The following is a 57,671-nucleotide window of genomic DNA, read 5'->3' as shown; positions in this document are numbered from 1 at the left end:
GTAAATGGACTTTAAATTGTCTTAATAATATAGAATGACAAATGGCAACAGGTCTTAACGATAAAAACATATGGCCGATTTTGGAAGGAAACGCTTCAGAAGAGGAGCTTTTTTGCCTGAAGAAGGATGTGGAAAACTCTGCTGAAGCAAGGAAGCAGTTTGCCCGATATCGCCGTTTATGGAACCTAACTTACCGCAGTTGTCTTACACCTATTATTATATATAAGGAGAAAGCCTGCAAGGCCTTGATTCAAACAATTAACAAGCACAAGAAAATATAAAACTAAAACAGAAACTTATGAAGGGAAAGATTATCTCATTTTTATGGGTGCTCTTGATGATTCCTCTTTCAAAGGCCTCTGCCGGGACGGTAATTCGTTCGCAATCCGTGCAGCAGGATATGAAGGCAGGGCATGTCTATGGTAAGGTAGAGGATCGCAATGGTGTGGCTCTTCCGGGTGTAACCATTCAGGTTAAGGGTACCAAGATCATGACGGTAACTAATGCTGTGGGTAATTATGAAATCGACATGCAAGGAATCAAGTCGGGAACAATCGTGTTCTCCTATGTCGGCATGACCACTCAGGAAATCAACTACAGGGGGCAGATCAGCCTGAATGTGATTCTGCAGGATGATGCCACGCTTCTCGACGATGTCGTAGTTACCGGTTATGGCACTTATAATCGCGGGCAGTATGTGGGAGCTGTCAATCAAGTGAAGGCCGAAGATGTGCTCGTGGCGGGTGAGAACTCCATCGACCAGATGCTGCAGGGTGTCATCCCGGGCATGTCGGTAATGAATATCACGGGTAAAGTAGGGGGTACACCGAAGATCCGAATCCGTGGAACTTCCACACTGCTTGGCAATCAGGAGCCTCTGTGGGTGGTTGACGGAGTTATTCAGACTAATCCAGTACCAATACCTAATGATGCAAGTCCTCTCTCCAGCGACATGGACGAAATGCTTCAGACGGCCGGGAACGCCATCAGCTGGCTGAACCCTAACGATATTGAAAGCATCACAGTACTAAAGGATGCCTCTGCCACGGCCATCTACGGCTCGCAGGCAAGTAATGGCGTGATAGTCATAACTACCAAGAAGGCTAAGGCCAACCAGCCGCTGAGTGTCAACTATAGTGCTTCTCTTACTGTTACCCAGCGTCCGAGCTATGGACTCTATGATATGATGAATTCTCAGCAGCTCATGGAATTCAACCAGCAAGCCTATCTAGACCGCGATGCTTATACCCAACGCATCCTGCCTGTTGGATATGCCGGACTTATTCAACGGCTGCATGACAAAAGTATTACCAAGGAAGAATTCGACCATGAATTCCGAATGATGGAGAATATGAACACCGATTGGTTCGACCTTCTCTATCGTACTCCGGTGAGCACCCAGCAGAATGTGTCTGTCTCCGGTGGTAGCCAGAAGTTCCAGAGTCGCTTCTCTCTCGGGTTGAACAACTCTCCAGGTGAGGCCAAAAACAATGATCTTTTCCAGGTTACCGCAAGTTCTAATAACACCTTCCGTCCTATTGATAAACTTACTATCGATTTCATGGTAGCAGGGAGTTATCGCAAGAACAACGACTACTATTCTGGCGTGAGTCCTTACGACTATGCTATGAATACGGCACGCTATCTTCCGGCCTACAATGCTGACGGTAGTTACTATTTCTATCCTGTATATGGACAAACGAGTTATGCTATTCAGGACTTGAACTACTACAACTATAATATCCTTAACGAAATTGCCAACAGCGGTAATCGAAACATCACTCAGACCTTTCAGTCAACTCTCAGCCTCCGCTGGGATGTGGCTAAACATCTGCAGGTGCAGGGTGATGCCTCTTTAAGTCTGGCTTCAGTCAACACCAAGCAGTATGCCACAGAATACACCAATGTCATTGCGCAGATTCGTGGATATGAGGTAGGAGGAGTTGTCCCTAACTCTCTTGCAGAGAATTCAAGCCCATTGCCTTATGGTGGCCTTCTCAATACATCCAGCCAGTCAACAAGGAACTATTCGTTCCGCGGTTCACTGGTTTACAACAACACATTTGCAATGAAGCACTCCCTGACATTCAATCTCGGTGCTCAGGTAACATCTAATAAAGTGGACGGTAACACCAACCTGCGTTACGGATATCTGAAATACCGTGGTGAAGGCTTTGCCAGTATACCAGATATCAGCACGCTGGCCTCTGCCACAAATTATCGCAGCAACACCGACCTGAATAAGCTGATGCGTCAGGGAACCAATGTGGTGAATACCATTTCCAATACCCTTAGTGAATATTTTACTGCCGTTTACAGTTACGACAACCGGTATGTCATCAACCTCAATAGTCGTTTGGACGCATCCAACCGCTTCGGACAGGATGCGAACAAGCGTTTTAATCCGTCGTTATCCTTTGGTGCCAAGTGGCGCATTGGCGAAGAGCCTTGGATGCAATGGGCACATTCGTGGTATGATATGTTCGATATCTCATTCTCTTATGGATGGCGTGGCAATGCCGTAACAGAAGTTTCTCCTTACCTTATAGCTCGCGACCAAGGGCTGCACGACTACTTCAAACAATATTACCTGGGTATCATCTCCTTGCCTTATCCTGACCTGGGATGGGAGAAAACCAAGGATTGGAACCTGGGTGTAGACTTTTCGTTTTTCAACGGACGCTTGAGTGCAACCTTCAACTATTATAATAAGATAAGTAAAGTTATTTCTTCTGCAACAGTTGGCGCTGAGTATGGTGTGGCTTCCGCTTATATTGACGGAACTAAGATGAAGAACTATGGTTACGAGTTCTTGATCAGCGGTACTCCAATCCGTACTAAGGACTGGACATGGTCGCTTTCCTTCAATACCAGCCGCGACTTCAATCATGTGGAGAACAACAACTTCACCAACACGCCTGCTGAATATCTTTCTGGATCTGCCATTGTTAGAGACGAGGCCTACGGCACTCTTTATGCTTTCGACTTTGGCGGTCTTGAGCCTAAAACAGGTAAGCCCATTATAAACGGACTGAAGCCAGACAAGACTCCAACAGACTTCCGAGGGTATCTCGTTAAGATTGGTAAAATTAATCCCGATATATCCGGGGGTGTCAATACATCGTTGCGCTACAAGAACTTCCATCTGCGTGCAACATTTGCCATGCAGTTCGGAGCAAAGGCCTATTTGCCAAAGTATTTTGCAACAACGGGCCTTCCACGCCCCGAGGCCAATGTACCGACCTATATGTTCGATAGATGGCGGCAGCCGGGTGATGAGTCCCACACCGATATTCCTTCAATTCCGGCAGGCAATCCGAATGATACTTATGTGACTCTCTATTATGGAACTTCAGGAACCTATATGAGCAGTCTTTACGACATGTATAACTCCTCAACTGCGCGTGTCGCCGATACTGATTTTATTCGTTGTCGCACGCTTAGTCTCCAGTACGACTTGCCTAATTCTTTATATTCTCGTCTCGGCATGCGCAACGCCTATGTGTCGGCTTCGCTCACCAATCCCTTCTTTATAGCCTTCGACGGCGCATGGAAAGGACGCGATCCTGAAACGGCCTCATGGCCAGCACGCAGATCATTCTCACTTAGTGTAAATCTCACATTTTAAATATTTGGAGGAAACAAACATATGAAAAAGATAATATTTTTCTTGCCAGCTTTGGTCTTGCTACTCTCCAGTTGCGGAGACTTCCTTGAGGAGGAATCACAAAGTGAGGTCATTCCAAAGACAGCATCCGACTTCTCTGAGCTCCTTGTCGGTAACGGTTATCCTGACAATGCTGTTCCAGCCTTCGGGTGGATTGGATTTATGGACGATGACTGTGAGGCTCAGGTGAATGCAGAGATAGATCAGTATGACGAGAATTGGAACTATATTGGGAGGATAAACAATTTCGCCGGTGAGAGCATGGCAGTTACCCCAATGCCGTTGTACACCTGGCAGCCTTACTCACAGGATCTCGATGGATTCGGAACTAGTATCAATGAAACTGCCAACGCCACTACTTATGGTCAGTGCTATCAGAAGATAATGGGATGCAATGCTGTACTTGACGGCATCGACAATGCCACCGGTACACAGGAACAGCGCGATCGTGTCAAAGCCGAGGCTCTTGCCGTGCGCTCCCTGCTCTATTTCCAGCTGGTTAATATATACGGTGAGCCTTATAATTATAATAAGGAGGCTCTTGGAGTTCCATTGAAGCTCGATGCCAACCTCTCAAAAGATGGTATCGCCCGCGTTACAGTTGGCCAGGTATATGATAAGGTCATTGTGCCGGGGCTTCAGGAAGCTGCCAGACTTATGGATCCTTATACTGTCCAGTCAGGCAATTTTCATATCACTCAACCCGTAATTCACATCTTGCTCTCAAGAGCTTATCTTTTCATGGAGAAATACAAGGAGTGCATTGAAGAGACAGACAAGGCTTTTAAGTTCGGTATTCGTCTGGCTAATCTTCCTGTTGAGTTTAATAGTACATGGTCTGCGGGTAACCAAAATCCATTTACTTACGCTAACCCTGAAGTTCTTTGGGTGTTTGGGCCGAGCACACGCCCGGAAAACAGTAGCTATAAGGATGGAGCCGCAATCAGTTTCCTAAACCTTTGGCAACAGTATAAGGCTGCGAATAGTGGAGAGACATTCACTTCTAATGATGCTAACTATGATATGCGCTGGGATCAGTTTGGACTTAAAGCCTGGAATGAAAACACGGGTGTAATTCTAAAGTCTACAGGTTCGGGCTTGATTCAAAACATCCGCACGGCCGAGGCTTATCTCAATAAAATGGAAGCTGAGGCGCTGCTTCATCAGGATGCTAATGCACTGAAGGATCTCAATGCTTTCTGTGCAACCCGTTATGCCAACTATACTCCGAAGAGCTATAGCGGCGACGAACTGCTTAAGCAAATTCGCGATGAGCGTCGCCGCGAGTTCTGCTTCGAGGGTTTTCGCTGGTTCGATTTGCGTCGTCAGGGCATGCCTGAGATAACTCACATCTACCGTACGGAGAAGGCTGGCCCTAACCAGATTTACACACTCAAACACAACGATCCTCTCTACACGGTGCCTTTGCCTCAATCTGTGTTCGAGTATAATACCAGTCTCATACAGAACGAAGCACGCAAGGCTGATGACCGTCAGCCTGTGGACATCAAAAATTAATTAATATTATCAGATTAATAAGAAATTTACATTATGAAGAGATTTGTATATTTCGCATTATCAATAGTCGTATTGCTCAGCATGAGCAACTGTGCCGGCGACGGTGAAGATATTGGTGCTCCGATTGAAATTATCGATGACTATGTGCTACCGCAGAAAGGAGCTTCTGATGCAGCCAATGCCCGCATACAAGACATCTATAACAAATATGGTTCATACATTGTCTACGATTACACTCAGAAGGATGCCTTCTGGACACAGGTAACTGGTAATGCAAACAGCGGCGGTCGTGTCATGAAGTGCATTATGGGTGCTCCGAAAAATGTAGAGGCCATGCTCGACTATCTTCAAGACATCTGGCTGAAATATTTCGATGACAGTTTCAAAAAGAATGGCGGTATCCCTTACCGTGTGTTCCTTGCTGATTCTGTCTATACCGAGCGCGATTTTGGTGATGGCCAGATTATGAAGAATACCCAGAACTACTATATTACTAGTAATGCCCTTATCATAGCCGGTATGAACGATGTAGCCAAGATGGACGCTGCTACAAAACATGCCCGTAAGGTGGAGCTCTTTACCGCGCTTTGGGATTATTACCGCCAGCAGAGTATCATCAGAATTCCTGATGAGTTTTATGAGGGTACCGACTATGTAACAGAGCCATCATATACTGAGACAAAGGTAAATCAATGGTATAGCACCTATACTTATCCTATTGACGAGCTACGCAACCGTGGTTTCATTCCAAACTATAGTCAGTATGGGTATAGTGCCTATCAGGAGATTGCCAATCGCTCTTCTGCCACCTACACTTCCTGGGGTGTGGAAGCCACCAACAAGGCCAATGACTACAAGTATTATATGGCGCAGATCCTAAATGCCAAGGATGCAGAGGTAGAGGCTTTCTTGGCTTACCCGGCTGTGGCACACAAGTGGAATGTACTGTTGGACTTCTACAAGAATACTTACAATATTGACTTAAGGGTAATCGCAAAAGACTGATTATGACGGTGAGAACAATTATTTCTTCGCTCCTGTTGGTCTTAATGTTTACAAGCCGGAGCTTTGCTTCCAACGGGCAAGGGTTTCAGCCCTTTTATGAGAGTAATCAATTTGAAGTAGAACAGAAGGGTAGCGAGGAACTGCGTCTTCTCAATCTTTATAGTGATTTTCTATTTAAGAAGAACGATCCGGCAAAGGCTGACAGCATACGCAAGTTGTCTATAAAGTTGTATCCTCATGGTATACTTGCACGGCGTGAATTCCTCACCAAGGTGCAGTCATTGTCGGGCGACGATCTTGTGAAGGCTGTCAAGGTAATGAGGAAAAAATTCCCCGTTACTGAGGCTTATAAGACCCAGGATGCCGACACTCATTTCTTTCTCTATGCCAATGTCTACAAGCATTTATGCGAACAACTCTTCAGGGAACACAAGTATTTCGACATTGAGCAGTTGCTGCCCGACATGAATCTCTCCATGCTTTCTGATGCCTATCTCCACGGTCCTCAGCAGGCTCTGAAGTTTGAAACTGATCCTAAGGAATACGAGCCTCTTGCCAAGGCTTTTGTAGACGAGATGGAGCGCAAGGCTGGCTCGTCAGAGCCCACGGTGATATTTGCCAAATGCGTGTATGTGGTGATTGCTTGCCGCGCCGAGAAGTATCAGGAGGCAGTAAATTGCATGAACTCTATTTCCAAGGATCATCGCTTTACAACTGATTCACATGCAAATGAGGCTTATATTGTGAGTCAGCAGCAGCTTGGCCACCAGAATGAGGCTCTGGCTGCTATGAAAGCGTCGGTAGAGAATTCCAAGATGACTACAGCTGTATATGATATGCTCCATAGGTATTATGATAGACATGAGACTGCTAACTTCAAGACTTTCGACAGCTATGTGGCCTCTCTGAAGTCGGAAGCCAACATTGAGATACTTATGAAGGAGGTAAAATCTCAGATGGTGGATGAGCCTTTCGAGCCTTTCTTGCTTAAGGGGCTTGTAGATGCTGCTGACATCAACTCTGCCAATTTCCGTAAGGGCGAAATAGTAATTCTTGATTTCTGGGCAACTTGGTGTGCTCCCTGCATTGCTGCACTTGAAGGTATGCAGATGGCTGTAAACCGGTACAAGAATAATAAAGGTGTGAATTTCTATTTCGTTGTAACACAGGATCATCCTACGGCCGACGAGGTAAGACCTTTCTGGCAGAAGAAGGGCTATCACGACATGCCTGTGATGATAGACGGAGGCGGAACAGGTAGGGGACGCGATAATGCCGAAGTCTACAGCACCCTCTTTCCAAAGTCGTCGGGTATTCCGCAAAAGGCAATCCTCAAGGATGGACGGATACGCTACCGCGCAAGCGGCTATAAGGGAAGTCCCAGTGGGCTGATGGATGAAATCTCTGCAGTAATAGAGATTCTGGAGAAAGAAAAATAGCAATCCATTTGCAAAAGATCTTCTTTTTCGGGTGGGAAAAGTTGCTCCTTTCAGTACTATTTATTGTAATTTATTACCATCTTATTGAATTAAAACTATACCTTTGCATCAAAGTTTAGACAAAAAGATGAAAAAGAAAATTTTGTTAATCCTTGTATTGGGTTTTGCATTCGGCATGATAGTGAGTGCCCAGAAGCATAAAGTTTCCCAAGAACAGGAGATGATCAACCAGTATTTTGACCTTCAGTATAAGCAGGGCGACAGCGCGGGTGCCGAAAAGGTAAGGGCTAAGATTCTGAAGAAGTTTCCTCGAGGTAAGTTCGCGCGCCGTCAGGAGGCAGAAGGTTTGGCAAGGTTGCAGGGAGAGGAATTCTTCGCTGCAGCGGATAAATTCCGTAAAGACTTCCCCGTTGCCGACTTTTACAAGGCTCCGGACGACCAGGGATTTGTGTATGTCAACTTCTATAATGGCTATATCCGTGCACTCTGGAGCCAGAAGAAATATGACAAGCTGAAGGAGGTTCTTCCGGAATGTGAGTTCGGCATGGTGTCCGATCTCTATCAGCACAGCGTGATGTGGCTCGTGCAGAAAGCCCCCACCGACCCCAGGGAGTATGCGGAGATGTCCAAGGTCATGCTCGACGAGATGATCAGGAAGGCTCCTGTATGGGTGGACATGTATCAGACGGGGCAGAAGCCTTATCGCTCGCAGGAGCAGCAGCTGTGGTATTACCTCGCGGTGGAGACGGAGATTCTTGCCAAGAGCGGTCAATATCAGGAGGCTCTCAGCTATATGGACAGGATTCCGGCCGATGAGCGTTTCAATCAATATGCCCAAGGCAATCAGGCTTATTATGAAAGTCTGAAGGCATTGGGGAGAAACGACAATGCCGCAAAAGCCTTGGAGGGCTCTGCCTCTACAGGACTGATGACGAGCGATTTGTTCAAGGCTCTTCGCGGGCACTATGACGAATTGTCGTCGAAGCCGAAGCCCACCTTTGATGAATACTTTGCTTCTCTGAAGTCGGACAAGGCTCGTGAGAACCTTACGCGGGAAGTGATGCAGGGCATGATGGAGGAGGATTATCCGGCTTTTGAGATGGAGTCTATCAGAGGAGGGAAAGTTAAGTCTGCCGATTTCAAGAAAGACGAGATTGTGGTTCTCGACTTCTGGGCCACCTGGTGTGCCCCTTGCATCGCCGCCATGGAAGGCATGCAGATGGCTGTCAACAAGTATCAGACCGACCAGCGGGTGAAATTCTATTTTGTCTGCACCCAGGATGCCCGGGATGATGCCCGCGTGGGAAGGGTCTTCCAGCGGAAGCATCTTGACTCGCAGAAGATGGAGGTGCTCTATGACCATGCGGCTCCGGGTAAAGATGAGCCGGATGCGGTCTACAGAAGTATCATCAAGGGTACATCCGGTATTCCCCAGAAGGCTGTTTTGAAGAATGGCAAGGTGCGCTATATTGCCGAAGGCTACGGAGGGAGTCCGAGCGGCCTGATGGATGAAATATCGGCAGTAATAGAGCTGTTGAAGGCAGAATAAGATAATAATAGGTTCAGAAAAAGCATATAAAAGTGATAAATTGAAACTTTTATATGCTTTTTTGGAATTAAGGCCTGTTTTGTTTGTGGTATTACTAAAAAACCATTACCTTTGCACGGGAAAAAGATTGTAGCGAGAGAACATGGAAAGATTTTCCGAAGAAAAGACTTTGATAGACGCCCTTCGTCAAGGTGATGAGGAGGCTTATGTCTTTCTCTTCGACAGTTGGTATGATGTGCTTGCCAACTATGCGTTTCGATTGTTCAAGGACATGGAGGCCGCAAGCGACATCGTGCAGTCTCTTTTCTGCAAGATGTATGAAAACCGGGCATCGCTCTCGATAGCTTCCTCTCTGAGGGCTTACCTTTACACTTCCATCTATCATCTTTGTTTGAACGAGCTCCAACACCAGAAAGTGGTTGCCAGTTATAGTAATGATGTGCGTAACTTCTTCTCTACGGAGGTCTTGCAGACGCCCGAGGCAGAGCTGAACCTCATCGACCAGGATTTGGAAGCCCGCCTCCACAGGGCCATCTCGCTGTTGCCGGAGAAGTGCCGGGAGGTCTTTCTCTGCAGCCGTGAGGACGGCCTTTCCTATAAGGAAATAGCCGAAAAGCTGGACATCTCGGTGAAAACGGTCGAGGTTCACATCAGCAGGGCTCTTTCCCTGCTGCGGACGGAGCTCGGAAACTTATTGTAATTCATTAAAACAACACGCAGACATGTATAGAAGAGCAATCGCGTTTCTCCTTCTTTTGTCGTCTATTCTTCCCCTTCTGGCCCAGAAGAGGGCTATGACCGTCGGCGACATTCCCAGCTGGAGGATGGTGGGCGATATCGGCATAACGGACGACGGCAACTGGATCAATTACAGTTACCGCCGCCTCTACACTCAGAATCCTGATACGGTGTACCTCTACGAAGTGAAGACGGGCAGGCTTCAGACCATGACGCAGGACGCTTTCTATAAGTGGCGGGCCGAAGAATGGCAGCGCACCCATCCCCAGAGTCAGAACCAGGGTGGCACACAGGGCGACAAGAGCCAGACTTCCCCTCATTTTGACTTCTCTCAGGTGAAGGGCCTTCCTGCCGACTACAAGCTGTCGGAGCAGGGCTCGCGCATCGTGAATGCGGGTGGCCTCATCATCCTTGCCCGCGAACAGGACTGGAATCAGCCGTCTCCCAAGGCGGAGGAGGATTCCCTCCATCTGGAGCTCTGGAAGTGGGACGAGCCCCTTTCGCCCCGAAGGCGCGACAGGCTCTACCCCAAGGTCTCGGAGAATACATATTTATATGATGTGAAGTCGCGGCAGCTTGTGATGGTTCCGACGGTCGGAATGACGGAAGTCTATTTCCCCGACGGCGGTCAGGTCTATGGAGGCATCGCGGTCGACAGGCATCCTTACGACAAGGAAACCGACTGGATTCTCGAGGCGAAGCAGGATGTATATTACTTTGGGACGGACGGGAGCATGAAGAAGGTCGTCTCCCATCAGTGCGCCTACCCGGAGTTCAGTCCCGACGGGAGGTATGCCGTGGTCTACACTCCCGACTCCCAATCGTGGATAAGCATAGACATGAGGGACGGAACAGTTACCGATATCACCAAGGGAAAGATTCCCTATCCGCTCTATGACGAGGAAAGCGACTATCCGTTTGCGCCCAAGCCTTACGGCCATGGCAATTGGGACAAGGACAACCGGCGGGTGGTCATCCGCGACCGGTACGACTTCTGGTCGGTGAGCCTCGACGGCAAGGGGGATGCGGAGTGTCTTACCAAGGGCTACGGTAGGAAGCACAAGGTGCGGCTTCGCTATAACGACAAGGGCTTTTCCACGCCGGATGTTACTTATCTGGACGGCTTCAACGAGCATTCCAAGACCCGCGGCTTCTATGCCCTGCAGCGGGGACGCGTGAGAAAGCTGGTTGCCGACGACCGGTATAATTACCGTCTGGAGTGCGCCACGAAGGATTTAAGCCGTGTGGTATGGTCAAGGGAGAACTTCTCCGAGATGAAATATTTGCTCAGCGACAGGGAATTCCGCAATCCCCGACTGCTCACGGATGTAAACGAGCCGGTGAAGAATATCCGCCGGGGAACTTCGCGCGTCTATTCCTGGCGCCTTCCTGACGGGACGCTGAACGAGGGCGTGCTCTATCTTCCCGACGATTTCCAGAAAGGAAAGCCCCGCCCCATGCTCGTCAACTATTATGAGAGGGAGACCGAAGGCACCCACGCCTACAAGGTTCCCGAGTATGTGAGTGCGTTTTTCGACATTCCCTATTGCGTGAGCAACGGCTATGTGGTCTTCCAGCCGGACATAACCTGCAAGGTGGGCATGCCCGGCGAGAGTGCGATGGAAACCGTGGTGAGCGGAGTGAAGCAGCTCGTCAGGGACGGCATTGCCGACGAGCGGCGCATAGGCATCAACGGGCACAGCTGGGGCGGATACATCACCAACTTCCTCGTAACCCACACCGATATGTTCGCCTGTGCCTCCCCGTGCTCCGCGGTGAGTGATGACATCTCCGATTACCTCATGCTCCGGGGCACGGGACAGCCCAACATGTACTTCGAGGAGGACTCTCAGGGGCGACTGGGAAAGACCCTTTGGGAGGACAGGGACATGTATATCCGAGAGTCGCCCATCTTCGAGGCCGACAAGGTGAACACCCCTCTGCTCATCGTGCACGGCGAGCAGGATTCCAGCGTGCGGGCAGACCAGGGCTTCAACATGTTCTTCGCCATGCGTCGACTGAACAAACCGGCGTGGATGTTGAACTATCGCAGGGAGGGACACCAGTATGCCAGCACCGCGGTCTGCAAGGACCTGACGGTCCGGATGATGCAGTTTTTCGACCATTACCTCAAGGGAGCTCCTGCTCCCGACTGGATGAAATAACATAAAGAATATGAAGAAAACGACTATAACATTTCTGCTGGCGCTCCTGCTGGTGCCGGCCGCAGCTCAGGACAGCCCCGAGGAGAAGTTGAACATGACGATGTATGCCATCATGAACATGTATGTAGACTCCGTTCCGAAGGGGCCTTTCACCGACGAGCTCATCGCCAAGGCCATGAAGAGCCTCGACCCTTATTCGGCCTATCTGACGCCCGAGGAGGCGCGTGCCAACGAGAATGCCCTCCTCGACGGCCCCACCGCCATGGCGCACCAGTATATGCAGCGGGGCATGTCCACCGTCCGCCAGGCCTATATGCTCGACAAGTCGACGGGCTATATCTCGGTTTCCATGTTCTCGGAAACCACCGTGGCCGACTTCCGCAACGCCCTCGCCTCCCTGAAGAAGCAGGGGCTGAAGTCGCTCGTCATCGACCTGCAGGGCAATCCGGGCGGCTTCTTCGACGCGGCGGTTGACCTTGCCGACGAGTTTATCGACGGCGACAAGGTGCTCGTTACCACCCAGGGAGCTCACATCCCGACCGAGGTGCGTCGGGCTAAGAACAAGGGAATGTTCGAGAAAGGCAGGGTGGCCGTGCTTGTAAACAGGCAGACCATGTCGGCAGCCGAGGTCTTCACGGCCGCCATGAGCGACTGGAACCGGGCGGTGATAGTGGGTCAGCCCACCTTCGGAAAGGCACTCATCCAGCAGACGATGCCGTTCAATGACGGCTCGGCAATCCGTCTTTCCGTGGCCAGATACCTCACCCCCAAGGGCAATATCATTCATGGAGTGGGGGTAAAGCCCCAGGTTGAGGCTGTCGCCGACACCACTTTCCAGACCAACTGGTACTATATGCTTGCCATGGCGGGCGTCCAGAAAAGCGTCGCTGCCAAATATGCCGAGACGATGGGGGAGCAGCTGAAGCGGAGATTCAAGACCTCGGCCGACTATTTTAGCAGGTTTGAGGACCAGGCGCAGTTGATGAACGCCGTGAGGCAGACCGCCGAGCAGGCGGGCATTCCCTATGACGAGGCTGAATATCAGCGGTCGGAAGCCAGCGTTTATGTCCAGTTGAAGGCCTTGATCGGCCGTCAGCTTTATCCGGCCGACACAACCCTTTATTACCGGATTCTCAATACTCGCAACCAGCCTTTGCAGCGAGCCATGGAGGCCCTGAAGCGATGAAACAGTTCCTTTTAGTGCTTTTCTCCTTGCTGTCGGCGACTGCCACGGCTCAGGACTTCCGCCTGCACGCCAGTCTGAACACCCGTGAATGCGACGGAGTCTATATCTATCTTGTCAAGGCGGGCGTTGCCGACCCTCGCTATCAGGAGAAGGTGGACAGCGCGAAGATTGCCGGCGGCCAATTCTGCTTTGCCCTCCCGGCTCCCGCCGAGCCTTATCTGGCACGGCTCGTGCTGCCCGAGAAGGCTTTCCATGAGAACTATGCCGTGCCTGATTTGCAGGTAATCGTGGAGCCTGGCTACATCACGCTCGACTATGACGATTTCAAGACCATCCTCAAGGGAGGGGTGCTGAATGAGGAGTTGGGGCGGATTCTCCGGCATGAGAACGACATCCGCGACTCGGCCATGGCACTCAATCGGCAGCGCGATGCCTACGAGAAGGCTCACGGATATTCCGACGCATATAACGGGCAGCTGAATGCCCGCCTGCAGAAGTTGTGGCAGGCAGTCCGCCCCGACTATTATTCGTTTATCCGCGGGAACATCCGGAATGAGGTGGGGGCAGCCTTTTTCTATTCCTTCGGCGAGGATTATTATCCCCGTGAGCTGTATCAGGAGCTCTCGGCGGCCGTCAGTCCTGTCTACAGGGAGCGTTACGAGGCTCGCATGGCGGCAGCCCGAAAGCGGGAGGAAGAGACCGTGGCGGCCCGCAATGCCACCCGGGCAGGAGCCCGATTCCGCGATTTCAGCTCGAAGACCGCCGACGGCAAGGCGGTTCGTTTCTCGGATTTCGTGAAGGGCAAGGCCGTCCTGCTCGATTTCTGGGCAAGCTGGTGCGTGCCCTGCCGGCAGGAAATCCCGTTTGTGAAGGAGCTCTACCGAAAGTATCACGACCGCGGATTCAATGTGGTGAGCGTGTCGCTCGACCAGAACAGGGCGGCATGGCTCAAGGCTGTCGACAAGGAGCATATGCCCTGGCCGCAGTGGTCTACGGTGGAGGGATTCGACTGTGAGGCCGCCAGGGCCTATGCCGTGCAGGCCATTCCCTTCGTGGTTCTCATGGACGGGAAGGGCAACATCGTGCAGGTAAACCTGCATGGGGCAACGCTCGAGAAGGCCGTCAAGGCTCTGGCTGAAGTGCCCTGAACCGGCAGAGGGTCAGTCTTCGTATATCTGGGATCCCCTCTCTATGACGAATCTCACGCTGTTTTTGCCGTCGCCTGAGGTCTTGAAGAGCATTTTACCAAAGAGGTAAGTGCTTGCAGGCTCATCGTCTATCGTGGGAACCGTCCACCCTGTCATGCCCTTGAGGGACCTCATAGCCTCGGCGGCGAAGGGGTTTGTCAGGTCGGCAGCCACCTCTATGGAGGCCAGCGAGCCGTCTTCGTTCAACAGCAATGCTACGGGGAGCGTGGCGCTACGACCCGTCTTGGTCGCGTCTGCGGGATAAACGGCGTTCTCGATAATGTAGTTGTCCAAGTTTTCTTGCCCGCCCCGATAGAGCACCTTGTCGTCGGCAAAGTAGATCGGATGGCGGTACAGTCTTTCTGCGCCGGGCGGCACATTCCTCACATCGACTATGCGGTAGCTTCCGGCAGCCTTCTCCACCTTTATATACTGAAAGTATCTGCGGGCGGGGGCGTTGCCGCGCAGGCAATACCAGCCAGCCTCCCACAGGCTGTATATCGAGTAGCTTGGGCGCCAGTAGCCCTTTGGGGTCAGGTTGCCAATCAGTTCCTGCATCGTGCCCGGGCCGAATTGGCTGTAGATGGGAGTCTCTTCTTTCCTCACCTTCTGGCTCATATAGCTGTTTTCCAGTTGCTTGCGAATCTCCAAGGCATGGGTGTCTATGGTGAGAAAGGTGGAGAAATAGCTCTTGTAGAACGCTTTCACGAATTCATATCCGCCGGTCTGCCGTGTCGGCATGGCTATCGTCCTGGGGTAGAAGACGGTGTCAGAGGCGGCCGTTCCCATCTGTGCGGGCGTTACATAGCCAATCACGCGACGGCCGCTACGGGCGGTTACCATGCATACAGGCACTTGCTCCCATCCCGGTTCATAGTCTCTCTTCCAACTCACCATATACCAGTTGCCTTTAATATGGCATACCCGCAAGGTTTTCAGGAATGTTTCCGACACTTGCTGATTGCGGATGAAGAAGCCGTGGTCGTCTTCATCGGTTACGCTTCGCTCTGCCATCAAGGGCGTGAGATGGGTGTTGTCTAATTTTTTCCATCCCTCGCTGGTGTTGACGGAGCCATTATAGGCCTTCTCGTAATAATCGCGGATGACGCGCATGTCGGCCTCCGTATCAAAGGCTGCGCTGTCTTTGCCCATCGCGATGCTGTCTCCGGTAGAAGCCGGAGGCTCGTCTTGCCCCGCGGGAGATACTGACAAGAGATAGAGCACAAGCCCTACGACGATTACGCCGAGGGCGGAAAGCACGACAATCAGGTCTTTTTTCCTATGTTCCATTTGCGTAAGGTTTATCTGTCGGAAAATGCCCCGTCGTATCCTGACCGCCACGAGGCGACCTGTGGACTGCGTCTGCTACTGCCGGGCAGGGCATGAGTTGTTTGCAAATTTATCTCTTTTTTCTAAAAGTCCATCCCATTCCTGTGGAAAAAAATCATTTTCCAACGAAAAAGCCACTCTAAAGAGGTGCTCTCATTATGGTTTTCTCTTGTCGCTCCGTCCATTCGCTGCCTGTAGGGAATCCGCTGCTTGCTTTTCCGTTTGCGGCTTCCCGTTTGACAAAATCGGCGAAATTGTCAGACAAAATCGCCGATTTTGTCGCATGAAATCGCCGATTTTGTCATCCTTCCGACCGCCTTTGACAACACAGGAGCCCGTCTCTTGCTGAATCAGGGGCTTTTCCTGCCAAGGGCACAAGCCGTTCCTATCCCTCTTGACCTAAATCACCAAGATGGAAAATTATGATTTCCTGTTTGAATTTATGTTGTGATTTGTGGTTTCATTCGCAAAATATTTAGTAATTTTGCATCCGCTCTGGCAGTGGTTGCGAGTGCTCTTAAGGCGAGAAGGAATCGATGAAGCAGTCTTTACGGACATTTGCCCTTGTGGCTATCGTGGTTTTTATATTACTCATGATGCATCAGTTGCCCACGCTCAAGGTGGGTGGAACTGAGCTGCGTCATGTGAATATACTGAGCCAGATACTGCCTCCGATCGAGGAGCGGCAGGTGGATGTGGTTCCTGCGGCAATGCCCCCGAAGCCCCTGGCGGCACTTGACAGCCGGGGTCGGAAAATCAATTTCAAGGAACGATGGCGCAAGGGTGTGGAGCCGATCGTGGATTTCTCTGGTGGAAAGGCCGGCGGAATGGATCATTTCTATGCCATGCTCGACAGCGCGGAGCAGTTGGACAGACCCGTGAGAATCGCCTATTTCGGCGATTCCTACATCGAGGGCGACATCATGACGGCCGACTTGCGCGAGATGTTGCAGGAAAAGTTCGGCGGAAGCGGCGTCGGCTGGCTCGACGCCGGCTCTTCCATCAATGTGCGGAGCCGGCGTTCCATCACGCAGAAGATAAGCGGCTTCACCGAGCATGTGGTCGTGAAGAAGCCCTTTGACGAAGCCAGGGAGGGCATCGCCGAGAAATATTACGATGTCGGCGAGGGCGCTTGGCTGTCCCTTAGCGAGTCGAGGTTCTATCGGCACACTAAGCAATGGACCTCCGCGAAGCTCTTCCTGCGCACGCCATCGTCGGTTACCGTGGAGGCTACGACCTCCGACGGCCGTCGGCAGACGCGTGTCTTCTCGTCGTCGCCGTCGGTGCAGATGTGGAACCTGACGGGAAACATGAGCGGCGTAGACTATCGCTTCAGCCGTGTGGGGAGCGGAACGCTGGTCTATGGCGTGGCCTTGGAGTCGGACGAGGGCGTCGTCCTGGACAACTTCAGCATGCGGGGCTCGTCGGGCATCACGCTTGCCAAGATGCCCGCAGGGATGCTCGAGGACTTCCGCCGCCATCGTCCCTACGACCTCATCATCCTCCAGTTCGGCCTCAACGACGCCGTGGCGGGCAACACGCTGCCGATTCTGGAGCTCTACATGGGGAAGCTGAAGAAGGCCGTAAGCCACCTCAAGGAGTGCTTCCCGGAGGCAAGCATTCTCATCGCGAGCGTTCCCGACCGCGATCAGCGCACCTCCGACGGCATCCAGACCGTGCCGGAGGTGAAGAATCTGGTGCGGTTACAGGAGAAGCTGGCCGCCGACTGCCATGTGGCTTACCTCAATTTCTGGCGCGCCATGGGAGGGCAGAACAGCGTGAAAGCACTCGTAGACAGGGATATGGCCACCAAGGACTATACCCATTTGTCGTTTGGCGGTGGGGCGGTAGTGGCCCGTCGTGTGTATCCATCATTCCTCGGGGGACTGGATAACTATCTGCGGCGACGCAAAATGGAAAAGGAGGCTGCGGAATGAAAGAGCAATTGTGGGACAGAATCGTGGATGTCCTGACCTATAACCCTCAGGAACCAATGATCTTCTCGAGCGGTGTCTTCCTGATACTGTTTCTCTTCTTCTCCTTCATCTATATGTGTCTGGAGCGGAAGATGAACGCCCGGCTGCTCTTCGTAACGCTCTTCTCCTATTATTTCTACTATAAGAGCAGCGGCATGTACTTCTTCCTGCTGGCCGTGGTAACCGTGAGCGACTACCTGATAGCCCGTGCCATCTACCGTTGTCGGGAGAATAAGCGGAAGGGCAGGTGGCTGGTAACGCTGAGCCTTGCCGTAGACCTGGGACTGCTCGGCTACTTCAAATACACCAATTTCTTTGCGGGAATGCTTACGGCGATGGTCGGCGGCAACTTTCAGCCCTGGGATATCTTCCTCCCGGTGGGGATAAGCTTCTTCACATTCCAGAGCTTGAGCTATACCATCGATGTCTACCGGGGCGACCTGAAGCCGCTGCCGCATCTGCTGGACTATGCCTTCTATGTGAGCTTCTTCCCCCAGCTGGTGGCGGGACCCATCGTGCGTGCCCGCGACTTTGCGCCCCAGATACGCAAGCCGGTGGTCATCACGCGCGACATGTTTGCCCGCGGGGTCTATTTCATCTTGATAGGACTGTTCAAGAAGGCGGTCATCAGCGATTATATCAGCCTGAACTTCGTGGACAGAATCTTCGATAACCCCACCTTGTATAGTGGTTTTGAGAACCTGCTGGGCGTCTACGGCTATGCCTTGCAAATCTATTGCGACTTCAGCGGGTATAGTGATATGGCCATCGGAATCGCCCTGTTGCTGGGTTTTCACTTCCCGATGAACTTCAACGCGCCGTATAACAGCTCGAGCATCACCGACTTCTGGCGTCGCTGGCACATCTCGTTGTCCACCTGGATACGCGACTATATCTACATTTCGCTGGGCGGAAACCGGAAGGGGAAGATTCGCCAGTATGTCAATCTGCTGCTGACCATGCTCTTAGGAGGCCTCTGGCACGGGGCGAGCGTCAACTTTGTGGTCTGGGGAGGCATTCACGGACTGGCGTTGGTGGGGCATAAAATCCTCAAGACCGAGGTGCTTCACCACGACCGGCACTACGAAAGCCGGGGATGGAAGCGGGTAGCGGCCGTTATTCTCACCTTCCACTTCGTCTGTCTTACATGGCTGATATTCCGCAACCACACCTTTGCGGGAGCGTGGACGATGCTTTGCCAGATTTTCGGCAACTTCCATCCGGAGCTGATAGGGCAGGTCGTAGTGGGATATAAATATGTTCTTGGCCTGATGCTCTTCGGCTATCTGAGCCATTATCTGCCCGATCGTTGGCAGGAAGGCATCATCTCGTGGATAAAGAAAGGCAATGTGGTGGTCGACGCCTTGCTGATTACGCTGGTCATCTTCATCATCATTCAGGTGAAGAGCAGCACCATCCAGCCGTTCATCTACTTCCAGTTCTGACCGTGTCAGGCCGGGAATGGCTCATAGGCATATGAGTCGGTATAGTTTCGTCGTTTACCTTTCCGCCCCTTGTCTCATGATTCCTGTCAGGCTTGAATGCGGTCTATCCACCTGAGGATGTAGTCGTGGCTGCTGCCATGTTCCGCCTGCAACATGCACCCGAATGCCTCGGCCTTGGCTTGCAGGATGATGTTTCTGGCCTCATTGACATGGCCGTTGTGCAGCAGCGTCATCAGTTGGAGCAGCCCGTCATGCCCTGCCTGACCGTCTTTCTCATCCGGGATGAAAGTTTCTGCGTCCGGATGCTTCTCAAGGAAGCGGTCGGCATCCCGCTCAATCTCCGTAAACACTTCTTGCCAGATCAGGTTTATGGTCTCCGTGGAGAGTCCGGCAGGATTACCCGTAAAGGCATCGTAGGTACCGATTCTTTGTCCGCCGACGGCAAAGGTACCGTTTCCACGCAGACTTTTGGGGCTTCTTTGTTCTCCGGCAGTTCGAAAATATCCCACCACAAGTCGTCCACATAAAGGGGCTTCACCGTCAGGTAGGCTTCCGGCAGACTTAAATGGAATACGGCGAAGTAGTAGCCTTGCGTAATTTTCCAGTTCAAATATCCGCTTTGTCGCCATCCGAAGTCCTTGGAAACATCCTTCCTTTCCCTGTCGCTGACTTTATCAAACTCTTTTCTTGTCATGGTTGCATTGTCGGGGAGATAAGGTCCCGTGCTGCAAAAATAGGTGTTTTTCCGGAGAATTGCAAACAGGCGATTGATTTTGTTTTGCTTTTATGAATGCCCGTTGTCAGGATCGCCGATGTAAAAGACGGCCTCTCGGTTGACAAAATCGGCGATTTTGTGCGACGATTTCGCCGATTTTGTCCTTCAATCTCGCCGATTTTGTCAACCTTGAAGCCGCTGGAAACATTCGCCAAGGCTCTCTCTTGCTTCAGCCTCCGTGGCTCAACGGGTGGCGGGAGGTTTCGGTCTCAGGGAAAATTCGTCTTCCATGCCTTGCGGCAGGGTATTGTTTTTATCGGAAATTATTCGTAACTTTGCGAGGTAAAAGCATCCTACATGAAGGAAATCGAGAAAATGAAAGCCGGACGGCTCTATAGTTTCGCCGACCCGGAGGTGGCGGAGAGCGGGCGGCATGCCGGCAGGCTGTGCGCCCGGCTGCAGACGATGACGGCTCACGAGCCCGACTATCGCAGGGTGATAGAGGAGCTCATCCCGGGCATCCCGCCAGACTCTACCGTGGTGCCGCCCTTCCATTGCGACCACGGCCACGGCATCCACATGGGGCATCACTGCTTTATCAACTACGACTGCGTGTTTCTCGACGGCGGCGGCATCCGCCTCGGCGACCATGTGCTGATAGGTCCCGGCTGCCATATCTATACCCCCGAACACCCGAAAGACTACCGACTGCGCCGACAACCGCAGGAAACCTGCCACGCCGTAACCATCGGCGACGACACATGGCTGGGTGGAAGTGTCGTGGTATGCCCCGGTGTAACCATCGGCAGGCGGTGTATCATCGCCGCGGGGAGCGTCGTCGTCAGCGATATTCCTGACGACTGCATGGCCGCGGGGAATCCTGCGGTGGTAAAGAAACATCTGAATCCAGACCTATGAGACGACTTCTGACATTGCTCCTCGCCGTGATGCTGGCGTCAGCCGTCAGCGCACAGACCGCCCAGCAGGCGCTCCGCGAATGGAAGGCCGGCACCCGGGTGTCGCTGAAAGCCGTTGAGGAATACGGACTGGAGCGGTGCTTCGCCTCGGAGGAGATTCCCGAGAGCGTCTACCGGCGCATGCGGGGCCGCTCGTTCAAGGAGGGAACGGCCGTCAGGCGCGCCGACCTCCGCTATGTGCGCGTGCTCCACTATGACGACGGGGGGCACATCCTGCTCGGCGAACTGGTGTGCAACCGGATGATTGCCGCCGACCTCGTGGAGATTTTCCGGAAACTTTTCGACGCCCGATACCCCATCGAGCGGATGGTGCTCATCGACGATTACAACGCCGACGACGAGCTCTCGATGCGGGCAAACAACACCAGCGCGTTCTGCTATCGCGCCGTCGCCGGCTCCCGGAAGCTGTCGGCTCACTCCCGGGGCATGGCCGTGGACATCAACCCCCTCTACAATCCCTACTACAGAGACCGCAAGGACGGCACCCGGCAGGTGAGGCCTGCCACGGCCGCCGGATACTGCGACCGCAGCAAGCCGTTCGCCTACAAGCTCACGCGGGGCGACCTCTGCCACCGCCTTTTCACGCAGCACGGGTTCCGGTGGGGCGGCAGCTGGCGCAGTTGCAAGGACTTCCAGCACTTTGAGAAATAAGCACCATGAAAAAGATTCTCATCGCCACGGCGGCCGTCCTGCTGCCCCTCGCAGGCTATGCGGCCTATATGCATCTCACCTGGAGAAGTCGCACGGAGGCCAAGGGCAACCGGATTATCGAGCGTATAGAGGCCTTCAAAACTCAGCATGGCCACTATCCCGACGACCTCGGACAGCTCGGAATCCCGCAGAAAGACGAAGGCAATTCGTATGAAGGCGAGACCTTCTACTATGACTGCATGCACGACGGCACCTACCAGCTCTACTTCTCGACCGGTCCCGACGAGAGCTATGTCTACCATTCGCTGCTCCGGGCCTGGATGGACGACTTCTATACCGATCTCGTGCACGAACAAAAAGTGGCTGTCTACCGTCATATCGAGGACTGCTACACGCAAGGACTGATAGACAGCACGGTCTACGACCACGCGAAGCCCAACCTCAAGCGCCTCCGCCCGGAGGGTTCTGGCAGCATTCCCGATTCCCTTGTGCATGCCAGCGACTACTATCAGGACGGCCGACTGGCAGGCGAGGGCTGGATTCTCTTCTATGACGACCCGCAGTCAGATACCGCCGACAGAACCGGCGTATGGACTTTCTTCAGCGAAACGGGCGTCGCCGTGGAGGTCAACTTCGGCAACGGTCAGTCAAGCGGGACGCCCATAAGGGAATGAAAAGTGAAATTCAACTTATAGAAAGCAAACATGAAGCGTATAAAGATTTCGACAACCATCCTCTTCCTTGTCTTAGGCAGTTTATGCAACAAGGCCATCGCCCGGCAGGACAGCGTAACCATCAGCGGAAAGGTTACTGACTTCCAGGGCGTTCCCATCGACAGCTGTTCGGTGATTTGGCAGTCTGTGAGCTTTAACGACATCGCGGAGGCCATTACCGACAGAAGCGGTTTCTATTCCATACGCATTCCTAAGGGCAAGTATCAAAGCATGGCCGCCATATACATTCCATCGTATGAACACGAAGCGGAAAAGGTTGACTTGCCCGACAGTCTTCGCCGTCTGGAGTTCTGGGCATGGAATTTTATAGCAGACAGAGACACCACCGTTGACATCCGCTACCACCGGATGGAGGCCTATGGTATGCGTGTATTCTCCATTCCGGGAGCCGTTCCCGCCTATCAAATCTATGTCAGACCCATGAGCCTGACGCGATTCCATCAATGGATGGAGACTAAGAAGCAGAAGGCTCAACACGGAGAAGACCTCAGCAACGGCACCCTGATGCCGCTTCAGGCAAATGCAGAGTCGCAGAAACTCGCCCCTCCACTCAGTAAATTGCAGATACGAGTGTGGGTTGACGGGGAAGAAGTCAATATACTTCACCGTCAGGAAATAGACGAATATGTCAATGCAAGGGAAAAGATGAACGCCTATCTCGTAACTGTAGGCAGGCCACGCCATTCATCCGGACTTCCCTACAGGGTGTTCAGGATAGAATTAAAAGACTTGGAGAACGGTGATACCGGTGAAGGGCTGTACTATCTGGAGAAAGAATACTATATAAGATAGGTCGCTGTTCAATGAGGAAAAAGACAATCCCTGCTACAGGCCTTCTTGCAAAAGCCCCCTTATGATTCACCTCGAAGACATCTTTCTGACAGCGATATTCATGCTCTTGTTCCTGCTGGCGCTGCCTGCGACCCTCAAGAGGAACAGAAAACTTGGCTACATTCACCTCTGCCTCTTCGCAGCCTACAATGCCGCGTTCTTTTATCTTCTCAACTCCGACTATTCCAAGGAGGGTGTCGGACTCCTCTGGTGGACGCTGCAGCTGGCCGTCATAGCCCTCCATGCCCTCGTGCTCTGGGGAGGAATCGTCTATCGGCTCCTGCATGGCCGCCGGAAAAAACCGCACGACGACGGGCGGGGCTAAGGTTAAAAAAATGCGGAACTCTTGCAAATGTGAAATAAAAATCGTAAATTAGCCCGTAAAAACAGGAGCAAGATGAAGAAACTGATATTACTAACCTTCATGGCGCTGGCCGTGGTTGCTTGTTCCACCACTCGCCTGACGCCCGAAGAGAAGGCCGCGAAGGAGGCCCGGAAGCGGCAGCAGCTGACGGAGAACCTCAACGACCGCCACTTTACCATCCATGTGGACTACATGCAGCCGATGCGCGGGCCGATGAAGCGGCTGACCTCCGACTATGAACTTACCCTGCACGGGGACACCCTGATTTCGTATCTGCCTTATTTCGGCCGTGCCTATAATGTGCCCTACGGCGGTGGCAAGGGGCTGAGCTTTACGACGCTGATAAGAGACTATCAGGTTGTCGAGGGCAGGAAAGACAACTATCTGGTGGAGATAAAGGCACGCAATGAGGAAGATGAGTTTGTCTATAACATCGAGGTGTTCGCCAACGGCAATGCCTCTATCTCGGTACAGGCCCACGAGCGCGACGCTATTCGTTTCACGGGCGCCATGGAATTGGAGGAGCACCGATGAAGAAAATCCTGCTCATGGGCTTGCTACTGGTAGCTGTGAGCACCCATGCCGCACTCAGGAACAGCTGCATCCGCTATCAGAAAGACCACTTCTTCTATCATCGGGGAGAAGAAATGAATGTTATCGATGTAGACCTTGAATGGCCGGAATATGTAGACGGTTTTCAGGTGAAGAACCTGCAGGCCTATCTGGCCGGCATGCTTTTCGGCGCGAAAGGCGAGTTCGATGGGTTCACCAACTGTTATGCGGCCTTCCTGCGGCGCTTCGGAACTCCCGTAACGCAGCAGTTCAAGACCATTCCAGACGACCGGAAGTTCTGCTATGTGGAAGTGAACCTGAAGGAGAAGGGGCATCTCGCAAACCGCTATATCTCCTATGAACTGAGCTACCGGTGCATTCCGGAGAGGCTGTCGACGCAGAAGGGGGACACGGTGAGGCACTATATTACCTACGACCTGCAGCAGCAGCGAGTGTTACGCATGAAAGACCTGATACGCACGCAGCGTCTTGAGAACGGCTATTACGGGGCAGACATGCTTCTCGAGGTGGCACGCAACGCCTCAATAGCCTTCGATGACGACATGGTGGGGGTAACTTTCCTCGACGGATACCTGGCAGACGGCGATCTCTGTTTCGACATGCTGTATATGACGGAGGAAGAGTCTGTACCGTTCACCACGCACCTCAGCACGAAAAACTATCGCTCGCTGCTTACCAAGGAGACTCGAGGTCTTCTGGAAAAGGAAGCCGCACCAGGGCCGGTAGCGGCCGTTCGCAAGGACTCGCTATGGCAGGGAGCCCCTATATATAATAAGGTGGACAAGGCCCCGGAGTTTCGGGGTGGTGCCGAAGGGCTTGCAAGGTTTCTCAAGGCGAATGTGATTTATCCGGCCGAGGTGGCTGCCCGGAAGGTGGGGGGCACGGTGCTGGTGGGATTCGTGATTGCCAAGACCGGCGAAGTGGGGAATGTGAAGGTAATTTCCCCTGTAGATCCGGCACTTGACCGGGAGGCTGTTCGCGTGGTGAAACTCATGCCGAAGTGGGCTCCGGGCGAGCTGAAAGGTGAGCGGGTGGCTACCACCCTGGAGCTGCCTTTCAATTTCCGGCTTAACTGACGCTTATGGAGCACAGACACCACCATCATCACCACCGCAGCTCACGGCGCAAGAAGGCGTTAGGATGGATTCTTGCGATCGTGGCAATTGCTTTCTTTGTCTTCTTGGCAGTAGGGGTATTCTTCAATGATGGGGCCGCCCATTTCCTTACGGGCGGCAGCGAGGAAAGGCGCGGCTCGATGGAGCGGCAGTACGACGGCATCGATGTGTCTCATCATCAGGGTATCATCGACTGGGTGGCGGTGGCACAGGATACGGCTATCCAGTTTGTCTATGTCAAGGCGACGGAGGGCTGTACCCATCTGGATCCCATGTATGAGCGGAATATCCGGGAGGCCAATTTGGTGAGGATGAATGTGGGCTCGTATCACTATCTGACTTCTTCAAGCGCCATCACCAGCCAGTTTTCCCATTTCAAACACCATGTGAAGCTCGAGGAGCAGAAGCTGCGCCCGATGATAGATGTGGAGCCTGAAGGCGTGAAGGGGTGGGGGAAGAAAGCCCTTCAGGACAGCCTGGCCTTGTTCTGCTGGTATGTCAAGAAGCATTACGGTGTTTACCCGGTAATCTACAGTTATGCCAAGTTCTATAATGAGTGGCTCGCCCCGCGTTTCAACCGTTTCAACATCTTTCTTGCTCACTATAGCGAGACAGAACCCGTGGTGGCAGGAGCCGGTGAGCATAATATCTGGCAGCACACCGATCAAGGCTATATTAATGGCATCAAGACAGAGGTGGACTTGGATGTCTTCGCTCAGGGAACTACTCTGACGGATCTTCTGATAAATCAATAGTTTCTTCTTTGATAGGCAAGACAAGGCTTTTACTTCTCAAAGTGTAAACCAAAATAAGGCGTTTCCTTGCCAAATGCTTTACAGATTGTTATCTTAATGACATTGAGGCGTGTATAAATATTTACAATTTAAAGCATTTTATGGGCCTTCTCCTAATTGCCGAAAAGATAGCATCTTAATGATAAAGTGTATCAAAATGTCATTTAGTAGGCGTTTAAACCCGATTTTATGCTATCTATATTTCTTTTTGTCAGTATTATAGGCGATATTGATAAGCTTTTGAGCTTGCTTACCTCTTGTTTGAATATAGGTCTTCGAAATAAAAAAAACTTATAAAATATTGTTAATAAGTTATTGCCATATGAAATAAAATGTATATCTTTGCACTCGAAAATTAAAAAGGAAACCTAAAGTACTGTATAAAATGAGGAAGATTATTCTGTTTTTAATGATGGTTTTGATGACCGTGGCAAGCTACGGCCGCAAGCATGTGAGTCCGGATGCTGTAATTGCTTCTGATACAATTTATTACTCTGCAGACAAGATGAGTGTCTCTGAGCGCGGTAAAGCCGACTATTATCGCCTTCTCATGACCCAGGGGGCAGGTGCTCAGAAGCAGGAGGTTTTCCAAGACTTCTATCTGAATGGGACTCTGAAGGCCGAGGGAGGTTACAATTTCGTAGACCTCGGTAATGACAACAATACAGTTTTCAATGGTGAGGTTACCACCTATTATCCTGATGGCATGCAGAAAACTCACGGCAAGTATGTGAATGGAAAGCGCCAGGGGCATTTTACGGTTCAAATGAGCGACGGCAGTATCGCGGTCATGGAGTTTGCTGATGGTAAGTCTAAATATGATTATTTCGTCGTTACCAGTAAGGACGGCCGCATGGAGAAACGCCCTGTTTCAGAAATCAAATCTCTCTTACAATAATATAACTACTAATCTTAATAGGAAGGAGGGCAACTCGTGAGAGCTGCCCTCCTTTTTTTCTATTGCAAGTAGGCCGAGGTCGGAGTCAGGATAGCCTGTGTGCCTTTCTTCCGCATATGGGGGTGAGTGCCTCTATTTCAAGTCTAATTCTACGGGACAATGGTCACTCCCGAAGATGTCCGTGTGGATTTTGGCCTCTGAAATCCTGCCTTTCAGGCGTTCGGATGTAAGGAAGTAGTCGATGCGCCAGCCCGCATTCTTCTCACGGGCATGGAAACGATAGCTCCACCAGGAGTAGGTTACCTGCTCCGGATGCAGCATGCGGAAGGTGTCGATGAAGCCGTTGCTCAGAATCGTGGTCATCTTTTCGCGTTCCTCATCGGTGAATCCGGCGTTGCGGCGGTTGCTCTTGGGATTCTTGATGTCGATTTCTTCATGAGCTACATTCATGTCGCCGCAGACAATCACGGGCTTTTTCTCGTCCAGTTTATGGAGGTAGCCCTGAAAGTCGGTCTCCCACTGCATGCGGTAGTCCAGTCGGCGCAGTTCATCCTGAGAGTTGGGTGTATAGACGGTAACTAAATAAAACTCTGGCATCTCCAATGTGATGACGCGTCCCTCGTGGTCGTGCAGGTCGATGCCGATGCCGCAAGTTACGCTCTGGGGCTTGTGGCGGGTGTAGATGGCGGTGCCTGAATACCCTTTCTTGTCGGCATAGTTCCAATAAGACTCGTATCCCGGAAATTGCAGATCGAGCTGTCCGGCCTGCATCTTGGTCTCCTGAAGGCAGAAGAAATCTGCGTCCAAGGCTTCAAAACTCTCCTTGAATCCTTTGCCCACACAGGCCCTGAGGCCGTTTACATTCCATGAAATAAACTTCATACCTGATTCTTTTGTGCAATTAAATACTCTTTTGGACCGGCCTTTCTTAGATTCGCCGGGATTCTCCCCGCAGCAGATTCATGAACTCCTCTCGGGTTTTGGCCTGATTGAAAGCCCCGCTGAAGTCGCTCGTCGTCGTAATGGAATTCTGCTTTTCAACACCGCGCATCTGCATGCACATGTGCTTCGCCTCAATGACCACCATCACTCCGAGGGGTTTCAGGGTCTCCTGAATGCAGTCCTTGATTTGCTGGGTCATCCGTTCTTGTACCTGAAGCCGGTGGCTGAAGATGTCGACCACGCGGGCAATCTTGCTCAGCCCCGTGATATACCCATTGGGAATATAGGCTACATGCACCTTTCCGTAAAACGGCAATATATGGTGTTCGCACATGGAAAAGAAGTCAATGTCCTTCACGATGACCATCTGGCTGTACTCTTCCTTGAAGAGTGCGTCGGTGAGCACTTTCTTGGGGTCTTGCGTATAGCCGCGAGTAAGGATCTGCATGGCCTTTGCCACGCGCATGGGAGTCTTCTCCAGTCCCTCACGGTCTACATCTTCTCCGAGCAGGCGGAGTATGTCTTTATAGTGTGCGGCGAGTTCCTCAAGTCCCTCGCGCAGTTCTGTTTCTGGATTCATAGTCAATACTGAACGGTAATCTTGCCCCTGACGATGGTGGCGGCCTTGTATCCCATCTTCTGAATTTCCTTCAGCATCCAGCTGGCTTGCTCGTAACTGCGGTAGTTTCCTACGCGGCATATCCATCTGGGAGAATAGAAATGCACATATACGGGTTGGTCGGGGAACTTCATCTTAATGGCTGTCCGGATGCTTTCTGCCTTCTGGCGGTCGGCACGGGTGTTGCCTCCAGCGAAGGCCTGAACCCTGTATCCGGTAACCTTATAGCTCTTGCGCATCACCTTCTTGCGCATGTCTATGGTGGCAAGTTCTGTCTCGCCCTCTTTTTCTTCTGTCTTTCTGGGCAGGATGGGAGCATCCTTTTCGTGGGGCTTTTCCGTTGTATGGTTTTCTTCTTTGAGGTCCGCTTTCTTGTCTGTCCCGACAGTTGGAGGCTCCTCTGTTTTTTTCGTATTCGGCTTTTCGCCGGCTTTTACATCCTGATTCACTTTTATCCGGCTGCCATTCACTAATTCGTCGATCTCCTTGCTCTGGATAACCGTTACAGTTCCCTGTCCCTTGTTCTTCTGTCGGAGATGGTCAAGATAGGTCTGTGCATCGGCGGCAGCCGTTGAGCATGTGATACATATTAATAATATGACGAAATGTTTCATCTTCTTGTGGTTAGGAAAGTGAGTCCGTGCTTCCCGTTTTAGCACGGGAAGCAGCGGGCTCTTGATGTTGCTTTATTTGTTCCAGGCATCAATGATGCCCTTGAAGTCGGCTGCCTTCAGCGAAGCACCGCCAATCAAGCCGCCGTCGATGTCGGGCTTGGAGAACAGCTCGGGCGCATTGCTCGCCTTACAGCTGCCACCGTAGAGGATGGTTGTGTTGTCGGCAACTGCTGCTCCATATACCTCTGCCACGCACGAACGGATGTAGGCGTGGATTTCCTCCGCCTGCTCGGCCGTTGCCGTCTTGCCGGTGCCGATGGCCCAGATGGGCTCGTAGGCGATGATGATGTTCTTCCACTGCTCTGCCGTGAGGTGGAATACCGAGCCCTCGAGCTCTGCCTTTACGACGGCGTTCTGCTCGTTGGCCTCGCGCTGCGCCAGCGATTCTCCGATGCAGAAGATGACCTTCAGGCCGTTTGCCAGGGCGAGCTCCACCTTTTCCTTGAGGATGGCCGGAGTCTCTTTGTAATACTCGCGGCGCTCCGAGTGGCCGAGGATGACATACTCCGAACCTGTAGACTTTACCATTTCCGCGGATACCTCACCCGTATAGGCACCGCTTGCCTTGTCTGCGCAGTTCTCCGCACCCAGTTCGACGGGAGTACCTTTTACGATTTCTGCAACACTTGCGAGATGGATGAAGGGCGTGCAGATGATGACTCCGCAGTTAGGATTCTTGACTACTTCCGTAAGCTCTTTTGCCAGAGCAACGCCTTCCTGGAGGTTTTTGTTCATTTTCCAGTTACCGGCTACAATCTTCTTTCTCATTTTTTTCTTTTGTTAAAGTTGATATATCATGTTTCAATTTCTCTTGTTTCCTGCGTATCCACTTGCTCCAGGCCCACATGCGGTCGGCAAATGTCAGCAGCAGGAGCGGCAGCACGAACCACAGGAACACCTTGGCTATCTTCTCCGCTACGGCATCCCGGGGCATCTGTCCGATGCCCGACTGCTGGAGCGGGGCGGTCAGTTCACTGCTCTTTGGCAGGAAGTTGTGGCTCCACTTGTTGATGACGGTACCGTCTTTCAGCAGCAGCAGCCCCGGATTGCTCCGTATGATGGTTTTCAGCGTGGTCTCGTCGGTGATGCAGAAAGGGTATTCGGCTCCTGTCAGGTCTGTCCACCGTTGCATGGCATCCTCGCTGCTTGCCGTGAGGCAATAGAACGGGATGCCCTGCTCCTGCGCATATTCGTAGAGTTGGTCGATGTCGCCGAAGTTAGTGTCGTCGGCATTTTCCAGATGGGGTGATATGAGCAAGAAAGTATACCCCTTGTTGTCGAGCACCTTTCGGGTGATGTCTTTTCCGCTCTGGTATTCCTGGATGGAGAAGTCGTGGATAGGGGGCGTGTAGCCTTCTGCCGTCTGCACGGTCTTGGAATCTACGAATTCCCATGTGGAGTCGGGATAGTTTTCGAGCGTAAACTCCTTTGTCTTGCCGTCTTTCCTCATCAGGAAGGTGGTCTCAAACCGCGGCGACGCAGCCCCTTTGGGGATTGCCATTCCCTGCTTGATATTCGCCCCGATGTGATAGGGGCGGAAATCGAATCGCGGCAACTTATAGAGGCTGTAGACGCTCGACAGCAGGATGTAGAGTATCGTGAAGTTGATGACGATCCATTGGTTGCTCTCGGAGATGAACCTGACCATGCGCAGCGGCCATGTGAATATCACGGCGGCGCATGCCAGAAGCACGAGGTTCTTCAGGAGCGTCTCGGTGTTGGTGAGCTTGACGGCATCGCCGAAGCAGCCGCAGTCCTTCACGGGGTTCCAGACGGCGAGCCAGACCGATATCAGCGTCATGACAGCCATGAAGGCGAGCATCACCCTTGAGGTGGCACGGCGGCGGATGTTGAAGAGCACGAATATGCCCAGACAGAATTCCAGGGCCGCCAGAAGCACCGAGATGCCGAGCGTCGCCCAGTCGGGGAGCACCCCCGCAAGCCCCACGGCTTCGAGATAGTCCTGGAGCTTGTATTGGGTGCCCAGCGGATCGATGGCCTTTACATATCCCGAGAATATGAAAGTCAGGGCCAGTATCAGTCGGCACACATTGGTCAATATGGTCTTCAGCCTATTCACTCTCCTTCAGCTTGATGGCTCCGAACACCGAATAGTTGATGATGTCCATATAATTGGCGTCGATGCCCTCGCTCACGAGGGTCTGCCCCTGCAGGTCCTCAATCTCCTTCACGCGCTCTATCTTGGTGAGAATGAAGTCGGTATACGAGCTCACCCGCATGTCGCGCCACGCCTCTCCGTAGTCGTGGTTCTTCTTCAGCATCAGCTCGTAGGCCTCCCGGGCGTGCCGGTCGTAGAGCAAGAGTGCCCCTTCGGGAGTCATGTCTACGGCGTCTACGAAGCCTTTCTCCAGCTGGATGAGTCCCACGATGCCGTAGTTGATGAGGGCGATGAATTCCGGGCGGATGCCTTCTCCCACCAGCGACTCCCGCTTGAGCTCGAGCGAACGGATGCGCTTGGCCTTGATGAAGAGCTGGTCGGTGAGCGACGAGGGGCGCAGGATGCGCCACGAAGCCCCGTAGTCGTGGAGTTTCTTCTCGAAGAGCGACCGGCATTCCCGCATCACGCTCTTAAATTCCTGGTCAGTTTTCTCGTTTGCCATAATCATTGCAAAGTTATATAAAATATGTGAGAAACGAATCTTCGCACCCGAATATTTGGATTTTTTCATCCTTTTTTCCCACTTTTTTCAACAAGGCAAATGCCCTCTCTGTCTTCCGGGAGCTTCCGGCCGCTTGACGGGAATAGCCGTCTCGTCGTGCGGCCTATTCCCTTGCTTCCTTTTCCGCGGCCTCCTGCTGGCGGCGGTGGATGACCCTCACCGTGCCGCAGAGCGCGTCGTAGCGTATCTGGAGCGAGTCCTTCCTGATACCGATGAAGTTACGCTCCCGGAGGGTCTTGGCCTGGTTATACAGGGCGGTTGCCGCCTGCAGGGCCGAGTCGGTGCGGGCTATGTCCTGCTGGGCAATCTTCAGCGAGGCCTCCTGCCACAGCCTGAGGGACTTCCGGCGGCTCTCCACGGCCTTCGGAAAGTCGGTTCTCAACTTGCGGATTGAGTCGAGGACTGCCTGATAGCTGCCCTTTGCGTAGAGGTGCTCGATTTTCTGCATGAGGGGCTGTGCCTTCTCGTCCTCTGATTGGCTGCAGGCCACGAGCAGGCCTGTCAGTAGCAGTGCGAAAAATAGTTGTCTCATATAGATTGCAAAATTACGAAAAAAAACTCGTGAAAACATATTTCTCATTCAAAATATCAATCCCCGCTTCCTGATTCTCAGGAAAAATGAGTAACTTTGCAGCCAAAATCCCGATAATCATGAGAAATCTTTCAGATGCCGAACTGGCACAATTGCTCGATCAGGATATATTCCACAAGATTAGTCAGGCTGCCGATAAGCTCCATATGGAGTGCTATGTCGTAGGGGGATATGTGAGAGACTTGTTCCTCGAGAGGCCTTCCGGCGACATCGATGTCGTGGTCGTGGGCAGCGGAATAGAGGTAGCCGACGAGCTGAAGAAGATGCTCGGGCGGAAAGCCCACCTCTCCGTTTTCCGCAGTTTCGGCACCGCTCAGGTGAAGTTCAGGGACTTGGAGGTGGAGTTTGTGGGGGCTCGGAAAGAGAGCTACAGCCACGACAGTCGCAAGCCGCATGTGGAAGACGGCACGCTGGAAGACGACCAGAACCGCCGCGACTTCACCATCAACGCCCTCGCGGTGTGTCTCAACGCCGACCGGTTCGGGAAACTCGTAGATCCCTTCGGCGGCGTCTATGATCTGGAAGACGGCATCATCCGCACGCCGCTCGACCCCGACATCACCTTCTCCGACGACCCCCTGCGCATGCTCAGGTGCATCCGGTTTGCCGCGCAGCTGGACTTCTTCATCGACGACGAGACCTTCGAGGCTCTCGAGCGTAATGCAGGGAGAATCAAGATAGTGAGCGGTGAGCGAATAGCTAATGAGCTAAATAAGATTATAGCTTGTCGCAAGCCCAGCAAGGGGTTTGTAGACTTGCATCGCTCCGGCCTCCTCCAGCTCATTATCCCGGAACTTTCAGCCCTCGATTTGGTGGAGAAAAAGAACGGCCGCGGGCATAAGAACAATTTCTATCACACGCTGGAGGTGGTGGACAATGTGGCTGCTCATTCTGATAATCTCTGGCTCCGCTGGGCGGCTATGTTCCATGATATCGGAAAGCCGAAATCCAAACGCTGGGATCCTATCGCCGGATGGACCTTCCACAACCATAATTTCATCGGGGCAAAGATGGTTCCGCAGATATTCCGCCGCCTCAAACTGCCCATGGACAGCAAGATGAAATATGTGCAGAAGCTCGTAGACCTGCACATGCGTCCTATCGCCATCTCCGACGAGGAGGTAACGGACAGCGCCGTGCGCAGGCTCATGAACGACGCCGGCGACGACATTGATGACCTGATGCTCTTGTGCGAGGCTGACATTACCTCGAAGAACGAGGTGCGAAAACAGTGTTTCCTGAATAATTTTAAGTTGGTTCGCGTCAAGCTGAAGGAGCTTGAGGAGAAAGACTACAAGCGTCTGCTGCAGCCCTGTATAGATGGCAATGAAATCATGGAGATGTTTCATCTGAAGCCTTCGAGGGAGGTCGGGATACTGAAACGGTGTCTGAAGGATGCGGTGCTCGACAACAAAGTGCCCAACGAGCGCGAGCCTTTGATGCGGCTTCTGATACAGCAAGCCCGGCAGATGGGACTCACCGGCGAGGCCTGAGACGGCTCCCGCAAATGTTACAAGCGGCTTGTAACTCGATTACACGCCGCTTGTAATGCGATTACACACGGCTTGTAACAGGATTACACACGGCTTGTAACATTTCCTGCTGCCGCAAGGCGGAAGTCCGGAAGCTGTAAATCCTCTTCCCAGGGGGTGTCCCCCGAGGTCGTCCAGATTGTCGACATCCCTGTGGTTTCCAGCCTTTAGTGGCTTGATTTTAATCAAGCTGATGCCCGGTAATTTGCCATACTTTACATAAAGATTGTTAAATGTGTATTGGCATGTTTGCGTCCTTTTATTATAATTGCTATATTTGCACCCGTTAAAAAACTTGTTCTTTTAAAAAAGTTTTCGTCTCTTGCTGTGCCTTGAGACTTGGTTTTTGTCAGTTATAATAAATTAATATAGGTATGAAAATTAAGAGTATTTTGTTGGTAGCTTCTGTTGCTGCTTTCATCACATCGTGTAGTGGTGGCAGCGGAGCCCCTAATTTTGGCGACAATGAGTTTGCCGTGCGCACCATCGGCTCGCAGAGTGCCGCTACACAGACCACTTATCCGGCAATCATCCGGGGTATCCAAGATGTAGAGGTACGCCCGAAGGTATCGGGATTTATCACGAAGGTCTATGTGCACGAAGGTCAGGCTGTGCGTGCGGGGCAGGTGATGTTTACCATCGACAGTGAGACTTATCAGGCTTCCGTGCGCCAGGCGCAGGCAGCCGTGAATACGGCCCGGGCACAGGCCAATACGGCCAGGCTGACCTATGAGAATAACCAGTCGCTCTACGAGCAGAAGATAATCGGCGAATATGAGCTTTCCACGGCGAAGAACAGCTATGCCACGGCTCAGGCTTCGGTGGCTCAGGCCCAGGCAGCGCTGGCTTCTGCCCGCGAGACCTTGAGCTGGTGCACCGTCAAGAGTCCTGCTGCCGGATTCGTGGGCAGCCTTCCCTTTAAGGTGGGAACGCTGGTGAGTGCCTCCAGTGCGCTGACCACCGTCTCTGATATTTCCACCATGGAGGTGTTCTTCTCAATGAGCGAAGGCGAGATTCTGGAGATGACCCGTACCTCGGGAAGCTCGGCCGCGGCTATCAATGCCATGCCTGCCGTCAAGCTCCAGCTGGCCGACGGGACGATCTACAGCCATCCGGGCAAGGTGGTCAAGATAAGCGGGGTCATCGACGCGGCGACGGGTGCCTATTCCGTCATTGCCCATTTTGCCAATCCCGAGAAACTCTTGAAGAGCGGCGGAGCCGGCCGCATCATCGTGCCGAATGTCAAGAGCGGTGCCATTGTCATTCCTCAGGAGGCCACTTCTGAGGTTCAAGACAAGGTGTTTGTCTACCTCGTGGGCAAGGACAACAAGGTGAAATACACCGAAATCAAGGTGGCTCCGCAGAACGATGGCAAGAACTACATCGTTACCAGTGGGCTGAGCGTGGGCGACCGCATCGTTACCAAGGGCATCACGAAGCTCTCCGACGGCATGGAAATCAAGCCGATCACCGAAAATCAGTATCTGAAGAAGATAGAGGAGGCCGAGAAGCTCGGTCAGGCTCAGGATAACGCCGGCGACTTCGCCAAGGCCATGGGCAAGTAAAGTGTGGTAAGTTGCCCGTGCGGCAACAAACATAGACATTATATAACATAAGAAATATGACATTTTCAAGATTCATAAGGCGCCCGGTATTGTCGACGGTGATCTCCGTGTTCTTCGTCCTGCTGGGCACCATCGGACTGATATCACTGCCTATCGAGCAGTATCCGGACATCGCTCCTCCTACCATCTCGGTGTGGACAAGCTATCAGGGTGCCGATGCCAAGACGGTGATGAACTCCGTGATCACCCCGTTGGAGGAAAGCATCAACGGCGTGGAGAACATGACCTACATGACCTCTACTGCCACAAACTCGGGCTCCGCCCAGATCACGGTTTACTTCAAGCAGGGCTCCGACCCGAACATGGCGGCCGTGAATGTGCAGAACCGCGTGTCGCAGGCCCAGGCTCTGCTGCCCTCGGAGGTAAACCAGGTGGGCGTAACCGTGATGAAACGCCAGACTTCCAATGTGATCATGTACTCCTTGACCACGGATGACGGCCGCTACGACGCCCAGTTCCTGACTAACTATAACAACATCAACATCGTCCCGGCCATCAAGCGTATCAACGGTGTGGGCGATGTCATGAGCCCTTCCACCGCCAACTACTCCATGCGTATCTGGCTTCAGCCGGAGAAGATGAAGCAGTATGGCCTCATCCCTACCGATGTAACGGCCGCCTTGGCGACACAGAACATCGAGGCTGCGCCGGGCTCCCTTGGCGAGCAGAGCGATATGGCCTACGAGTATACGCTGCGTTACAAGGGCCGCCTGAGCACGGTTCCCGAGTATGAGAATATCATCCTGACCAGTAAGACGACGGGTGAGACTCTCTATCTGAAGGATGTGGCCAAGGTGGAACTTGGCTCGCTGACCTATGTCGTGGGTCTGAAGAACAACGGGCAACCTGCCGTGATGGGTATGGTTCAGCAGATTGCGGGGTCTAATGCCACGGAGATTGCCACCGATGTGAAGGCTTCCCTCGAGGAGGCTCAGAAGGTCATGCCTCCTGGAATGAAGTATACCATCGAACAAGATGTAACCGAGTTCCTCTTCGCTTCTATCGAAGAGGTGGTGCGCACCCTGATCATCACCCTGGTGCTGGTATTCCTCGTGGTGTATATCTTCCTGCAGGACTTCCGCTCCACGCTGATTCCTATGATCGCTGTGCCGGTGGCCTTGATCGGAACCTTCCTCTTCTTGTGGATCTTCGGCTTCTCCATCAACCTGCTGACGCTGTCGGCATTGCTGCTCGCGATAGCCATCGTGGTCGATGATGCCATCGTCGTGGTCGAGGCCGTGCACGCAAAGCTCGACCAGGGATATGAGAGCGCGCTCACGGCAGCCATCGATGCGATGAACGAGATATCGGGCGCCATCATCTCCATCACGCTTGTGATGTCGGCGGTGTTTGTCCCGGTGTCTTTCATTGGCGGCACTTCCGGTACATTCTATCGTGAGTTCGGCGTAACGATGGCCGTGTCCATCGTCATCTCCGCCATCAATGCGCTGACCCTTTCACCGGCCCTCTGTGCCATCTTCCTGAAGCCTAAGGGCGAAGAACAGGAACAAAGGCGGAAGTCGACCTTTGTCAGCCGGTTCCACGCCGGCTTCAACCGTGTCTTCGAAAAGACGACGACAAAGTACAAGAAAGGTGTGGAGCACCTGATCAACCATCGCATCATTACGGGCATCATCGTAGCCATAGGTGTCGTGGCACTGGTTATTTCAATGGCTACGACATCCACCGGACTCGTCCCGGACGAAGATACGGGCACGCTGTTCGTTACCATCTCCGCCAAGCCGGGCACCAGTATGAAGCGCACGCAGGAGATTGCCGACCATGTAGACCGCATGCTGGCCTCTAATCCGGCCATTGCCCGTCGCGAACAAATCGTGGGTTACAACTTCATTGCGGGGCAAGGCTCCGACCAGGCCACCTTCGTCATCAAGTTGAAGAGCTTCGAGGAGCGTGCCTCCAAGAATATCTTCGGGAGGCTGTGGGATGCCGTTTCGGGCCAGGGACTTGCCGCCCTGTTTGTAAATCCGAAGGAAGCCAACATGGTTCTCGGCATGATCTACAAGCAGACCGCGGCCATCAAAGATGCCCAGATACTGGCTTTCGGTCCGCCGATGATCCCCGGCTTCTCGGCCAACAACGGTGTGTCGATGACGCTTCAGGACAAGACCGGCGGCGACCTGGACAAGTTCTTCGAGGTTACGAAGAATTATCTGAAGGAGCTCAACAAGCGTCCTGAGATCCAGAATGCGATGACCTCCTATAATCCGAACTATCCCCAGTACATGGTGGATGTAGATGTGGCGAAGTGCATGCAGGCCGGCACTACTCCGGCTACTGTGCTCGGCACGCTCCAGGGATACTATGGCGGTCTATATTCATCCAACTTCAATGCTTACGGGAAGCTCTTCCGCGTCATGATTCAGGGAGAGGTGGCGAGCCGCATGCGTCCTGACGGAATAAGCAACATCTATGTCCGCCTGAGCAACGGGTCGATGGCTCCCGTATCGGAGTTCGTGAAGCTGCGCCGTGTCTACGGCCCGTCCAACATCAACCGATTCAACCTCTTCACTTCCATCAACCTGAATATTACCCCGAACAGCAATTATTCCACGGGTGATGCCTTGAAGGCCTGCGAGGAGGTGGCGGCTGACAACCTGCCGGAGGGCTATGGTTATGAATATTCGGGACTGACTCGTTCGGAGGCGGAGTCGAGCAATTCCACGGCTCTTATCTTCGTGCTGTGTCTCGTATTCGTGTATTTGATTCTGAGCGCACAGTATGAAAGCTATCTTCTGCCTCTCGCCGTTATCCTCTCGATACCGTTCGGTCTGGCCGGGGCGTTTATCTTTACGCAGCTCTTCGGCCACTCCAATAACATCTACATGCAGATTTCGCTGATCATGCTGATAGGTCTGCTGGCCAAGAACGCCATCCTGATCGTGCAGTTTGCGCTGGAGCGCCGCCAGACAGGCATGGCCATCCGCTATTCCGCCATCCTCGGTGCGGCCGCCCGTCTGCGTCCTATCCTGATGACATCGCTGGCCATGATCATCGGCCTTCTGCCCCTGATGTTCGCCTCGGGAGTGGGAAAGAACGGTAACCAGACGCTGGGTGCGGCCGCTGTGGGCGGCATGCTCATCGGCACGCTGATACAGATCTTCGTGGTTCCTGCGCTCTTCGTCATCTTCCAGTGGCTGCAGGAGAAGTTCACTCCGCTCACCTTCGACGACGAGGTGAACCCCGAGGCTGCCGCCGAACTGCAGCAGTATGCACATACCAAGAAGGCAGTAACATATAAGAACCAGTATGATGAAGAATAATATGAAAATAGGAAAACTATTGATAGGCGCGCTTGCGATGCTGTCTCTGACAGGCTGCAAGAGCCTCTACGGGAAGTATGAGCGTCCGGCGGTGAACACGAGCGGCCTGTTCCGCGACAGCGTCTCGCTCACCGATACGCTCGTCGCCACCGACACGACCAGCTTTGCCAACATTCCCTGGCGGAGCGTATTCACCGATCCGCAGTTGCAGACGCTCATCCAGAAGGCTCTGGACAATAATCCCGATCTCCTGAATGCGGCCTTGAATGTGGATATGGCAGAGGCACAGCTGAAGGCCGCCAAGCTGGCCTTCATCCCCCAGTTTGCCTTCACGCCGCAGGGAACCATCACGCGTTTCAACAATGCCACGACCAAGTCTTACACCCTCCCGGTAAACGCAAGCTGGAATGTGTCGCTCTTCGGAGGGCTCACCGCAGCCAAACGCTCTGCCCAGGTGCAGCTCATCCAGATGCGGGACTATCAGGTGAGCGTGAAGACCTCGCTCGTCTCGGGCGTCGCCAATCTCTACTATTCGCTGCTGATGCTCGACCGCCAGATGGAAATCATAGGTGAGATGGAGAAGCTCACGAAGGATACTTGGGACATCATGCAGAAGCGTTTCAACGCGAATATCGGCTATCGCTCTCCCTCCGTGCAGGCCGCCGAGTCTAATTATTATAGTGTCTTGGCGCAGAAAGCCGACCTGAAACGCCAGGTTCGTGAGGCCGAGAATTCGCTGAGCCTGCTCCTCGGAGAGCCCGCCCAGACCATCGCCCGCGGCAAACTGGCCGACCAGAGCCTGCCCGAAGCGTTCTCGACGGGCATCGGCATCCAGCTGCTTCGCAACCGTGCGGATGTGCATGCGAACGAGATGGCACTTGCCGCTTGCTTCTATGATGTGGAGAGAGCCCGTAGCGCATTCTACCCGAACATCAATATTACGGGTACGGGAGGCTTCAGCAACGGCTCCGGCATGGTGAATCCGGGCAAGTGGCTGCTCTCTGCCGTGGGCTCGCTCACCCAGCCCATCTTCATGAACGGACAGCTCACGGCGGCCCTTCGCGTGGCGAAGGACCAGTATCAGATAGCCTACAACACTTGGCAGAACAGCATCCTCACCGCGGGCTCGGAGGTCAGCAACGCCCTCGTGCTCTACAACTCCTCGGCCGAGAAAGCCGCCATCGAGGACAAGCAGATAGCTGTCTTGAAGAAAAATGTCGAGGATACCCAGACCTTGATGCTGAAGTCTACGAGCTCTTATCTTGAGGTCATCACCGCGCAGAGCAACCTGCTCAACGCGGAACTTTCGCAGGTAGCCGACAACTTCTATAAGATGCAGGCCGTGGTGAACCTCTATCAGGCTCTCGGCGGGGGTGCTAAGTAATTCATGATTCACACTTGAAAAGTTAAAGATTATGGCAAGTCAAATAAGCGAGAAGGCCGTTGTGTCGCCCAAGGCGAAGATAGGAGACGGCTGCAAGATATTCCCCTTCGTATATATCGAGGACGAGGTGGAGATTGGCGACAACTGTATTGTCATGCCGTTCGTGAGCATTCTCAACGGCACGAGGATGGGCCGCGACAACAAGGTGCACCAGGGGACGGTGCTCGGAGCGCTCCCCCAGGACTTCGCCTTTACCGGCGAGCGCACCGAACTCTGTATCGGAAACAACAACATCATCCGCGAGAATGTGGTAATAAACCGTGCCACGCACGAGGGAGGACGCACGGTTATCGGCGACGACAACTTCCTCATGGAGGGCGTTCACATCAGCCACGACACCAGGGTGGGCAATAAGAATGTGTTCGGATACGGCACCAAGATCGCAGGCGACTGCGAAATCGGCAACGGGGTGATATTCTCGTCCTCGGTCATAGAGAACGCCGGCACGCGCGTCGGCGACCTCGCGATGATTCAGGCGGGTACCACCTTCTCCAAGGATGTGCCTCCCTATATCGTGGCAGGCGGCAAGCCCGTAGGCTACGGCGGCCCCAACAACACCATGATGACCACGGCCCAGGTGGAGGAGAAGGTGCAGAAGCATGTCGCCAACGCCTACCGGCTGGTCTTCCACGGGCAGAACAGCGTCTTCGACGCCGTGCTCCAGATTCGCGACCAGGTGCCCGACAGTCCTGAAATCCAGAAAATCGTGGCGTTCATCAATGCCACGAAGAAAGGCATTATCAGCAAAGTGTAGCTCATACCTATACATTTTGCGTCGTATGCAGAGATGGGCCGGCCTCGGGGGTCGGCCCATTGATGTTTCCGGGAGGCTGCGACGGTGTTTGCGGGAGTCGGTGCTGGTATTTGTCGGGAGTGGCGTTGGTATATGCGGGAATTGGTATTGGCGCTTGTCGGAAATAATATTACTAACTGTGGAAAATAGTCGGAGACAAGACAGGGAGTGTCCCTCCATATTCCTTCTTGCGGCTTTCTACTTGACAAATTCGGCGACTTTGTCCGACAAAATCGCCGAAATCATCCGACGAAATCGCCGATTTTGTCATTCCGGAAAACGCCTTTTGCCTGCCCTCTGGCCTCGTCTCGCTTTGCCATGGGCTTTCTCTTTTTTCAAGCCCAGATGTAAACAGGCGTGGCGAGGGCAGCATGCAGGCTTACATGTCGTCCATTGACAGACAGCCCGGGATGATATGGAGCGGGCGCATCTCCGGACAGTCTTGCAGCAGGTGGCTCACCTTGATGCGCAGGGCGGCCTCGTCATACTTGCCGGCGTTTCGCTTGATTTCATAGACATAGGCCGTCTTGTCTATCTCGTTGACGGCAATAAGGTCTATTTCATTTTCCCCCTTGCGGTCCCAGTATTTGCCTATGCGCGTGTAATCGCCCGTCTCCCGCAGCTTCCGTTCAAAATATCTTTCGAGCATGAAGCCCTCCACCGTGTTGATGTCGCGGTCTATGAGCCGGGCCAGCTGCCTCAAGGCACCGTTCTCGACGAAGGCCTGATATTTGAAGAAGAATCTGAACCACAGCGTGAGGAAGTTGTCGCGCAGCGTGTAACGCACCTTGCGGGAGTTGCTCTTGGCGAAGATGGGCTGCCGACGCTCTATCAAGCCGTAATAGTTTTCAAGTCTGTCGAGATAGCTTCCGATGCCGCTTCGCCCCATGTTGATTCGGTTTTCAATCTCCCTGCGGGTGAATTGTCCCTCCGAAATGCAGATGAGAATGGAGAAATAGGTGGCATAATCAGCGCCAAACTCTTCGATGAGCACATTCTTCCCCTCGTTGATGAAGGGAGAGTTTTCCTCCGTGAGTGCATGGTATATCTTTCTGCGTGTGGTCTTTCCGTTGTCCATCAGCCAGCTGGTGTACCATGCCACGCCGCCGGAAACGGTGAAAAGGGCCAGCAGGTCTTCCGGCAAGAACGCCTGCCGGTGATCGGCGAGTATCTCCTTCAGGGTGATTGTGGTGAACGGCTGCAGGTTGATGATGCGTCCTGCACGGGAGAAGAGCGGCTCCTTGCTATCCTCGAAGAGCTTGTGCATGAGCGAATAGATGGAGCCGCAGACAATCAGGTTCAGGTGGCTACTCGTCTTGTTCAGGTCCCACTCTCGCTGCAGTTCGCTGAAAATGGATGGGTTTACCCGCCCGAATTCTTGAAATTCGTCTATCACCAGCGTGAAAGCCTTCGTCTTGGAAAGCTCTATGAGATGATGAAAGAGTTTGGCAAAGGAAGTATAACGCCCTATCGGGACATGGAGTTTGTCCTCTGTCTCTGCGGTAAAGTCATCACAAAGCAAGGCCTCTGACTTGCGTGCCACGAAGAAATAAAGCGTTGCAAGTGCTTCTCCGCTCTTCAAGGCGAGTTCGGTTTTGCCGATTCGTCTGCGGCCAATCAGCACTGTCATCTGTGCTCCCTGTCGGCTCTTTTGCTCGATTTCGGCCAACAAAGCAAGTTCTTTTGTCCTGTCATAAAACCTCATAGGCGTTCATTTTTCGTAATTGCCATTACCGTAATTGCCATTACTTTATTTTGCAAAGATAGTTTCTTTTTGTGATAGAAGCAAGAAAATCAGTATGAAATCGTCTTAATTCATGGAAATTAAGTCGCAAAAACAAAATTCCCCCGCTTTCAACGGGGGGAAATCGGATGCCTAATGGTGTCTGCGGGGGTGTCAATAGCTGGCCTGGCAGGGGATGCCGGCCTGCTCCACGAGCGCCTTGATGCGGTCGAGCTCCGCGGGGGTGGCCTTCTGCAGCCCGGGGGCGGGGGTCTCGCGGTCGATGGTATAGATCATCACTTCCTGCGGGGCAATGGCCTTCACGGCTTCGAGCCAGGGCAGCACGAAGGCGTCGCCGGTGTTGTCGACATTGCGGTTGCCCGTCTTGCCTTTCATGAAGAGGGTCTGCACGATGACATGCCCGCCGAAGGCCTTCATGCCTTCGATGATATTGTCTACTGAATAATGCGGGTTCACGGGCCGGTCTACCATGCGGATGTAGTCCATGGACACCGTGTCGAGCTTCAGGATATTGTTGTCCACCTTCATCAGGGCGTCGCGAACGGCCGGTCGGTGGATGAAGGTGGAGTTGCTGAGCACCGATATCTTGGCCTCCGGGCAGTACTCATTGCGCAGACGGACGGTGTCGTCTATGATGCCCGCGAAGTCGGGATGCGAGGTGGGCTCGCCGTTTCCGGCAAAGGTGAGCACATCGGGCAGGGCTCCCTCCTGCCGCATCTTCCGGAGCTGTGCCTCGAGTGCGGCGGCCACCTCGGCCCTCGTGGGGCGCGGCTGCCGTGGCGGGAAGTCCTTGTTGAACCCGCATTCGCAGTAGATGCAGTCGAATGTGCAGCTCTTCCCGTCGGGCGGAAGCAGGTTGATTCCTAATGAAAGTCCCAGGCGGCGGCTATGTACGGGACCGTATATGGGGGCAGGATAGATTCTTGTACTCATTTTCTTGGCTTGTTGTTTACGGGAGACGGGTCTCCGTGTGGTTCCTGCAAAGTTAACTAAAAATCCCCATCCAAATGCGTTAATAGGAGTTAAAGATGCTGATTTCCGTGCAATTTGCATTATCTTTGCAGAGAATTTGGCGTATTATACCTTGATAGAAGGATGGGAAAGAAACGAACAAAGGCCGGCAACCGTCAAGGCTTGCAGGCCGTAACTCTTTGCATAAGCACCGCCATGGTGCTGATTTTATTGGGAATGGTAGTCTTTTCCGTGCTCACCGCGCGGAACCTTTCGTCGTATGTTAAGGAGAATCTTGTCGTAACGATGATGCTCGAACAGGACATGACCACTCCTGAAGCGCAGAAGTTGTGCAAGAATCTGAAGACCCGTCCCTATATCCATGAGCAGAAGTTCATCAGCAAGGAGGCTGCCCTCAAGGAGCAGACGCGTGAGATGGGCATGGACCCCTCGGAGTTTACGGGCGGCGAGAACCCCTTCCTCGGGTCTATTGAGCTCACGCTGAATGCCGACTATGCCAACAACGATTCCTTGAAATGGATCGTAAAGGAGCTGAAGAAATATCCGAAGGTGAGCGACATCACTTACCAGAAAGACTTGATAGACAGCGTGAACCAGACGCTTGGCAAGATCAGTATAGGCCTCTTGGTGCTGGCCGTCTTGCTCACATTCGTGTCGTTTACGCTCATCAGCAATACCGTCAGACTGGGCATCTATGCCCGCCGTTTCTCCATTCACACGATGAAGCTGGTGGGTGCTTCGTGGGGTTTCATCCGCAAGCCGTTCCTGAAGCGCGCCGTGTGGATGGGCATCCTTGCGGCCGTCCTGGCCTGCCTGGTGCTTGGCGGACTTGTCTATGCGCTGTATCTGAACGAGCCCGACACCCTCACCGTGGTTACCTGGGAGGTCATGGCCATTACGGCTTTGTCGGTGTTCGTTTTCGGAATAGTCATCACGGCCCTGTGCGCCCGCATCTCCGTGAACAAGTTCCTGCGGATGAAGGCCGGTGAGCTGTATAAGATTTGATAATCACACATAACTATAAAAACGATGGATAAGAAGAATCTGGCATTCGACAAGGTTAACTTCATCTTGCTCGCAGTGGGCATGGTGATCGTCCTTATAGGTTTTGTCCTGATGGCGGGAGGCGAGTCTACCGATACGCGGTACGACCCTGAGATATTCAGCGCCTTGCATATCAAGGTGGCGCCCGTAGTCTGCTTCATAGGGTTTGTCTCTATGATCTACGCCATTATCCGCAAACCCAAGGACGAAGAGTAAATGGAACTTCTGCAAACGATTATCATTGCCATCGTGGAGGGGCTCACCGAGTTCCTGCCCGTGTCGTCTACGGGACACATGATCATTACCCAGAACCTGCTGGGCGTGCCCCAGGGAGACCCTTTCGTCCATGCGTTTACCTTCATCATCCAGTTTGGGGCCATCCTTTCCGTGGTGTGCCTTTACTGGAAGCGGTTCTTCCGCCTCGACCATACGCCGCTTCCCGACGGGAGCACGCCGTGGGCGAGGCTGAAGCATAGGTATCATTTCTATTGGCTCCTGCTGGTGGGAGTCATTCCTGCGGTGGTCATTGGCTTGATAGCCAAGAAGAGCGGTCTGCTCGACTGGCTGCTCGACAGCGTCGTGGTCGTGGCCGTGATGCTGGTGGTGGGAGGTGTCTTCATGCTCTTTTGCGACAAGATCTTCAACCGGGGAACCGACGAGAATGCGGTCAATGAGGAGCGCGCCTTCAAGATCGGACTGTTCCAGTGCCTTTCAGTCATACCCGGCGTGAGCCGCAGCATGGCCACTATAGTGGGCGGGATGCAGCAAGGACTCACCCGCAAACGCGCCGCGGAGTTCTCCTTTTTCTTGGCCGTGCCGACGATGGCAGGGGCCACCGTGCTCGACCTTTACGAGATGATGGGGGAGGGGGCCGCATGGGCCACCTCGCAAAACATCATGCTGCTCATCGTGGGTTGTGTCGTGGCGTTCGTCGTGGCAATGCTGGCCATGAAGTGGTTTGTCGGCTTCCTCACCAAGTATGGCTTCCGTGCCTTCGGCTGGTATCGCATACTCGTGGGCGGATTCATCCTCGTCTGGCTCGCTCTGGGCCATAGTCTTGTAATGGTGGACTGATGAATTTCCAGGCAGGAGAAATCTTCGCAATCGACAAGCCCTACCGGATGACGAGCTTCGGGGCTTTGGCTCATGTGAGGTATATCCTGTCTCACACCCTGGGATACAAGGTGAAGATAGGGCATGCGGGCACTCTCGACCCCCTGGCAACTGGCGTCCTGATACTCTGTACGGGCAGGTGCACCAAGCGGATAGAGGAACTCCAGAACCACACCAAGGAGTATCTGGCCACCCTGCAGCTGGGCGCCACCACGGCAAGCTACGACAAGGAGCACGAGGTGAATGCCACTTTCCCCACCGAGCACATCACCCGGGAGAGCCTTGAGGAGGTGCTCGGGCAGTTCGTGGGGGAGATTCAGCAGGTGCCGCCGACCTTCAGCGCCGTCAAGGTGGGGGGCAAGCGGGCCTACGACATACGGCGCGCCGGCGAGAGCGTGGAGCTCAAACCCAAGGCGGTGCGCATCGATGAGATAGAGCTGCAAGGCTTCGATGCCGGGACGATGCGGGCGAGCCTCCGCGTGGTGTGCGGCAAGGGCACCTACATCCGGGCATTGGCCCGCGACATCGGGAGGGCTCTTGGCAGCGGAGCTTACCTCACCTCGCTTCGCCGCACGCGGGTGGGCGACTACACCGTAGACAACTGCGTCGACTTCGACCACTTCCGGGAATGGCTCGACAATCAAGAAATAGAAAGGACTATATAGCTTATGAAATTATCACAGTTTAAGTTTAATCTACCCAAGGAGCAGGTTGCGCTGTATCCGCATAGCGTTTTTCATGAGTTCAAGAACGACGACGGGACCAAGGGTTCTTTCCGCATTACCCGTCGGGACGAGTGCAGGCTGATGGTGCTTCACCGCCAGTCGCAGACCATAGAGATGTTCAAGAAGGATGCCAAGGGCAATCCCGTTGAGGGCGACTACCTCGATTTCCGCAATGTGCTGGACTATTTCGACGAGGGCGACGCCTTCCTCTTCAACGATACCAAGGTCTTCCCGGCCCGTCTCTATGGCACGAAGGAGAAGACCGATGCCAAGATCGAGGTGTTCCTGCTTCGTGAGCTGAACGAGGAGATGCGCCTTTGGGATGTGCTCGTGGAGCCCGCCCGCAAGATTCGCATCGGCAACAAGCTCTTCTTCGACGATACGAGTACGATGGTGGCGGAGGTCATCGACAATACCACCAGCCGCGGCCGCACCCTCCGTTTCCTGTACGACTGTCCGCACGACGAGTTCAAGCGCGAGCTCTTTGCCCTCGGCGAGGCTCCGCTGCCGCGCTATATCATCGACAACCGTGAGGTGCCCCATGCCACCAAGGAGGACATGGACGACTTCCAGTGCATCTTTGCCAAGAACGAGGGAGCCGTTACCGCCCCTGCCACGGGGCTCCATTTCTCCCGTGAACTGATGAAGCGCATGGAGATCAAGGGCATTGAAACCGCCTTTATCACCCTTCATTGCGGACTCGGGAACTTCCATGACATAGAGGTGGAAGACCTCACGAAGCATAAGATGGACTCCGAGCAGATGATCATTCCCAAGCAAGCTTGCGACATCGTGAATCAGGCCAAGACCGCGGGACACCATGTCGTGGCCGTGGGAACGAGCGTCGTGAAGGCCACGGAGACTGCCGTGGGCACCGACGGACTGCTCAAGGAGTATGACGGATGGACCAATAAGTTCATCTTTCCGCCGTATGACTTCGGCATGGCCGACTGCATGATCGTGAACTTCTATCAGCCTTATTCCACGCTTCTCATGGAGGCCGCTGCCTTCGGGGGCTACGATCTGGTGATGGAGGGCTATGACCTTGCCGTGAAAAACGGCTATATGTTCGGCTGCTATGGCGACGCTATGCTGATCGTGAATGACTAAGTCGCACACCGTCTACTTCAGTCTGGGCTCCAATCTGGGCGACAGGCGCAGGACTATGGACGACGCGCTCCGGATGCTCGCCACACGAGTAGGACCCGTGGAGCGCGTCTCCTCCTATTATGAGACCGAGCCCTGGGGCTTCTCGTCGCCGCATAAGTTTCTCAACGCCTGTGCCTGCTGCCAGACGGCCGAGAGCCCCCTGGAGGTGTTGCGGGCCACCCAGGCGATAGAGCGGGAGCTCGGCAGGAAGCGCAAGTCGGTGGCGGGCGAGTATCACGACCGCCCCATCGACATCGACATCCTGCTCTACGACGACCTGACCGTGGACAAACCTGGCCTGAAGATTCCCCATCCGTTGATGTGGGAGCGTGATTTCGTGATGCGGCCCCTCCGCGAAATCCTAAGGGACGGGCTCCGGTAGCTTTCTTTCGCGCCGCTTAGTATCTCGTTATTTTCTGAAAATCTTTCGAGCGGAGGGTGAGATTCTTGCCGGCGTTCGCCTTTGCCGGCATGCTGATCCAGCGCAGTTGCTCGCAGTCGCTGAAGGCCTCGTCGCCCACGAAGGCGACATTCCGGGGCAGGTTTACCGCGATGAGCGAACTGCAGTAGCGGTAGGCCTTGCGGCCGATGGCCGTTACGCTCTCGGGCAGCTCGGCCTTGATGAGCGAGCGGCAGCCCGCGAAGGCTCCGTTTCCGATGGTCTCCGTTCCTTCCGGAATCTCCGCGAAGTTCAGCAGATAGCAGTTGTAGAAGGTGGCAGCGGGGATGCTCTTGATGCCCCGGGGCAGCTTTACATACACCAGTTTGTTGCAGTTCTTGAAGGCCGTGTCGGGCAGTTCCGTCGTCTCGAGGTCGCTCAGGTCAAGGGCTGCGAGCACTCCTCCCTTTCCTGTCTTTGAGGACCAGGTGCTCATCGAGCGCAGGAAGGCATAGTCGTCGGCATTCATCCTGCCCGTGATTTTCAGGGAGTACACCTGCTTGAGGCCCTCGGGCGTGAAGTGGTCTTTCAGCGTTCCGGCCGTGGAGAGGTTCACCTGCCGCGTCTTGGGGATGTAGGTGGAGTCGGCAATGTTGACCACGGCCGTCTGTCGCTCGCTGTATCCGTTCATGTCCTCGATGTCGTAGTATCCGTCTTCAAGGCCGTTCCATCCGAAGTTGGCATGGAACTTGCCGTTCTTGTAGCCGTCGATGACGAAGGCGTGGGAGCGGTCCTTCCTGCTGTTTTTCCGCTTCTGCGCGCCCGAGAAGATGACGGGCCTGCCCGCGGCAAGCTCTCCGTAGAGGATGTTTTTCCATCGTTTGAGCCCCTCCTCGCCCTGATATTCGTCGCGGCGGAGCGGCATCATGTATTTGCTGAAGTGCATCAGGCGCTTCATGTTGTCCACGGCCGTCTTCGTATAGGCCCCCGAACCGTCGGTGCCATAGCTCACGCGGCTCTGCACGCCGCAGTCGCTGACGAGCTTCGCCACGGCCACGAGGCTCTCTTTCTCAATGCCCTGATAGTAGGAGTTGAACATCTTCTGCCATTCGTAGGGCGTCTTTCCGTCGGGGCTCATGGACGGATATTCTATGCCGCGGACGACCTGTGCCACGGCTACGGCCACGCATCCCGCCTTGGCGTGTACTTTTTTCAAGGTGGTGGAGTCGGTCTTCACCGGACAGAGCAGGTTGAACGGCTCGCCCTGTCCCCACTGCGTCTTCAGCAGGGGCTTGATGTTGTCCTGGGCGGAGGCGGAGAGCGGCAGCAGTCCGAGCAGCAGCGATAAGAATAGATGTTTCATCCGTCGGGGTCTTTAGATTCTCTTCTGCAAAGATAATCATATTCTTCTGAAATCACGCAAAAGGTTTCTTAAAAGTATCAGGACGCCGTCCCTTCTTCCTTTAGGCCGCTAAAAGGATGACAAAATCGCCGAATTTGTCGCACAAAATCGCCGAGATTGCAGGACAAAATCGCCGAATTTGTAACCTTGATAGCGGTTGCCTGTTTTCAGGGCGGCAGTCTCCGTGTATGTGGAAGGTGGCAAATGCCCGGGGAACCGGGAGCCACGGCAGGACTGGAAAACACAGGGGAGAGACTGCGGAAAAGACTTTTTTTGAGAGTTTTTCTGCCAAAAAGTTCCGACTTCAAAAATATTTTATTACTTTTGCAGCCGTAAACCAATATCCAACAAGCAAATGGACGATTATCACGCGGAAGCCAACAATTACCAAGCGTGAAGATTCAGCAGCGCTAATCTTCATGCCATCACTTATTATTTCATGAAGATTAGCAACAATGAGAACATATTGGAACATTGAAAAGAAACTGGGCGTCATCAAAGAATGGCAGCCTAACTGCTGGATTCAAGTAACCTGTCCGACCGACGAGGACAAGGACTTCCTCGAGAAAGAATTCCAGATTCCCGACTATTTCCTCTCCGACATCAGCGATACCGACGAGCGTGCGCGCTATGAATACGATGACGGATGGATGCTCATCATCCTCCGCATACCCTATGTAAAGGAGATACGATCCCGCACGCCGTATACCACCGTGCCCCTGGGAATCATCCACAAGCGCGATGTTACCATCACCGTGTGCTACTACGAGACCAACATGATGATCGACTTCGTGAGCTTCCAGCAGAAACGCGGCGAAGGATTCACCGACTATGTGGATCTCATCTTCCGCCTGTTCCTGTCCTCCGCCGTATGGTATCTGAAGAGACTGAAGCAGATCAACATGCTCATAGAGAAGGCGAAGCATAACCTCGACCACAATGTGAACAACGAGAGCCTCATCGGACTGTCGAGGCTGCAGGACTCGCTCACCTACTTCATCACCTCCATCCGCGGCAACGAGACCCTGCTCCAGAAGCTGAAGTTCAAGCTCCAGGTGGACGAGCTGGACGCAGACCTCATCGAGGATGTGAACATCGAGATGACGCAGGCTCGCGAAACGACCAATATCTACTCCGACATTCTCGAGTCGACGATGGACACCTACTCGAGCATCATCAACAACAACATGAACACCACGATGCGTACGCTTACCTCCGTAACCATCATCCTGATGTTCTCCACGCTCGTGGCATCACTCTTCGGCATGAACCTTGTCAACGGGATGGAAGAAAGCCCGTGGGGCTTCCTGATTGCCATTGTCATCTCCGTCGTCGTCTCGGGCATCACCTGGTGGATATTGAAGTTCAAACGGCTGCTCTAAGAGAAAAATTAAAAAAAAATAGATTTTAATTAGGAAATTTCAAACTTTTTACTTAAGTTTGCAAATAATATAACTGTCGGCGCGACAATTTGCGTCGAGAACTTAAACCAGCAATATGATGGACTCTCAAGACAAAGACCTCGAACAGGGAAAATTAGATGAAGAAAAAGCAGTAGAACAGCCTGCTGAAGTACAAGAACCGCAAGAAGAAGCTCCTGTGGCAGAAAATGTTTCGGCCGAGGAAACTCCTGCTCTGGAGGTCGTGGAGGAAGTTTCTGCCCCAGAGGAAGAAGCCGGACCGCAAGCAGAAGAGGCGTCGGTTCAGGAGGAAGAGGCTCCTGCCCAGGTAGAGGAAGAAGCCGAACCCGAGGCAAAAGAAGATGCGCCCCAGGAAGAAGCCGCTGCTCCAGCTCCCCCCAAAGACGCTCCCGAAGAAAAGGCAAACAAGGAGGAGCCCGCCCCAAAAACATATTCCACGAAACAAGAGATACTCGACCGGGTCAAGGAACTTGCCCACGGCAACGAAAATCCGTCGAAGTCGGAAGTAGATCACCTGAAGACCAGCTTCTATAAGCTGCACCTCGCCCAGCGGGAAGAGGAGCAGAAAGCCTATGTCGAAGCCGGCGGCAATCCAGAAAACTATCAGGTTCTCCCGGACGAACTCGAAGAGCAGTTCAAGGCCGAGATGGGCCTCATCAAGGAGAAGCGTGCCAAGCTCTACCAGCAGCAGGAACAGGAAAAGAAGGAAAACCTGAAGCGCAAGGAGGAAATCATCGAGAAGATAAAGGGCATGGTTACCTCTCCCGACGCGGTAAACAAGGCCTATCAAGAGTTCAAGGCCCTCCAGCAGGAGTGGAAGGAGATAAAGCTGGTGCCCGCGGAGAAGGCCAACGAGCTCTGGCGCAACTATCAGCTCTATGTCGAGCAGTTCTATGACCTGCTCAACTTGAACCGTGAAGCGCGCGAATACGACTTCAAGAAGAACCTGGAAGCCAAGACCAAACTTTGCGAAGAGGCGGAGAAACTGGCCGAGGAACCAGATGTAATCAGTGCCTTCCACCAGTTGCAGGAGCTCCATCAGCAATACCGCGAGACGGGTCCTGTCAGCAAGGATCTCCGCGAAGAGGTGTGGGCTCGCTTCAAGGCGGCGTCTACTGTCATCAACAAGAAGCATCAGAAACACTTCGAACAGCTGCGTGCCAAGGAAGGAGAAAACCTCGAGAAGAAGACCGCCCTCTGCGAAAAGGTGGAAGCCATAGCGCAGGAAGAGAACAAGAACGCCTCCGACTGGGAGAAGCATACCAAGGAAATCATCGCCATTCAGGCAGAATGGAAGACCATCGGATTCGCTCCCCAGAAGATGAATGTCAAGATATTCGAACGCTTCCGGGCTGCTTGCGACGACTTCTTCGCGCGTAAGGCCGAGTTCTTCAAGGGTCTGAAGGAACGCTTCAGCGAGAATGCGGAGAAGAAAAGAGCACTCGTAGAGAAGGCGAAAGAACTGTGCGAGTCTACCGACTGGAAGGCAACCTCTGAGAAGCTCATCAAGCTCCAGAAGGAATGGAAGACCATCGGCATGGTGCCGAAGAAGCTGGGCGACCAGCTCTGGAACGAGTTCAACGGAGCTTGCAACAAGTTCTTCGAGGCCCGCAACGCAGCTAATCCCGGTTCGCGCAATGAAGAACACCAGAATCTCAGCAAGAAGAAGGATATCGTGGCACAGCTCAAGGCTTTGCTGACAGATGCCAAGGAGGATGCACAGGAGAAGGTTCAGGAGCTCGTCGACCAGTATAACCAGATCGGACATGTGCCCTTCAAGGAAAAAGACAAGATTTACAAGGAATACCACGATGTGCTCGACAGGCTGTACAAGGAGCTCAACATCTCCGTTGCCCGCCAGCACCTCGACCGCTTCCGCAGCAATCTCAAGAACATGGCAAGGCGCGGCGAGGATGCCATCGACAACGAGCGTGGCCGCCTGATGCGCCAGTACGAGCAGATGAAGTCCGAAATCATCACCTACGAGAACAACCTCGGATTCCTGAATGCCTCAAGCAAGAAGGGCAACAGCCTTATCGACGAAATGAACAAGAAGGTCAGCAAACTCAAGGAAGAGCTTGAAATGGTCAAGGAGAAAATCAGAGCCATCGACAAGCAGAACCGCGAGCAGGAGGAAGAGGAACAGCAGTAAGCTTCCTCCCGGAGAATCACAAGCTCAATATCCAATGGGGCGTGCAGGGAATATTCCCTGCACGCCCCATTGCTTATGGCTGGCTGGGAGGCAGAGGAAAGGCACCGAAAAAGTGTCAGACATGCACCTGAAAATAAGGGCTTACCGCTGCCAGACGAAGAGGAAGATGCTCCACGCATCATGCCAGCCGCCTATCTTTGCACAAGCAGAGGCCTATGGGAGGAATTTTACAAACAAGCCTGTCTCCCACCGCTCATACAGACGGCTTCCGACAATGGGCGGCCTCACCTCCGACAGCCTGAAAGTTGACAGGTTGCAGTATTCGTGAGCAGTGAATCCGGGAAAAAACATATGTCTACCTATAGGTTTCCGAAGAAGGTGCGTCTTACTAATAAACCTTTATATTCATTTAAACCTAAATTTAGACAGCTTATGGACTTTAAGAAAATTACACTTTCATTAGCGTTATCAACCATCCCGTTTATGGGTTTCTCAGCAGAATACTATGTACGCCCGGCTGCTACCGGAAGTGCAGACGGTTCGTCATGGGACAATGCGATAGCCTTCGCAACGATGTACGAGAACATCAACAACTATAACAACGGCGATACCTTCTATTTCTCCGGCGGCGTCTATACTCCGGCTAAAGTAATAGGCATTACCAACGGCTACACCTTTATCGGTGGCTTCGACCCTGCCCTCACAGGGACAAATCATGACACTCCTATTTATCCTTCTTCTACTCCGACCGTCTTTTCCGGTGATCTTGACGGAGACGGGGCGATGAGCCCCGGAGACCTGAACCGACTCTTGGCCTTCAATACCGCCACGAAGGATGACAGCAAGAAGGTTATCCTTAAGGGTGTCGAATTCACGAAGGCCTATTCCACTCAGAGCACAACGACCGAAGGCGCACTTTGGATAAGGAACTGTGGCTATGTCGAAGTGGACAATTGCCGCTTCTATGGCAATGTGGATGACAAGTATTATGGCGGTATGGCCTTCACGGGAGAATACAGCACGGCATATTTCAATGACTGTGAATTTACCAATAACAGGGCTGTCAGTCGCGGCGGGGCTATCCGTTTATCCTCGAATTCAGGAACCAAGGGCCTGACTGTATTCAACCGCTGCCTGATTACGAACAACAAGGTTGATAAAAATGTGGGTAGTGCCATATTGGTTCAGCAGGGAATAGGCCTCTATCTTATCAACTGCATGGTAACGGGCAACAAGTCAGGAGAAGAGACTGGTGCCATTTATTCTAATGGTTCGGACGCCACCTATTCGCGTAATGTATATATCGTTAACTCAACGATAGCGGGCAACGAAGGCGGAGCACAGGTGCAGATGACGGATAATGCCAATCTCTATGTTGCCAATTCCATCGTTGTGGGTAATGACACCCATGCCCCATTCAACATCACATCGACTAAGGATTTCACCGGAAAATATAATATTGTAGGCAACGACGCCAATAATATCCTGTCGTGGGACGAGACTAATATGACAGGCAAGGGTCTTAGTGATGTCTTTGGCTCCCAAGATGTGGCGAGCGCATCCCCGACCATACCTTACGGAGCTACAGCAGGAGAGCTCTCCGAGATGGTGAGCTCTTGGGGCATCGCTGCAGATCTGACGGTCGACAAGGACGGTGTTGCCCGTGGCAGCGTGTCTGTTCCCGGTGCCAAGGTCGGCGAGCCCCAGACAACAACGATCGATGTTACCGATATAAAATATGCTACCTATTATAATAGTCTGGGCTATATAATGCCAGAAAGCATTAAAGGAGCCGTTGCTCCTTCTACTTCCGGCGACAGACTGACGACAGACTGGAAATACCAACCAGGAAACATAGTCCCGGCCGCCTCTGCCTTGCTTGTCAGCGGGGAAGCCGGTTCACATCAGGCATCTTTGAAGCTGGCAGAGAACTCCAAGGACGAGAACCTGCTGAAAGGCTCGGACATTCCACAACTCACCTCTGGCGGCAGTAAGTATTTCAAACTGGCAAATGATGCCGAGGGCGGCTTAGGCTTCTATTATGGAGCTGCCGATGGGACTGCCTTTACTAACGGCGCACACAAGGCATATCTTGCCATCTTGTCAGAGTCGCCGGCAAAAGCGTTCTTCTTCACGAGTGAAACAACCGGAATCAACCAGCTTGCAAAAGATGCAGAAGCCGCAGCTCCGACCTACAACCTTACCGGACAGCGAATAAGCAAGTCCTATAAAGGAATAGCGATTAGAAATGGCAAGAAATACATGGTGAAATAATAAGACGAAAAGATATGAAATACATAAAACCATCAGTAAAGGTAACCCATATCCAGACTGATTCTATCATATTGGCAGATAGTGAAGGACTTACTATCAAGGAGGAACTGACGGATGCCCCGCAATTATCCAGGCCGGATGTGAACGACAATGACTACGGTGGCAATTCCTCTTCCCATTCTATTTGGGACGAATGAAGTCAGTGAAAGAACAGGGTCGTGGCCTATATGCTCTCGGGCGTGTCTCGACCGATGGACGATCTACCGTCATGAAGAGTGATTTTTTTGCTTAATGAATATTTAAATATTAGCTTATTTAATTTATTCATGGTACATAATAATTATTTGAGATTTATTTTGTTAACGCTTCTTGTGTCTGTATCCTCGCATGTGAATGCGGGCAAGACGCAAGAGCGTTTTTCAATCATGGGACTTGGAGACTCCATTACGGAAGGCAGCCAGGAGTTCAGTTCCTATTTGTATTCCCTTTGGGAGGAGCTGTTCTCCAAAGGCTATGATTTTGATTTTATTGGCCCTCGGAAGAGCGAATGCCGGATAGGGGAGCTGCATCATTGTGGGTTCAGCGGTCATACGGTTGAATTCCTTAATGAGCATATCGACAGTATCTACCACCTTTATCCTGCCGACATCGTACTCTTACATGCCGGGCATAACCACTTTTCTGCGGAAAAGCCCGTTTCCGGCATGATAAAGGCTTACAAGAGCATTATTGCGAAAATCCATCATATCAAGCCAGGGGCTACGGTTTTCCTGGCCATGGTTACGCCCAGTGGCAAACTTCCTAAATATTCATATATCCCGGAGTTGAACAGGGCCATCAAGAAGCTGGTTTCTTCCTATCACTCCTCCAAGGTGGTTCTGGTAGATATGGCTACCGGCCACGACTACCGCACGATGACGATAGCCGACAGGGTGCATCCGAACAAGCTGGGAAGGGAAAGGATGGCTCATATTTGGGCTACGGCAATAGAGAAACGCTTCAAGGCTCAGCATCCCGCTTTCCGCCCGGAATCAATATGCTATAAAACCGTTGGGGCTGACAGTCTGAGCCTCTATGTCTTCAAGGCCAAGGGCAGAAAGCCTCATCCCACAGTAGTCTATTATTTTGCCGGAGGATGGAAATACGGCTCTCCCCTGCAGTTCTTCCGCGAGTGTGCATGGAACGCGGCTCATGGCATTACCTCCATAAGCGTCGACTACCGTATAGGATACCTTTATGGGACACAGGCGGAAGACGCGGTAGAAGACGGTATTGATGCCATCGACTACATCCGGGGCAATGCCAAAAAACTGGGCGTAGACCCTTCCCGAATCATAGCGGCGGGAGCTTCTGCCGGAGCCGTTATCGCAGGGAAGATTCCAGACGACCGGCTGAAGGCCAGGATTCTGTATTATCCCGTGGTTGACAGCCTACAGTCTGAAGTCTCACAAATACACCGTCCGGTCCTGTTCATGATTGGTACAAGAGATTCGTTTACGCCCATTGACAAGACGAAAGCCTTTTTGCTCCGTCTATGTGAGAACAACACTTATTGCGACTATCACATCTTTGAAGGTCTTCCACATCCGTTGTTCAGGTATAGAGAGCCGTTGGACGCTGTATATTACCGGATTCGCAGCCTCACGGACGACTTCCTGGGGAAGATGTTCTCCTCTCAGTAACAATGCACAGGTCCCACAAAAGAAACTGCGAAGCCCTGACATTTAGTTTATTTAGATTTTTTCTTTCCCTACCTATAGAAATTCGTTATATTTGCGTCTATAGAAGCAAAGGACGGGTTTTGCTATGACCTATAACAAAGAAATTATAAATGATTGACGAATCCAGGGATCTCATCCTTATCTCCAAGGGAAACGAATTGGCTTTCGATAAATTTATGGACGGCCATTCACAATGCATGTATTATCACGCCTATGGCATTCTTGGCAATAAGCAAATGGCAGAGGAAGTGGTAAGCGATGTCTTTCTGGAAGTATGGAAAATGAGGGAGAAGCTCCTGGATATAGAAAATATAAACTTCTGGCTGAGCAAAGTGGTCTACAGAAAATCCATCTCCATGCTCAGAAAGGAAAAGAACAGAAGAAACCTGGTGGACATCGACGAACTCCAGAACTTCAAGTTCCCACAGATGGAAACCCCCATAGACAGCATTATCTCTGATGAGAACATGCATAGTATAGTACAAGCGATAGACGCTTTGCCCCCTAAGTGCAAGCATGTCTTTTATCTGGCAAAG

The 57,671-nt window shown here is 52.8% G+C and carries 51 protein-coding genes (1 of these 51 only partly in view); 38 read left to right on the top strand and 13 right to left on the bottom strand.

Annotated elements, in window-relative coordinates; genetic code table 11:
* Positions 1-298: 298 nt before the first annotated feature.
* From BM114_RS07505 to BM114_RS07465, 9 genes are all read left to right on the top strand, one after another.
* A complete protein-coding gene (locus BM114_RS07505) occupies positions 299-3,628 on the top strand; it encodes a SusC/RagA family TonB-linked outer membrane protein (RefSeq protein WP_092112017.1) in 3,330 nt (1,109 codons plus the stop codon).
* Positions 3,629-3,649: 21 nt separating this feature from the next.
* Positions 3,650-5,185: a RagB/SusD family nutrient uptake outer membrane protein gene (locus BM114_RS07500; RefSeq protein ID WP_092112015.1), complete on the top strand. Its 1,536-nt coding sequence runs from the start codon at positions 3,650-3,652 to the stop codon at positions 5,183-5,185.
* A gap of 33 nt (positions 5,186-5,218) precedes the next feature.
* Positions 5,219-6,190 carry a hypothetical protein gene (locus tag BM114_RS07495; RefSeq protein WP_143089282.1) on the top strand — a complete coding sequence of 324 codons (972 nt, stop codon included), beginning with the start codon at positions 5,219-5,221 and terminating at the stop codon, positions 6,188-6,190.
* An 8-nt stretch (positions 6,191-6,198) separates the two neighbouring features.
* Entirely contained in the window at positions 6,199-7,629 is a 1,431-nt protein-coding gene (locus tag BM114_RS07490) for a TlpA family protein disulfide reductase (protein WP_177207076.1), read from the top strand.
* Between the two features lie 127 nt (positions 7,630-7,756).
* Positions 7,757-9,178 (top strand): TlpA family protein disulfide reductase, encoded by a 1,422-nt coding sequence (locus tag BM114_RS07485; RefSeq protein ID WP_092112009.1) that lies wholly within the window; start codon positions 7,757-7,759, stop codon positions 9,176-9,178.
* A gap of 142 nt (positions 9,179-9,320) precedes the next feature.
* Complete coding sequence (locus tag BM114_RS07480; protein ID WP_092112007.1) at positions 9,321-9,878, top strand: RNA polymerase sigma-70 factor; 558 nt, start codon at positions 9,321-9,323, stop codon at positions 9,876-9,878.
* Between the two features lie 22 nt (positions 9,879-9,900).
* Positions 9,901-12,081 carry an alpha/beta hydrolase family protein gene (locus BM114_RS07475; protein WP_092112005.1) on the top strand — a complete coding sequence of 727 codons (2,181 nt, stop codon included), beginning with the start codon at positions 9,901-9,903 and terminating at the stop codon, positions 12,079-12,081.
* A gap of 10 nt (positions 12,082-12,091) precedes the next feature.
* Positions 12,092-13,267 (top strand): S41 family peptidase, encoded by a 1,176-nt coding sequence (locus BM114_RS07470; protein WP_092112003.1) that lies wholly within the window; start codon positions 12,092-12,094, stop codon positions 13,265-13,267.
* Positions 13,264-14,415, top strand: coding sequence for a TlpA disulfide reductase family protein (locus BM114_RS07465; protein ID WP_092112001.1), 1,152 nt, complete (start codon positions 13,264-13,266; stop codon positions 14,413-14,415). The genes BM114_RS07470 and BM114_RS07465 overlap by 4 nt, the downstream gene beginning before the upstream one ends.
* A 12-nt stretch (positions 14,416-14,427) precedes the next feature.
* On the opposite strand, the gene BM114_RS07460 is transcribed toward BM114_RS07465, so the two are convergent.
* Entirely contained in the window at positions 14,428-15,744 is a 1,317-nt protein-coding gene (locus tag BM114_RS07460; RefSeq protein ID WP_092111999.1) for a hypothetical protein, read from the bottom strand.
* Between the two features lie 575 nt (positions 15,745-16,319).
* Between BM114_RS07460 and BM114_RS07455 the strand changes: the two genes are divergently transcribed.
* Both BM114_RS07455 and BM114_RS07450 read left to right on the top strand, forming a co-directional pair.
* Positions 16,320-17,720: a GDSL-type esterase/lipase family protein gene (locus BM114_RS07455; RefSeq protein ID WP_092111997.1), complete on the top strand. Its 1,401-nt coding sequence runs from the start codon at positions 16,320-16,322 to the stop codon at positions 17,718-17,720.
* On the top strand, positions 17,717-19,204 hold the full coding sequence (locus BM114_RS07450; protein ID WP_369808410.1) for an MBOAT family O-acyltransferase: 1,488 nt from the start codon (positions 17,717-17,719) through the stop codon (positions 19,202-19,204). The genes BM114_RS07455 and BM114_RS07450 overlap by 4 nt, the downstream gene beginning before the upstream one ends.
* Before the next feature lie 86 nt (positions 19,205-19,290).
* On the opposite strand, the gene BM114_RS14115 is transcribed toward BM114_RS07450, so the two are convergent.
* Both BM114_RS14115 and BM114_RS14110 read right to left on the bottom strand, forming a co-directional pair.
* Complete coding sequence (locus BM114_RS14115) at positions 19,291-19,554, bottom strand: hypothetical protein (protein ID WP_143089281.1); 264 nt, start codon at positions 19,552-19,554, stop codon at positions 19,291-19,293.
* Positions 19,555-19,571: 17 nt separating this feature from the next.
* Complete coding sequence (locus BM114_RS14110; RefSeq protein WP_143089280.1) at positions 19,572-19,898, bottom strand: hypothetical protein; 327 nt, start codon at positions 19,896-19,898, stop codon at positions 19,572-19,574.
* A 378-nt stretch (positions 19,899-20,276) separates the two neighbouring features.
* Here BM114_RS14110 and BM114_RS07435 point away from each other — a divergent pair, with 378 nt between their 5' ends.
* The 9 genes from BM114_RS07435 (at position 20,277) to BM114_RS07395 (ending at position 26,856) form a co-directional block, all read left to right on the top strand.
* Positions 20,277-20,837: a sugar O-acetyltransferase gene (locus BM114_RS07435; RefSeq protein WP_092111992.1), complete on the top strand. Its 561-nt coding sequence runs from the start codon at positions 20,277-20,279 to the stop codon at positions 20,835-20,837.
* Positions 20,834-21,547, top strand: a complete 714-nt coding sequence (locus BM114_RS07430; protein WP_092111990.1) for a M15 family metallopeptidase — start codon at positions 20,834-20,836, stop codon at positions 21,545-21,547. The genes BM114_RS07435 and BM114_RS07430 overlap by 4 nt, the downstream gene beginning before the upstream one ends.
* 5 nt (positions 21,548-21,552) lie before the next feature.
* Entirely contained in the window at positions 21,553-22,221 is a 669-nt protein-coding gene (locus BM114_RS07425) for a hypothetical protein (protein WP_092111988.1), read from the top strand.
* 30 nt (positions 22,222-22,251) lie between these two features.
* Positions 22,252-23,073: a carboxypeptidase-like regulatory domain-containing protein gene (locus BM114_RS07420; protein WP_255406462.1), complete on the top strand. Its 822-nt coding sequence runs from the start codon at positions 22,252-22,254 to the stop codon at positions 23,071-23,073.
* Between the two features lie 61 nt (positions 23,074-23,134).
* Positions 23,135-23,437, top strand: a complete 303-nt coding sequence (locus BM114_RS07415) for a hypothetical protein (protein ID WP_092111986.1) — start codon at positions 23,135-23,137, stop codon at positions 23,435-23,437.
* Positions 23,438-23,509: 72 nt separating this feature from the next.
* Entirely contained in the window at positions 23,510-24,010 is a 501-nt protein-coding gene (locus BM114_RS07410) for a DUF4251 domain-containing protein (protein WP_092111983.1), read from the top strand.
* A complete protein-coding gene (locus BM114_RS07405) occupies positions 24,007-25,125 on the top strand; it encodes an energy transducer TonB (RefSeq protein ID WP_092111981.1) in 1,119 nt (372 codons plus the stop codon). The genes BM114_RS07410 and BM114_RS07405 overlap by 4 nt, the downstream gene beginning before the upstream one ends.
* A 5-nt stretch (positions 25,126-25,130) precedes the next feature.
* Complete coding sequence (locus BM114_RS07400; RefSeq protein WP_255406460.1) at positions 25,131-25,919, top strand: glycoside hydrolase family 25 protein; 789 nt, start codon at positions 25,131-25,133, stop codon at positions 25,917-25,919.
* 424 nt (positions 25,920-26,343) lie between these two features.
* The gene (locus tag BM114_RS07395) at positions 26,344-26,856 is read left to right on the top strand and encodes a toxin-antitoxin system YwqK family antitoxin (protein WP_092111979.1); all 513 of its coding nucleotides are present in this window, start codon (positions 26,344-26,346) and stop codon (positions 26,854-26,856) included.
* Positions 26,857-26,988: 132 nt separating this feature from the next.
* Here BM114_RS07395 and BM114_RS07390 read toward each other — a convergent pair whose 3' ends face one another.
* From BM114_RS07390 to BM114_RS07360, 7 genes are all read right to left on the bottom strand, one after another.
* Entirely contained in the window at positions 26,989-27,738 is a 750-nt protein-coding gene (locus BM114_RS07390; protein WP_092111978.1) for an exodeoxyribonuclease III, read from the bottom strand.
* 46 nt (positions 27,739-27,784) lie between these two features.
* Positions 27,785-28,378 (bottom strand): GTP cyclohydrolase I FolE, encoded by a 594-nt coding sequence (gene folE / locus BM114_RS07385; protein ID WP_092111976.1) that lies wholly within the window; start codon positions 28,376-28,378, stop codon positions 27,785-27,787.
* 2 nt (positions 28,379-28,380) lie between these two features.
* A complete protein-coding gene (locus BM114_RS07380) occupies positions 28,381-29,031 on the bottom strand; it encodes an SPOR domain-containing protein (RefSeq protein WP_092111974.1) in 651 nt (216 codons plus the stop codon).
* A 72-nt stretch (positions 29,032-29,103) separates the two neighbouring features.
* The gene (gene tpiA, locus BM114_RS14720; RefSeq protein WP_092111972.1) at positions 29,104-29,859 is read right to left on the bottom strand and encodes a triose-phosphate isomerase; all 756 of its coding nucleotides are present in this window, start codon (positions 29,857-29,859) and stop codon (positions 29,104-29,106) included.
* Positions 29,834-31,171, bottom strand: a complete 1,338-nt coding sequence (locus tag BM114_RS14715) for a BT_3928 family protein (RefSeq protein ID WP_092111970.1) — start codon at positions 31,169-31,171, stop codon at positions 29,834-29,836. The genes tpiA and BM114_RS14715 overlap by 26 nt, the downstream gene beginning before the upstream one ends.
* Positions 31,164-31,712: a DUF1599 domain-containing protein gene (locus tag BM114_RS07365; RefSeq protein WP_092112072.1), complete on the bottom strand. Its 549-nt coding sequence runs from the start codon at positions 31,710-31,712 to the stop codon at positions 31,164-31,166. The genes BM114_RS14715 and BM114_RS07365 overlap by 8 nt, the downstream gene beginning before the upstream one ends.
* A gap of 163 nt (positions 31,713-31,875) precedes the next feature.
* On the bottom strand, positions 31,876-32,304 hold the full coding sequence (locus BM114_RS07360; RefSeq protein ID WP_092111968.1) for a hypothetical protein: 429 nt from the start codon (positions 32,302-32,304) through the stop codon (positions 31,876-31,878).
* Between the two features lie 119 nt (positions 32,305-32,423).
* On the opposite strand from BM114_RS07360, the gene BM114_RS07355 reads away from it, so the two are divergent.
* The 5 genes from BM114_RS07355 (at position 32,424) to lpxA (ending at position 41,000) form a co-directional block, all read left to right on the top strand.
* A complete protein-coding gene (locus BM114_RS07355; protein ID WP_092111965.1) occupies positions 32,424-33,857 on the top strand; it encodes a CCA tRNA nucleotidyltransferase in 1,434 nt (477 codons plus the stop codon).
* A gap of 413 nt (positions 33,858-34,270) precedes the next feature.
* A complete protein-coding gene (locus BM114_RS07350; protein ID WP_092111962.1) occupies positions 34,271-35,461 on the top strand; it encodes an efflux RND transporter periplasmic adaptor subunit in 1,191 nt (396 codons plus the stop codon).
* Positions 35,462-35,517: 56 nt separating this feature from the next.
* A complete protein-coding gene (locus BM114_RS07345; RefSeq protein WP_092111960.1) occupies positions 35,518-38,802 on the top strand; it encodes an efflux RND transporter permease subunit in 3,285 nt (1,094 codons plus the stop codon).
* Complete coding sequence (locus BM114_RS07340; protein ID WP_177207075.1) at positions 38,789-40,186, top strand: efflux transporter outer membrane subunit; 1,398 nt, start codon at positions 38,789-38,791, stop codon at positions 40,184-40,186. Before BM114_RS07345 ends, BM114_RS07340 begins: the two co-directional genes overlap by 14 nt.
* Before the next feature lie 31 nt (positions 40,187-40,217).
* The gene (lpxA, locus tag BM114_RS07335) at positions 40,218-41,000 is read left to right on the top strand and encodes an acyl-ACP--UDP-N-acetylglucosamine O-acyltransferase (RefSeq protein WP_092111958.1); all 783 of its coding nucleotides are present in this window, start codon (positions 40,218-40,220) and stop codon (positions 40,998-41,000) included.
* A 418-nt stretch (positions 41,001-41,418) separates the two neighbouring features.
* On the opposite strand, the gene BM114_RS07330 is transcribed toward lpxA, so the two are convergent.
* Entirely contained in the window at positions 41,419-42,744 is a 1,326-nt protein-coding gene (locus BM114_RS07330; protein WP_092111956.1) for an ATP-binding protein, read from the bottom strand.
* A 192-nt stretch (positions 42,745-42,936) separates the two neighbouring features.
* Entirely contained in the window at positions 42,937-43,716 is a 780-nt protein-coding gene (locus tag BM114_RS07325; protein WP_092111954.1) for a radical SAM protein, read from the bottom strand.
* Between the two features lie 162 nt (positions 43,717-43,878).
* Between BM114_RS07325 and BM114_RS07320 the strand changes: the two genes are divergently transcribed.
* The 6 genes from BM114_RS07320 to folK are packed head-to-tail and all read left to right on the top strand — an operon-like array spanning position 43,879 to position 48,168.
* Entirely contained in the window at positions 43,879-44,760 is an 882-nt protein-coding gene (locus BM114_RS07320; protein ID WP_092111951.1) for a cell division protein FtsX, read from the top strand.
* A gap of 24 nt (positions 44,761-44,784) precedes the next feature.
* Positions 44,785-45,015, top strand: coding sequence for a DUF3098 domain-containing protein (locus tag BM114_RS07315; protein ID WP_092111949.1), 231 nt, complete (start codon positions 44,785-44,787; stop codon positions 45,013-45,015).
* Positions 45,016-45,873 carry an undecaprenyl-diphosphate phosphatase gene (locus BM114_RS07310; protein ID WP_092111947.1) on the top strand — a complete coding sequence of 286 codons (858 nt, stop codon included), beginning with the start codon at positions 45,016-45,018 and terminating at the stop codon, positions 45,871-45,873. It abuts the gene before it with no gap.
* On the top strand, positions 45,873-46,577 hold the full coding sequence (gene truB / locus BM114_RS07305) for a tRNA pseudouridine(55) synthase TruB (RefSeq protein ID WP_092111945.1): 705 nt from the start codon (positions 45,873-45,875) through the stop codon (positions 46,575-46,577). The genes BM114_RS07310 and truB overlap by 1 nt, the downstream gene beginning before the upstream one ends.
* 3 nt (positions 46,578-46,580) lie before the next feature.
* Positions 46,581-47,747, top strand: coding sequence for a tRNA preQ1(34) S-adenosylmethionine ribosyltransferase-isomerase QueA (gene queA / locus BM114_RS07300; RefSeq protein ID WP_092111943.1), 1,167 nt, complete (start codon positions 46,581-46,583; stop codon positions 47,745-47,747).
* On the top strand, positions 47,740-48,168 hold the full coding sequence (gene folK, locus BM114_RS07295; RefSeq protein WP_092111941.1) for a 2-amino-4-hydroxy-6-hydroxymethyldihydropteridine diphosphokinase: 429 nt from the start codon (positions 47,740-47,742) through the stop codon (positions 48,166-48,168). Before queA ends, folK begins: the two co-directional genes overlap by 8 nt.
* Before the next feature lie 16 nt (positions 48,169-48,184).
* Here folK and BM114_RS07290 read toward each other — a convergent pair whose 3' ends face one another.
* Entirely contained in the window at positions 48,185-49,528 is a 1,344-nt protein-coding gene (locus tag BM114_RS07290) for a C10 family peptidase (RefSeq protein WP_092111940.1), read from the bottom strand.
* A 494-nt stretch (positions 49,529-50,022) separates the two neighbouring features.
* Between BM114_RS07290 and BM114_RS07280 the strand changes: the two genes are divergently transcribed.
* The 7 genes from BM114_RS07280 to BM114_RS07255 form a co-directional block, all read left to right on the top strand.
* On the top strand, positions 50,023-50,949 hold the full coding sequence (locus tag BM114_RS07280; RefSeq protein WP_092111936.1) for a magnesium transporter CorA family protein: 927 nt from the start codon (positions 50,023-50,025) through the stop codon (positions 50,947-50,949).
* 115 nt (positions 50,950-51,064) lie between these two features.
* Positions 51,065-53,140: a DUF349 domain-containing protein gene (locus BM114_RS07275; protein ID WP_369808409.1), complete on the top strand. Its 2,076-nt coding sequence runs from the start codon at positions 51,065-51,067 to the stop codon at positions 53,138-53,140.
* A gap of 121 nt (positions 53,141-53,261) precedes the next feature.
* Positions 53,262-53,468 (top strand): hypothetical protein, encoded by a 207-nt coding sequence (locus BM114_RS07270; protein WP_143089278.1) that lies wholly within the window; start codon positions 53,262-53,264, stop codon positions 53,466-53,468.
* A gap of 104 nt (positions 53,469-53,572) precedes the next feature.
* Entirely contained in the window at positions 53,573-55,414 is a 1,842-nt protein-coding gene (locus BM114_RS07265) for a right-handed parallel beta-helix repeat-containing protein (RefSeq protein ID WP_177207074.1), read from the top strand.
* Positions 55,415-55,428: 14 nt separating this feature from the next.
* A complete protein-coding gene (locus BM114_RS14105) occupies positions 55,429-55,611 on the top strand; it encodes a hypothetical protein (protein WP_143089277.1) in 183 nt (60 codons plus the stop codon).
* 159 nt (positions 55,612-55,770) lie between these two features.
* Positions 55,771-57,096, top strand: a complete 1,326-nt coding sequence (locus tag BM114_RS07260; protein WP_177207073.1) for a GDSL-type esterase/lipase family protein — start codon at positions 55,771-55,773, stop codon at positions 57,094-57,096.
* A gap of 149 nt (positions 57,097-57,245) precedes the next feature.
* Positions 57,246-57,671, top strand: the 5' portion of a protein-coding gene (locus BM114_RS07255) for an RNA polymerase sigma factor (protein ID WP_092111927.1). Its footprint extends 120 nt past the window's final position; 426 of the gene's 546 nt are visible here — the first part of the coding sequence; it begins with the start codon at positions 57,246-57,248; the stop codon falls past the right edge of the window.

It is taken from the genome of Prevotella sp. KH2C16, assembly GCF_900113305.1.
In the GTDB taxonomy this organism is placed as follows: domain Bacteria; phylum Bacteroidota; class Bacteroidia; order Bacteroidales; family Bacteroidaceae; genus Prevotella.
This window is presented reverse-complemented; position numbering and strand designations above follow the sequence as displayed.

What these genes read in the sequence shown, in the direction of transcription:
- BM114_RS07265 (WP_177207074.1), top strand. Translation starts at nt 53,573, where the DNA reads ATGGACTTTAAGAAAATTACACTTTCATTAGCGTTATCAACCATCCCG.
- BM114_RS07280 (WP_092111936.1), top strand. Translation starts at nt 50,023, where the DNA reads ATGAGAACATATTGGAACATTGAAAAGAAACTGGGCGTCATCAAAGAA.
- BM114_RS07485 (WP_092112009.1), top strand. Translation starts at nt 7,757, where the DNA reads ATGAAAAAGAAAATTTTGTTAATCCTTGTATTGGGTTTTGCATTCGGC.
- queA (WP_092111943.1), top strand. Translation starts at nt 46,581, where the DNA reads ATGAAATTATCACAGTTTAAGTTTAATCTACCCAAGGAGCAGGTTGCG.
- BM114_RS07435 (WP_092111992.1), top strand. Translation starts at nt 20,277, where the DNA reads ATGAAGGAAATCGAGAAAATGAAAGCCGGACGGCTCTATAGTTTCGCC.
- BM114_RS07315 (WP_092111949.1), top strand. Translation starts at nt 44,785, where the DNA reads ATGGATAAGAAGAATCTGGCATTCGACAAGGTTAACTTCATCTTGCTC.
- BM114_RS07290 (WP_092111940.1), bottom strand. Translation starts at nt 49,528, where the DNA reads ATGAAACATCTATTCTTATCGCTGCTGCTCGGACTGCTGCCGCTCTCC.
- BM114_RS07355 (WP_092111965.1), top strand. Translation starts at nt 32,424, where the DNA reads ATGAGAAATCTTTCAGATGCCGAACTGGCACAATTGCTCGATCAGGAT.
- BM114_RS07460 (WP_092111999.1), bottom strand. Translation starts at nt 15,744, where the DNA reads ATGGAACATAGGAAAAAAGACCTGATTGTCGTGCTTTCCGCCCTCGGC.
- BM114_RS07360 (WP_092111968.1), bottom strand. Translation starts at nt 32,304, where the DNA reads ATGAGACAACTATTTTTCGCACTGCTACTGACAGGCCTGCTCGTGGCC.
- BM114_RS07270 (WP_143089278.1), top strand. Translation starts at nt 53,262, where the DNA reads ATGCACCTGAAAATAAGGGCTTACCGCTGCCAGACGAAGAGGAAGATG.
- BM114_RS07505 (WP_092112017.1), top strand. Translation starts at nt 299, where the DNA reads ATGAAGGGAAAGATTATCTCATTTTTATGGGTGCTCTTGATGATTCCT.
- BM114_RS14105 (WP_143089277.1), top strand. Translation starts at nt 55,429, where the DNA reads ATGAAATACATAAAACCATCAGTAAAGGTAACCCATATCCAGACTGAT.
- BM114_RS07430 (WP_092111990.1), top strand. Translation starts at nt 20,834, where the DNA reads ATGAGACGACTTCTGACATTGCTCCTCGCCGTGATGCTGGCGTCAGCC.
- BM114_RS07480 (WP_092112007.1), top strand. Translation starts at nt 9,321, where the DNA reads ATGGAAAGATTTTCCGAAGAAAAGACTTTGATAGACGCCCTTCGTCAA.
- BM114_RS07380 (WP_092111974.1), bottom strand. Translation starts at nt 29,031, where the DNA reads ATGAAACATTTCGTCATATTATTAATATGTATCACATGCTCAACGGCT.
- BM114_RS07365 (WP_092112072.1), bottom strand. Translation starts at nt 31,712, where the DNA reads ATGGCAAACGAGAAAACTGACCAGGAATTTAAGAGCGTGATGCGGGAA.
- BM114_RS07350 (WP_092111962.1), top strand. Translation starts at nt 34,271, where the DNA reads ATGAAAATTAAGAGTATTTTGTTGGTAGCTTCTGTTGCTGCTTTCATC.
- BM114_RS07465 (WP_092112001.1), top strand. Translation starts at nt 13,264, where the DNA reads ATGAAACAGTTCCTTTTAGTGCTTTTCTCCTTGCTGTCGGCGACTGCC.
- BM114_RS07425 (WP_092111988.1), top strand. Translation starts at nt 21,553, where the DNA reads ATGAAAAAGATTCTCATCGCCACGGCGGCCGTCCTGCTGCCCCTCGCA.
- folE (WP_092111976.1), bottom strand. Translation starts at nt 28,378, where the DNA reads ATGAATCCAGAAACAGAACTGCGCGAGGGACTTGAGGAACTCGCCGCA.
- BM114_RS07450 (WP_369808410.1), top strand. Translation starts at nt 17,717, where the DNA reads ATGAAAGAGCAATTGTGGGACAGAATCGTGGATGTCCTGACCTATAAC.
- BM114_RS07325 (WP_092111954.1), bottom strand. Translation starts at nt 43,716, where the DNA reads ATGAGTACAAGAATCTATCCTGCCCCCATATACGGTCCCGTACATAGC.
- BM114_RS07320 (WP_092111951.1), top strand. Translation starts at nt 43,879, where the DNA reads ATGGGAAAGAAACGAACAAAGGCCGGCAACCGTCAAGGCTTGCAGGCC.
- BM114_RS07395 (WP_092111979.1), top strand. Translation starts at nt 26,344, where the DNA reads ATGAGGAAGATTATTCTGTTTTTAATGATGGTTTTGATGACCGTGGCA.
- BM114_RS07275 (WP_369808409.1), top strand. Translation starts at nt 51,065, where the DNA reads ATGATGGACTCTCAAGACAAAGACCTCGAACAGGGAAAATTAGATGAA.
- BM114_RS07340 (WP_177207075.1), top strand. Translation starts at nt 38,789, where the DNA reads ATGATGAAGAATAATATGAAAATAGGAAAACTATTGATAGGCGCGCTT.
- BM114_RS07415 (WP_092111986.1), top strand. Translation starts at nt 23,135, where the DNA reads ATGATTCACCTCGAAGACATCTTTCTGACAGCGATATTCATGCTCTTG.
- BM114_RS07345 (WP_092111960.1), top strand. Translation starts at nt 35,518, where the DNA reads ATGACATTTTCAAGATTCATAAGGCGCCCGGTATTGTCGACGGTGATC.
- tpiA (WP_092111972.1), bottom strand. Translation starts at nt 29,859, where the DNA reads ATGAGAAAGAAGATTGTAGCCGGTAACTGGAAAATGAACAAAAACCTC.
- BM114_RS07310 (WP_092111947.1), top strand. Translation starts at nt 45,016, where the DNA reads ATGGAACTTCTGCAAACGATTATCATTGCCATCGTGGAGGGGCTCACC.
- folK (WP_092111941.1), top strand. Translation starts at nt 47,740, where the DNA reads ATGACTAAGTCGCACACCGTCTACTTCAGTCTGGGCTCCAATCTGGGC.
- lpxA (WP_092111958.1), top strand. Translation starts at nt 40,218, where the DNA reads ATGGCAAGTCAAATAAGCGAGAAGGCCGTTGTGTCGCCCAAGGCGAAG.
- BM114_RS07400 (WP_255406460.1), top strand. Translation starts at nt 25,131, where the DNA reads ATGGAGCACAGACACCACCATCATCACCACCGCAGCTCACGGCGCAAG.
- BM114_RS07390 (WP_092111978.1), bottom strand. Translation starts at nt 27,738, where the DNA reads ATGAAGTTTATTTCATGGAATGTAAACGGCCTCAGGGCCTGTGTGGGC.
- BM114_RS07500 (WP_092112015.1), top strand. Translation starts at nt 3,650, where the DNA reads ATGAAAAAGATAATATTTTTCTTGCCAGCTTTGGTCTTGCTACTCTCC.
- BM114_RS07470 (WP_092112003.1), top strand. Translation starts at nt 12,092, where the DNA reads ATGAAGAAAACGACTATAACATTTCTGCTGGCGCTCCTGCTGGTGCCG.
- BM114_RS07420 (WP_255406462.1), top strand. Translation starts at nt 22,252, where the DNA reads ATGAAGCGTATAAAGATTTCGACAACCATCCTCTTCCTTGTCTTAGGC.
- BM114_RS07405 (WP_092111981.1), top strand. Translation starts at nt 24,007, where the DNA reads ATGAAGAAAATCCTGCTCATGGGCTTGCTACTGGTAGCTGTGAGCACC.
- truB (WP_092111945.1), top strand. Translation starts at nt 45,873, where the DNA reads ATGAATTTCCAGGCAGGAGAAATCTTCGCAATCGACAAGCCCTACCGG.
- BM114_RS07410 (WP_092111983.1), top strand. Translation starts at nt 23,510, where the DNA reads ATGAAGAAACTGATATTACTAACCTTCATGGCGCTGGCCGTGGTTGCT.
- BM114_RS07330 (WP_092111956.1), bottom strand. Translation starts at nt 42,744, where the DNA reads ATGAGGTTTTATGACAGGACAAAAGAACTTGCTTTGTTGGCCGAAATC.
- BM114_RS07455 (WP_092111997.1), top strand. Translation starts at nt 16,320, where the DNA reads ATGAAGCAGTCTTTACGGACATTTGCCCTTGTGGCTATCGTGGTTTTT.
- BM114_RS14110 (WP_143089280.1), bottom strand. Translation starts at nt 19,898, where the DNA reads ATGACAAGAAAAGAGTTTGATAAAGTCAGCGACAGGGAAAGGAAGGAT.
- BM114_RS07495 (WP_143089282.1), top strand. Translation starts at nt 5,219, where the DNA reads ATGAAGAGATTTGTATATTTCGCATTATCAATAGTCGTATTGCTCAGC.
- BM114_RS07475 (WP_092112005.1), top strand. Translation starts at nt 9,901, where the DNA reads ATGTATAGAAGAGCAATCGCGTTTCTCCTTCTTTTGTCGTCTATTCTT.